Genomic DNA, 57,671 nt, shown 5'->3' on the forward strand with positions numbered 1-57,671 from the left:
TACATTTTCTGTATCAGACATTTTTAAACTCTTATTTAGTAAATTGGATTAATTTCTAGATTTTCTTAAATCCGCTTCGATTTGCAGTTCCATTTTTTTGTTTATCTCATAAAAGAATAAACTTGCGCAGCCAATCAAAAATGGCACAGCGGCGTAGATGCTAACGGCAAACTTAATGCCCTCGATTGTCTCTGCTGTTTGGGTCACCAGCTCGGCGTTATAATGGTAACTTGCTAAAATACCGGCGACTAAAGACCCGCCAATTGCGAGGCCAGACTTGAGTCCAAATAACATTGCGGAAAAGACAATGGCTGTAGCTCGGCGACTGTTTTTCCATTCAGAGTAATCTGCGACGTCGGCAATCATTGCCCAAAGGATAGGGGTTGTGATCCCGTAGAAGAAACCGTGGAATATTTGCGTGCCAAACATTAAGGCAACGGATTCAGGCTCATAGAAATAGAACATCATGACAAAAAGAGTCGATATAAATAATGCGCCGGCAAATACGTCTCGTTTACCAAATTTGTCTGCCAGTGGTTTGGAGAAGCCGATACCAATAATCATAAAGATAATGCCACAGGCATTAAATATACTGTTGCCTGATATCGCGACATCTTTAGGCCATAAGAACTCAACAAATCCCATGCTAGTGAGCATGCTATTTAGGCCACTAATAAAGCTGTTGAAACCGATGTCTTGTTGGAATTGAGCAAGGTGACTTTCGCTGACATAATTTTGGAAGTAGTAAATGTACATTCCGCCTTTAAGCGCGAGCGTGACAAACACCAAAATAGTAAGCGTTAACATAACCACCCAAGGTTTGTTTTTCACTAAATCAATGAGGTCTTGCTTAATTGTAGACTTCTGCTCAGCTTTGGTTATCACGCGTTCTTTTGTCGTGAAGAAGGTAATAAGAAAGAAAACAATGCCCACGAGTGCAAACATGGTCATGGTATTTTCAAATCCAACGGCTTTATCGCCGTCACCCATAATTAGAACAAGAGGCAATAACATTACTTGGATGAGAAATTGAGCGACCATAACAGCGACAAATCGATAAGAAGACATGCTGTTTCTTTCAGACATGTTGCCTGTAATAACACCGCTTAAGGCGGCATAAGGCAGATTATTTGCAGAATAGATGATAACTAGCCCGACATAGGTCACTAAGGCGTATATCATTTTACCTTGAGGGCCAATGTCTGGTGTACTAAAGGCTAAAATAGCCATTAAACCAAAAGGTAAAGATGTCCATAATATCCAGGGTCTATAACGTCCCCAGCGTGTACTGGTTCGATCGGCAATTACGCCCATGATTGGGCTAAAGAAAGCACCAACCATACCGCCCACAAAAATTATGAAGGTCGCGGTTTCTGCTGGTATTTTATATACATCAGTATAGAAAAACGCTATAAAAGTGACAAATGTCTGGAATATCAAGTTGGCAGCAAGATCGCCCAAGCTGTATCCAACTTTTTCTGTGACGGATAGCTTTTCCATCGCCAAGTCTGGTTGATTCAAATTTGCAGTATCGAGTTCTGTTGTCATAGTCTTATAATTCTTCTTATTTTTTTGTCATTCTAATGCTTTCAAGGCGTTTGAGTATTGTGAATTTAAATTTTGTTATTATCATTTGTTACGATTAACGCAAAAAAACAATAACGTATTATGCTTTTTCTGAATCCACAAACACTAATGCTTGCGGGCGTTTAGTGGGTTTGTTCAGCCATCGGTGGTTTTGAGTTTACTTAAGTAAATCGTGTGCAACCCCTTTTGTTGCCAGGGAGACTCACATCATAACTTTCTCAAAACGCACTAATTTATAACATGTTCCACGGTTAAGTATTTAACTCGCCCATCTACGAATTAAATGTAAAACAAATAAAACGTAATTCTGATTATGAAATTTCTTATACGAATATTTTTATTAATTCGTATAAGATGAATTTAAGTAGTAACGTTATAAATAGAGAGTTTTAAACCAAAGGGGTGGGCGATATGTTTGAAAATAAACATAGTATTACGCTGTTATTAAACGCGAGTAAAACATACGACCGAAAAGTGATTGAAGGAATAGGTCATTATCTACAAGCATCTAAAACGGATTGGGACTTATATTTGGAAGAAGATTTCCTAGCACGCTTCGATAATATTGATGAGTGGGGGGGAGACGGCATCATTGCCGACTTTGACAATCCGGAAATTCAAGAAGCACTCATGAAGACCACAGTACCGGTTGTTGGCGTGGGTGGCTCTTATAGCAATCCAGACGATTATCCAGATGTGCCGTATGTCGCTACCGACAATTATGAACTGGTGAATACCGCTTATCAGCACTTAAGACAAAAGGGCATAGAACGTTTTGCTTTTTATGGCACCCCAAAAGACGAACATCATCGTTGGTCCGAAGAGCGTGAAAAAGCCATTATTAGTATTTGCAAAGCGGATGGTTACGATTGCCAAGTTTATCGTGGGCATCCTATTAAGCCTGAAACCTGGCAAGATACCATTAAGCGTTTGTCAGATTGGCTACAGTCTTTACCAACACCTATAGGTATTATTGCCGTTACTGATGCTCGTGCCAGACATTTGTTGCAGGTTTGCGATCATACTGGGATGTTAGTGCCTGATAAATTATGTGTCATTGGTATCGATGATGACGAAATTGCTCGATTTCTTAGTCGTGTAACACTTAGTTCGGTGAGCCAAGGTTGTTTTGAAATGGGCTTTCAAGCCGCCAAAAAATTACATCGTTTACTCAACGGCCAAAAGTGTTCAACTAAACCCCACTTAGTGCCGCCAGCTGGTATTTTAGAGCGCCAGTCTACGGACTTTAAGGCGATTAAAGATACGCATGTCATGCAGGCGATGCATTTCATTCGTCAAAAGGCGTGTCGTGGAATTAAAGTTGATCAGGTTTTAGATTACGTGGGAATTTCTCGTTCTAATTTAGAGCAACGGTTTAAAGAGGAACGTGGGCATAGTATTCATAATGAAATTCATCATGAAAAGCTGAGAAAAGCCTGCAGTATGTTAAAAAATACTAGCCAAACAACCAGTGAAATTGCCAGTGTTTGTGGTTACCCATCATTGCAATATATGTATGCGATATTCAAAAAGCACTTTAATAAAACGCCGCGTGAATATCGTGATGATGCAAAAGGCGTCGTCAGCGAACCCGACAATTTAGATATTAGTGATATTAAATTAGAAGATGAGTAAGTTGGCGCACACTTTCTTTTAAGCCCTTGTTTTACTGTTTTTTTTGATGAGCTAATGAGTTCCTTGTTGAAATATTATTGATATTTTTAATATCTCAACAAGGATTTATATTTTTAGTCACAGCTTATAGCACGACCCAATTTTGTTTCTTATCGCTGGCAAATATTCCATCAATTACTTTCATGTTCGCTAGCGCATCAGTTAATGGCGTTGGTGTGGCTAATTTGTTATTTACTGCATTTACTAATGCATCCACTTGAAATACATATTGATCACAATTTTCTACTTTATGGACAGTTTTAACTTGATCATGACGCACTGTCAGTTCGGCTTGGCAATCGTCAGGTTGATAAAACGGATATTCAATTGTTAAGCTTCCGGTTTCACCAACTATGTAAACCCGTTGACTCGACTCACTTTGGGTTGAACAGAAGAAAGAGGTTTTGACATCCCCAAAGTCCAAAATGGCATTGGCATGTTTATCAACGCCAAAGTTAGTATCCATAACTAATGATCCCATGACTTTTTTAGGTTCTTGTCCTAATAAAAAGCGGGTTGCGGAAATACAATAGCAGCCGATATCCATCATCCCGCCACCACCTATGTTTGGCATGTTTCTAACGTTTTCTGGGTCAACGTTGTGAAAGGTAAATGCCGCATCAATTGTATGCACTGTTCCGATTTCACCGGCCTCGATGAGTTGTTTAGCAAGTGTCCATTGGGGATGAAAACGGTACATAAACGCTTCCATAATTTTTAACTGTGGATGTTTATCTGCAACTGCAATTAACTGCTCGACTTCGGCCACATCTAAGCCAATTGGCTTTTCACACAATACATGTTTACCAGCCTCTATGGCCCTAATGGTCCAAGGGACATGTAAGTGGTTTGGCAGTGGGTTATAGATAATATCTATACTTGGATCGTCAAGTAACGCTTGATAGCTCCCAAACGCATTTGGAATATTTGTTTCCTGAGCAAATTTTTCAGCTTGCGCTAAATTACGAGAGGCAACGCCATAAACCATCGATGAATTTGAGGCATGAATTGCAGGGATTAGTTTGCCTTTAGCGATATTGGCGGTACTTAGAATACCCCACTTTAGTTTTTTTGAATTAGTCATAACTAGCCTTGTCCTGGTGCGTATGGAAATGTTAAAGATTTGAAATAGTCTAACGACTTGTCTGGTTTACTTAACCCATTAGGTAGTGGGCGTTTTGAATAGGTTTGAAAATAAAGCACACAGGCGTCACGCCACCATTTTGCTTCTTCAACTTGAATTTCAAGTGCCATCTTAACCTGATTAAACTGATGAGGGGCGATATGGTTTTTTTGTGCTAGCCAGTCTTTTTCCATCTGTTCGGTAGCGACGACACCTCGATAGTAATGTTTTACGAGCTCATTCCAAAGTGTATCGCCAGATGGCATGGTGTAATCCCACGGTAAATGATGGAACCAAAGTAAAAGCGGTTGCGGTGTTTTAGCTGGGTCTTCAAACCTTGTTTGCCAATATGTTGCATATTGTGACACGGCGTTAGTGCCTTTACTGGTTCTATCTAATCCAATGCCGTAGTCATCCGCTCGGTGGTAATAAACCGGATTCCAATCGTCACGGCCCAAATTATCTACCCATGGGCCTGGTCCATAGTGATGGCCAGTGTCCATTAAATGATGCAGCCCTAAAGGTGTCATGTAGTTAACGATATTTTCACGGGATCTCATCATCATGTTGGTGATGCTATTAACACTGCTCTGTTCTTGAGTCAGTGTCATCTTTATCCAGTCCTGCGCTATTTCGTCGGCTGTTAAATCATGGTCCCAGGCCAAACGGCCATAGGCATACCAATTTGCCTGGCCAAAAATATGACCAGTCCAGTTTCTGTCGCTGCCAATGTTGGCAACACCGGCGATGGCTGTAATATTTTTATTAACTAACGTGCCGTCGATGATTTTAGCTACTGTAGAGCCTATGCCTTTAACTCTTGTATCGGCGTCGAGCACTTCTTTGTATAACGTTGCTAAGTACGCTAAATGGGTACTAAATCCGAGGTATTCCTGGGTAATTTGAAATTCCATTGCTAGCGGTGTTTTTGGCATGGCACCAAACATTGGACTAAAAGGCTCTCTAGGTTGAAAATCAATCGGGCCATTTTTGACTTGGATACTCACGTTTTTTTCAAATTGACCATCTAACGGCACAAACTCATTGTAGGCTTGCAGAGAGCGTTCTGTTTTTTCTTCATGTGAATAAACAAAAGCACGCCAGATAACATTGCCGCCATAAGGTTGCAGTGCTTTAGCAAGCATATTCGCCCCTTGAGCATGTGTGCGCCCGTAATCGCCTGGCCCCGGTTGACCTTCTGAATTTGCTTTTACCAAAAAACCACCAAAGTCTGGAATTAGCTTGTATATTTCAGCTGCTTTCCCTTGCCACCATTTTTGTACGTTAGGGTCTATAGGATCCGACGTGGACAAATTACCAATCTGCTGCGGCGAGCTAAATTTAATTGAAAGGTAGATTTTGATGCCATAAGGGCGAAATATATCAGCAAGTGAACGTACTTTTTCAAGCCAAGCTGGCGTTAGAATTAACGAGTTTGCATTAACATTGTTGACGACAGTGCCGTTAATACCAATAGACGCATTGGCCCTAGCATAGTCGAAATACCGTTGTTCTTTGTATTGCGGTAATTTATGCCAGTCCCAAATCGACTCTCCTGCATATCCGCGTTCGGTATGCCTATCGAGGTCGTCCCAGTGATTAAGCATTCTTAAGGCAATTTTAGGTGACTCAACAATGTTAACATACGAAAGCGGTTTGCCCGTTTGCATTATCTGAATTAATCGGTAGGTGCCATATAACAGACCAATATCAGATTTAGCCGTGACTAAAACATGTTGATTTTGCTTTTGGTCTGTTACGGTTTTAATGATAAAACCTTCTTTGTTTATCACCTTTAAACTGTGATCTAATTTATAGTTATGACGCAACTTTGAGTTAGCTTTTGAAATGATTAATCCGTTACTCTGCGGAACATTCGTCGACCAGTTAATTGAATTTCCCAATAGTGTAGGTAGGGCCTTTTTTAGCTCACGGTCTATAATACTGATGGTGTCGGATTGCCCTACAAGTTGCACATTGGCAATCTGGTCTAAATATAATAAGCGTTGTGTGTCATTTTCGATGAAAGTGTAGTTTAACCACAAGCGATAACCGTCATCGCCTTGGTCATATTCATTACACCAAGCTTTGCCACTGACGACGCAGTAAAAAAACAACAATAAAACGGTTATAACTTTCATGTTTGGGCTCCAAAATTGAGGGGTATTACGTCAAGTTGTCCGTAGACTGTGTCTTGAATTCCTTTGTTGTATAGGTAACTCGCTGAAAAGTCGTAATATTGGTTAGGCATTAGCTTGGACTTACTAAAGAAGACAATATCGCAGCGGGGACATGGCATAACGTCCGATAGGCTTGGGTCACTTGGGCAATAAAGTCGGGCTCGTCGGCGACACCTGAAAACAATTCGAGTGCCATAAAATGCGCAACATCTTGTTCTGCACTATCACAACAATAAGAGCTTATGGCTAATAATTGATGATTTAGTGGGTCTATCAACTCACTCTTGTTGCGAGATTTAATAATGACAAAGCGCATCCAAGCCGCGACAGCAAAACAGCAACTTTTGATCGGGAATCGATGTTTTATGTTGTGCACAATAATTGGCAATATTCGTACCTGCAGTTTTTGTGAACCATCCCAGGCTATTTGTGACAACAGATGTTTGATTGCCGGATTACGGTAACGTTGTAAAATTGCGCCACAATAAGACTCATAGTTCATTTCCTTAGGGATGACTAACGAAGGTTTGATCTCGGTTTTTAGCATGTTGGAGATGAATGTATGCAGCACTTCATTGTTGATCGCGTTGTATACCGTATCGATATCGAGCAAGTGGCCTAGATAAGCAAGTGTTGAATGTGTGGCATTGAGCACTCTGAGTTTGGCGTTTTCGTACCCTGCAATGTCGTGCGTAAATGTCACACCGACATCGCACCAGGCTGGAGTATCATCGGGTAATATGTCTTCGATTACCCACTGGGTAAAGGTTTCACGTTTAATTGGCCAATTGTCGCTGTAACCAAACTGTTGTTCGATTTGCACCGCCATGTCGGCGTCAGTTGCCGGGGTAATAGAGTCAACCATAGTGCGGGGGCAAATGACACCGGTCTGAATTATGTCGGCCAATGTTGTATCGACAAGTTGTGCATAGTTAACCAAGGCGGCTTTTAGTTTGACGCCGTTATCATTTAAATTGTCACAACTAATGATGGTTAAGGGGGAGGTGTTTTGCTGGTGGCGTATTTTACAGGCAAGGAATAACAAGCCAATTGCCGACTCAGGACGTTCAGCGTTTAACAAATCTCGTTTAATTATGGGATGATTACAGTCCAAACGACCTTTGGCGTCAAGGCAATAGCCCTTTTCTGTAATTGTTAACGTCACTATCTTTGTGGTTGCGGCCGTGAGACGAGAGACAACCTGACTGAAATCTTCCTGTAACGCGAGAACCTCTTTGACCGAGCCAATAATTGAATATTGTGTAGTGTTATCCTGCTCAACTAAGGTGTATAAACCCTGCTGTGGTTCTAACTGTTGTTTAACGCGATTACTATTTAAAGCAATAGCACAAATACCCCAGTTTCCAGCTTTTACATTAAGTGCTTGTTGAGTATACCAAGCCTGATGTGCTCTGAAAAAAGCGCCAGGACCTAAATGTACAATACCAATTTGGGTTTGTTGTCGGTCGAATTTCGGTTTTAGGATGTCTTTGCTAAGACGATCCAAATTGTTTTGGGTTAACTGCATTACATTTAAATTCTTATTATTATGTTGATATAAGCGGTTTCAGCATTTTTGTTTGCCTATAAACAATATCAAATAAAAAACCGTAAAGCTCAACACTAAATAAAATCATAACTTTGTTGTGGTTTTAGATAATAATCTTATGGCTAAAAGTGATTACAATCGTGGCTTGTTTGTCGATTCCTAGAGGTTGTCTTTATGTTTAATTTAATCAGCAGAGCATTAGGCTGTTGCGCTTTTTTGCTATTTTTTAGTGCGTCTGCAATCGCAAATATAAGTCTACCTCGGTTGATTGGTGATGGGGTTGTTCTGCAAAGAGACAGTAACAATCTACTATGGGGATGGGCGGATAATCACGAACAAGTTTCAGTAAGTTTAGACGGCAAATTGATAGGCACAGTCACCGCCTTAAACCAAAAGTGGTCGATAAATTTACCACCTCAAATCGCTGGTAGTGACCACAAAATCGTTATTAGTGGGCATAATACATTAACAATAAGGGATGTTTCGTTTGGTGATGTGTGGCTAGCCTCTGGGCAGTCAAACATGGAATTGACCATGGCGCGAGTTAAAGTCAAATACCCCGAAGAGTTTACTTTAAGCCAATACCCAAATATCCGCTTATTTAAAGTCCCACGAAAATATGATTTTGAGCAGGCTCAAGATGACGTAACATCGGGGTCGTGGCAGCGTGTAGATAGCTCAAACTTAGGGCAGTTTCCTGCGGTCAGCTATTTTTTTGGAACCCGTCTCGCAGAAAATCACCAGATCCCGATTGGCATTATAAATAGTAGTTATGGTGGCTCGCCAGCGGAAGCTTGGCTTAGTGAATCGGCCCTAGAGCAGTTTCCACATTACCTCGATATCATTAATAAATACCGTCAAGAAAATTATCTCGCTAATTTGATAGCCAGCGATCATAAACGGAATGACGATTGGTACAACCAACTAAACGCTCAAGATTTAGGGCTGAAACCCAATGACAAAAACCTGACTTGGTCTGACCGCGACTATGACGCTTCGATGTGGCAAACCACGGTTTTACCGTCATTTTGGCAAGACAAAGGCATTGACACAAAAAATGGTGTGGTGTGGTTTCGAAAGGAATTTGAATTATCCAAAGCTGAAACCAACCTACCTGCGAAACTGATTTTGGGTCGTATTGTTGACGCTGACACTGCATTTATCAACGGTCGGAAAGTAGGTAATACCACTTACCAGTATCCACCGCGTCGATATAGCGTTGATAAAAACATTTTGAAGGCGGGTAAAAATGTGGTGGTGGTTCGAGTGATTAGCAGTGCCGGAAAGGGTGGGTTTGTTAGTGATAAACCTTATCAGCTCAATGTTGGAAGTCGGACAATTGATCTAAATGGTCCATGGCGCTATCGAGTTGGAGCAGAGTCGTTACCACTTGCGGGTCCTAGTTTTCAGGAATATAAACAGCCACTTGGTTTTTTCAATGCGATGTTATCGCCTATTTTGAAGACCAAGATCAAAGGAGCAATTTGGTATCAAGGTGAATCAAATACTGACCGACCAACTGAATACACAACTTTATTTCCTGCCATGATCCGAGATTGGCGCAAACAGTTTCAACAGGGTAATTTCCCCTTTATTTTTGTTCAGTTAGCTAACTTTATGGCAGAAAACAATAAACCTGTAGAAAGCCAATGGGCAGAAACTCGAGAAGCGCAACGATTGGCATTGGCCGAGCCGAACACGGCAATGGCAGTGACGATTGATATCGGTGAATGGAATGACATTCACCCGTTGAATAAAAAAGACGTTGGTGAACGATTGTTCCTTGCGGCTCAAAAGCTGGCTTATGGCAACAATGAAGTAGTGTACTCAGGTCCAGAAATAAGCAAGGGTAAAGTGGTCGACAATCACGTTTGGCTGAGTTTTAAGTTGTTTGGTAGCAAACTAGCGATTCGAAATAAAGCCAACGAGAACGCCCCTTTATTGGGATTCAGTCTCGCAGGAAACGACGGTAAGTTTGTGTGGGCCAATGCCACTATTGTCGGAGACAAAATAAAAGTGTGGAGCAACCAAATCAGCAACCCAGTAACGGTCCGCTATGGGTGGGCAGATAATCCAGTCAAGGCGAATTTAATTAATGTTCATGGGCTGCCTGCGTCGCCATTTCAGCTTTCCATTTGAAGAAGAACTTTGAAATAACCGACTGAGTTATTTTTGTTCTAAGCGTTTACAAATAGGTAAATTTCATAACTTAAATATGACAAGCAATAAAAGCACGGAATTTGGATAGGTAGTAGTCTCAAGAAATACTAGCCTAAATAATAATAAAAATAATTATGCTCAAATTAGCCCAAATACCGTCAAATCGCTTTATTATATCAACATTAGCAAGTGTGCTACTTATGGGGTGTAGCCCCACAATCACAAACGTCCCAAACGAATCCCAGGTTCTAAAATCGAATGTTTTTTCCATCGATTCAGTCCCTCCGCTTAAATCGTTAGTCGACTTCCCTGTTGGGGTTGCCGTCCCTGCAGATCCATATGCGCATAGTTTATTAATCAGTTCTGAACGCCAAGAAGTCGTTGAAACTCACTTTAATAGCCTGACCGCTGAAAATATTATGAAAATGATGTTTTTGCAGCCCGAGCCAAACAAGTTTGCTTTCACCCATGCCGATGCTTTGGTTGAATATGCACACCAAAAAAATATGATAATGCATGGCCATGCGCTGGTTTGGCACACGCAATCTCCGAAATGGATGAATGATTATCAAGGTTCAAAAGACGACTTCAAAGCACTGTTAAAAAATCATATATCGACTGTCGCCGGCCATTTCTCTGGAAAGTTAAAAAGTTGGGATGTAGTAAATGAAGCATTTTTAGATGATGGCACTCCGAGTAACCCAACAAAATACCGAGAAACCATTTGGTATAACAACATTGGTCCTGAATATTTGGAAATGGCCTTTAGGTTAGCAAGAGAAGCTGACTCTGAAGTCGATTTATATTACAACGATTACAATTTAGTAAATAATGACAGCAAAATAGACCGTGTGGTCAAAATGCTAGAAGACTTTCAGCAACGCAATGTGCCAATTGATGGCATTGGCTTTCAAGTCCATATCGATACTGACACACCAAGCATAAAAAATATCAAAGAGGCTTTTACAAAAGTTGTTAAAAGAGGGGTTAAGGTTAGAATTTCGGAGCTAGATATTGCCGTAAACCAATCGGAGCAATATTCGGAGTTAACCGAAGAAGTCTCGACGTTACAACGCCAACGGTACGCTGAAGTGGTTGATGCCTATATGGATGTGGTTCCTGAACATTTACGAGGAGGCATAACGCTTTGGGGGATCACCGATAGCGATAGTTGGATCCCAGGATTTAAAAAACGTGCAGATTGGCCTTTATTATTTAATGAGAAGTTTCAAAATAAACCTGCACTAGTTGGCATGGCTGAAGGGTTAACCGGCCAAACGCCAAACCCCAAAACCGTCGAATTTGATTGGTTTGAATACCAAGGTATGGATGAAATATTTTCTGGACCTATGCCGGAAGGGCAATATCAAAACCCTGTTATTTCTGGATTTTTCCCGGACCCGAGCATCACACGTAAAGGAGACGACTATTACATTGCTGTATCTTCTTTTGCCTACAACCCTGGTGTACCAATTCTGCATAGTCGCGATCTAGTGAATTGGAAGCTTGTGGGTCATGCGTTAACTAATCAAAAGCAACTCGACTTAAGAGGTAATCAAGTATCGCAGGGGGTTTACGCACCGACAATCCGTTATCATGACGGATTATTTTATATGATCACAACTGCGGTATATGGTGGCGGCAACTTTTTTGTCACAGCCGAAGATCCTGCGGGTGAGTGGTCAGAACCTTATTGGTTACCGGAAATTGGTGGGATTGACCCAGACATATTTTTTGACGACGACGGGAAAGTTTACATCGCGCACAATGATGCACCTGTTGGTGAACCTTTATATGAAGGTCACCGGGCAATTTGGATGTGGGAATATGACCTAGCTGCTAAAAAAGTCATCAAAGACTCAGGCCGAGTTATTGTAAATGGCGGCGTCGACTTAGCAAAACAACCGATTTGGATTGAAGCACCACACATATACAAAATAGATGGTTGGTATTATTTGATGTGTGCTGAAGGTGGTACTGCGGATCAGCATTCAGAAGTTGTGTTTCGAGCGAAAAACATAAACGACCCATTTATTCCATATTCTGGTAATCCGATTTTAACTCAGCGTGACTTAGCTGATGATCGAATAAACCCAATTACAACGGCAGGCCACGCCGACTTAGTGCAAACGCCACAAGGCGACTGGTGGGCGATATTTTTGGCAACTCGTGCTTATGATCAACGGTTTTATAACACGGGGCGCGAGTCATTTTTATTACCCGTAACCTGGAATAATGGCTGGCCACATATTCTTGAACAAGGCAAAGCAATTCCGCACCGTTTACCTAAACCCGCCATTAACAATTCCCTTGATATTGATGAAAAACAAACGGGCAATTTTATCTGGCGTGATGAATTTGACGGTCAAAAACTGAATGTAAATTGGAATACATTACGCAGTTTTTATAGTGGATGGTATGAGTTAGCCGATGGCAAAATGAACATCACACCTGCGCCAATTGATTTAACGTCATTAAAGCAGCCGGTTTTTTTGAGTCGTCGCCAGCAGCATATGACTTATCAAGTCACAACAGGCTTAGCGCTCCCTCAATCTACAGATATTTCAGCTGGGTTAGTGGCATTTCAAAACGAGTTTTACCATTATTATTTGGGAGTTAAAAAGATCGGCGATGGCAAATTTCAACTATTTTTGGAAAGAACAAAGGATAAAAACGCTTCTGAACCAAGAAAGATAATCAAGCAAGTTGAAATCAGCGCTAAAAACGACCAGCAACTCGTTTTAGAAATAAGTGGTGACAAGGCTGATATCAGCTTTGCATACCAAATTGCGGATGGTGAAAAAATAACGTTAGCGGCGAACTTGGATGGCAAAATACTCAGTACTGCGATTGCTCAGGGGTTTGTCGGCACTATGTTAGGCATCCATAGTCGAATTGAAAGTACGGATAAGTAGGATGAAATCGTTTTCTATTATTTGTAATACAATAGTCGCGTTATTCATCTGCATCTTATCGACTTCGATAAGCCAGGCAAATGACGGCGATTATGTCCTCTTTAACTCGTTGAATGCGGACTTTGGCATTGTTCAAAACGATAGGGTTGCTGATATCTACGTTGATAAAAGTGACCATAAGGGCGTATTACGAGCAGTAAACAATCTGCAAGCTGATATAAAAAAGGTGACGGGGAAGCTCGCCACAGTTTCAAATTCAAATCATACGCCTGATAACGCTGCACTTATCATTGTTGGTACGATTGGCCGCAGCGCTTTAATCGACCTACTTGTCCATACTCAAAAGCTGGATGTTGAAAGCTTGCAAGGTCAATGGGAGGCGTTTCGAATTGAGGTAATTGATAACCCGTTTCCTCAATCACACCCATCAACAAAAAAAGCATTAGTCATCGTTGGGAGTGATAAGCGGGGAACAACCTTTGGGGTTTATGATTTAGCAGAAAAAATTGGCGTTTCACCATGGTATTGGTGGGCTGATGTGCCCGTTAAACAAAGTAAGCAGCTATATGTCAAACATAATACGCACTATCAAACTCAGCCTAAAATAAAGTACCGAGGCATTTTTCTTAATGACGAGGCCCCGGCGCTGACTAATTGGGTTAAGGCCAAATTTGGTGAATATAACCATCAATTTTACCAACACATCTTCGACTTATTGTTGCGACTAAAAGCCAATTTTCTTTGGCCTGCAATGTGGAACAATGCCTTTAGTGATGACGATCCTTTAAACATGGTGTTAGCCGACGAATACGGCATTGTCATGAGCAACTCTCACCATGAACCCATGTTGTGCGCTGATAAGGAGTGGGACCGTCGTGGCACAGGCAAATGGGATTACGACGTTAACGCCGAAAATCTATATCAATTTTGGCAAAAGTGCGCCGAGCGCAATAAGCCATTTGAAAGCATTTATACCTTAGGTATGCGTGGTCAACACGATACGCCAATGAGTGAAAATGAGAATATTGAGTTATTAGAACACATCGTGGCGGACCAGCGAACGATTCTCTCAAATGTCTTTAAAGACAGGGAGGTAAGTGACGTACCGCAGGTTTGGACGCTTTATAAAGAAGTGCAAAGTTATTACGAAAAGGGCATGCGTGTGCCTGACGATGTTACCTTACTTTGGTCAGACGATAATTGGGGCAATATACGCCGATTACCAACGCCGCAGGAGCGCAAGCGAAAAGGCGGGGCAGGGGTGTATTATCATTTTGACTATGTTGGCGGTCCACGTTCTTATCGCTGGATAAATACAACACCTATTGCAAAAATTTGGGAGCAAATGGCGCTCGCTTACCAGTTTGACGCAAAACAAATCTGGCTCACTAATGTTGGCGACTTAAAGCCGATGGAATACCCAACGGATTTCTTCCTTACCTATGCGTGGGATCCCGAGGCAATACCAAAAGAAAAATTAGCAGAATATACTCATGAATGGGTGAAACAGCAGTTTGGTGATAAATATGCGACCCAAATAGCAAGTATTTTGACGACATACACCCGTCATAATGGTCGTAGAAAACCAGAACTCATGGATGTCACTACGTATAGTCAGTTTAATTACAATGAAGCCGACCGAATTTCGGTTGAATTATCCGATGCGGTAGACCTAGCTGAGCGCATAAATAATACGTTATCTGACGATAAAAAATCGGCTTATTTCCAATTGGTTTTGCATCCAATAAAAGCAACGGCGAATCTTTATGAGCTATACAATAACGTCGCTAAAAATAGGTTGTACGCCAGCCAAGGGCGCGCCAGCGCAAATAAATATGCGGCGGCTGCCCAAAAAAACTTTGAAACAGATGCCGCTTTAAAAGCAACTTACCATCAATTAAATAATGGTCGCTGGGCGCATTTTATGGATCAAACTCATATTGGTTATACCCATTGGAATAATCCACCAGCAGACGTAATGCCCTGGTTGGCAACAAGCTCGCCTGCTAATGTTTCTGACATGGGGGTTGCTGTAGAAGGCACTGCCAATGTTTGGCCTCATATCGACCGATTAGTGCTAGACCAATTCAGTCCGTTTGGGCAAAAACAGCGTTACATTGATGTTTTTAATAAAGGGTTAATGCCATTTGAGTTTAGCGCGACAGCCAGCAAAACATGGGTAACGTTAAGTCATAACAAGGGGTTGTTAACAAACGATACACGCATATTAGTAGGTGTTGATTGGGCAAATGCTCCTAAAGGTGAGTTAAGTGCAACGGTATTTATCAAAGGCACCGGTTGGGGCGGCGCGACAGTTAACATCAGTGCATTTAATCCAGGCAATACAGCGGTGCGCGGATTTGTCGAAGCGGACGGTTATGTTGCTTTAGAAGCCGTTAGTGCACAGGCACTTGGTTCTACTGATAATGCAAGTTGGCAAGAGATCCCGTTCCATGGACGCACGCAATCGTCGATGTCAGCAATGTCAAAAAATATTGACCAAAGCATTCAAAATTATAAAGACGCGCCTTACCTAGAATATGATTTATTTCTATTTAACCAAGGGGCCGTGGAGATCCAAACCTTAGTCGCGCCAAGTCTAAATTTTGTGCCTACACGTGGTTTAAGATTCGCCATCGGATTTGATGATGAAGAGCCAATAATGGTTGATGTCTTAGAGAATAGTAAGCAAAACGATTGGCAGGAGTCTGTCAAAAATGGTGTGCGCTATGCGGTGAGTCATCACAATGTAAAACAGCCGGGAGCGCATAAGCTACGGATTTATATGGTGGATATTGGAGTCGTTATCCAAAAAGTCATTGTAAATACTGGCGGACTTAAAAAGAGCTATTTAGGCCCAGAGCAGAGCATGTGGGTGGACTAATTTAAAATGAAACTACTCATTTTCATCCTCGTCACTTTAGTTTTTATTCGTCCAGTTTATGGGGGTGTAACTGAGCTAAATGTGATCACTTCGCTTAGTAGCTCTGATCCTATGTATCAAGGCTTGCTCAAGTTTAAACAGGGCGTTGAAACAGCAACAAATAATGACATTATTGTTAGGATTTTTGTAGGGTCACAACTTGGCAGCGACAACGATATATTAGAACAGGCGCGTGCTGGAGCGAACGTTGCGGTTCTGGTCGATGGCGGCCGGTTGGCAATTTATCAAAATGAGATGGGCATATTAGGTGCCCCTTATTTGGCTAGTGGGCTGGCGGAGGTCAAAAAAATTGTTACCTCAACAGTCTTTAACGCTTGGGCTGCGCAACTTAGTCAAAACGCGGGGTTAAAGGTATTGTCTTTTAACTGGTGGCAGGGCGAACGGCACTTGTTAACACACAAAGAAATTAACCATCCAGATGACTTGATTGGCGTTAGAATACGTACCATTGGCGCCCCCGTTTGGTTAGAGACAATCCGTGCGCTCGGTGCTACGCCTACGCCTTTAGGTTGGACTGAAGTGTATAGCGCATTGCAACAAAAGGTCATTGACGGTGCCGAAGCTCAACATCCGGGCACATGGGGTTCGCGTCTTTATGAAGTTATCACCTACATCACTAAAACAGCTCATATCAATCTAATATCGGGCCTTGTGGGCAGCGCAACTTGGTTCGACAAACTTTCGATAGCACATCAATTGATAGTCACTGAACAAGCGTTTTTAGCAGGGGAATTTGCCTCGAAACTCAACTTTGATTTATTAGCCGAATACGAAACAAAAATGCGCGATTATGGCGTTGTGATCCATGAAGTAGATAAACGCGCATTTATCGAAGCGACCAATAAAACCTATGACGTACTCGGTTATACCGAACTTAGAGCAAAGCTTAAGTTGAGTTTAAAACAATGAAATTATACTTAATCGAATGCTTCTCAATTAAAAACAATGCAATTGGAGCTAAGACAACTCACATCAACGCGATAACCGGTAACGCAACCAATGAATGACAAAATAGTTAAGTTTGAACAAAGATTAGCTGCGAGTTTATTGGTTGCGATTGTGCTGTTGGTTTTTTCGGCTGCCGTGATGCGTTCATTTGGCGCACCAATTATATGGTCGGTTGATTTTGCGCAACTGTTTTTTGCGTGGCTTGCCATGTTGGGGGCGGACCAAGCACTGCGCAATTTTGAACACGTTGGGGTTGACCTATTTGTTCGGCATTTGAGTTGGCAACACAGGGTGAAACTCGATTTAGTGTTGTTCAGTTTGATGTTTATCGGTTTAGTTATATTGCTTTTTTTTGGGCTTAAACTGGTACTGTTAAATCCACAACGCGAACTTGGCACAACGGGATTATCATATTCTTTGGTGACATTGGCTTTACCTGTTGGCGCCTTATTAATGCTAAATACAGTGCAACAGCAATGGCGAGCGTTATTTAGGTTGAGGCACGGAATACTGGCTAACATCAATTCAGATGGCGTTAAGCTACCAAGTTACCTGCTCAGTGAGTTAGAAGACGAACAAAAAGCTAACCTCGGACAAATGGGTGTAAATAAATGATCCTATTAGCGATATTTATTCTTTTACTCATTGTCGGCATGCCCTTGTCATTTAGTTTGTTATTGACCGGATTGGGCTATTTTACACTATCTGAACATATACCAATTCTCGTTGGGGTTCAGCGTATTGTTGCAGCGAGTCAGAGCTTTCCCTTACTTGCCATACCGTTTTTTATCCTCGCCGGGCAGGTGATGAATAAGTCAGGAATTACCCGCAGACTTATTTCGTTTTCAAACTTGCTGGTGGCTTGGATCACCGGCGGTTTAGCCCACGTAACAATTGTACTCAGCGCATTAATGGGAGGCGTGTCTGGTTCGGCAATCGCCGACGCCGCCATGCAATCAAGAATTCTGGGTAAACCTATGATTGATTCTGGGTTTAGTAATGGCTTTAGCAGCGCGATTATTGCGATAAGCGCTTTAATTACAGCGACTTTACCACCGAGCATTGGCCTTATTCTTTATGGTTTTGTTGGTAACGTATCAATTGGTAAGTTATTTATTGCTGGCATAGTACCTGGCATATTACTGACCATGATCCTAATGTTGACCGTATACATAGTCGCAAAAAAACGAGGCTACACGCCGGAGTCGAGTCAAAAACCAAGTGGTAAAGAAATTTGGCATGCCATGAAGGATTGTAAATGGGCACTGATTTTTCCGCTAATTTTAGTGGTCACAATACGTTTTGGTATCTTCACGCCCTCTGAAGCCGGGGCTTTTGCAGTTATCTACGCGGTATTAGTGGGTTGGCTGGCGTATGATGAAATTACCTTATCGAGTATCAAAAACGCACTTGTTGAAAGTGTTTCTGACATCGGCATGATCATGTCGATTATTCTATTTTCGGGGATGATTGGCTACCTCTTTGCTTATGAACAATTGCCGGTTGACCTCGCCACAGCGATAACTCAAGTCACTGAAAACCCTGGAATCGTACTATTGCTGTGCCTCGTATTATTGTTTGTTGTCGGCATGATAATGGAAGGCACAGTAACCGTATTACTCCTTACCCCTATTTTAGTGCCAATGATCCAATCAGTTGGTATTGATCCAGTGCATTTTGGTATTTTGATGTTGCTCATGGTGTCATTTGGCGGTACGACTCCCCCTGTAGGAATAGCGATGTATACCGTATGCGGCATTTTAAAATGTCCGACCGATGACTATGTGAAAGAAGCGATGCCGTTTTTCAGTGCGGTACTGGTGTTAATTGCGTTGTTAGCAATCTTTCCAGAAGTCGTTCTATTTTTACCTAATTTATTTTTCTAAGTTCGCGGCAAACTAAATTTAACCAGAGGAAAACGTTGTGAAAATTATAGATGCAAAAGTCATCGTTTGCAGTCCAGGACGTAATTTTGTGACCCTCAAAATTATCACAGACGAAGGCTTGTATGGGGTGGGTGACGCAACCTTGAATGGGCGAGAAAAAGCCGTTGTTTCTTACCTTGAAGATTATGTTATTCCAATGTTAATCGGCCGAGATCCTCAGCGAATTGAAGACATATGGCAGTATTTATATCGAGGCGTGTATTGGCGTCGTGGCCCCATTGGCATGACGGCAATAGCGGCGGTAGATACTGCTCTGTGGGATATTAAAGCGAAAGCCGCCAATATGCCTTTGTATCAGCTGCTCGGTGGTCGAAGCCGGGATAAAATCATGGTGTATACCCATGCCAACGGTCTTGATCTCGGATCAACCCTTGAGCAAGTGGGAAAAGCCATAGATCAAGGATACAAAGCGGTTCGTGTGCAATCTGGGATCCCAGGCGTGGCAGGGACTTATGGGGTTTCTAAAAACAACAAGAAGTACGAACCCGCAGACTCAGACTTACCTACGGAAGATACGTGGTCGACGGAAAAGTATTTAAACTATGCACCTAAGTTGTTTGCCGAGGTGCGAAAGCAGTTTGGTGATGATATTCATCTTTTGCACGATGTGCATCACAGGTTAACGCCCATCGAAGCGGCGCGATTAGGTAAAGAGTTAGAACCTTACCACCTGTTTTGGATGGAAGATCCGGTTCCGGCTGAAAACCAAGAAAGTTTCAAATTGATCCGTCACCACACAACGACCCCTATTGCGGTTGGTGAAGTCTTTAATTCAATTCATGACTGCAGAGAGCTTATTCAAAACCAATTGATTGATTATATTCGAACTACCGTTGTGCACGCCGGTGGCATTTCGCAGCTAAAACGTATCGCCGACTTTGCCAGTTTGTTTCATGTTAAAACAGGGTGTCACGGGGCGACCGATCTTTCGCCAATTTGCATGGCTGCGGCATTGCATTTTGATTATTCGGTAGCAAATTTTGGTATTCAAGAACATATGGCCCACAGTGAAAAAATGGAATCGGTATTCACCCGAGATTACCGTTACGTTGATGGCTATTTTACTCCAGGGGAGGCGATTGGGCACGGCGCTGATATCGACGAATCAATTGCCAAAAAATACCCATATAAACGTGCGTGTCTGCCGGTAAATCGCCTTGAAGATGGGACATTATGGAATTGGTAACAAGTCAAAAGAACAGTTGGTTTTAGGTACAAGGTCGGGTATTTAGCGGCCAAACAAGGAGCTTTATACCAATTAAATACGAACATAAATACGACGTTAATAATATTAAAAACACATTAGATGGGCCACACATTATGAAAAAAAGAACGTTAGGAAAAACCGGTTTTGAAGTTTCTGAGATAGGTTTAGGCTGTTGGCAGTTAGGCAATGACTTTGGTCCGGTTGAGGATAGTGAAGCAAAGGCAATATTGGATTCGGCTGCTGAGCAGGGAATTAACTTGTTTGATACTGCCGATGTATACGGCGGTGGGGTCAGCGAACAACGCATTGGGGATTGGCTAAAAACCCAAAAAGCTAAACCCGTTGTGATCACTAAAGTTGGTCGTGGTGGCGACTTGTTTCCGGATGGGTATAACAAAAACAGCGTACGAAAAAGCCTAGAAGGTTCAAAAGCTCGATTAGGTGTTGAGTCCCTTGATTTGGTGCAATTGCACTGCATTCCCCCGGAGATGTTAAAAACCGGTGAGATATTTAGTTGGATGGAAGCGTTTCAACAGGAAGGGTTGATCACACATTACGGCGCAAGTGTTGAAACCATTGAAGATGCTTTAGTCTGTTGCCAGTCGAATAGTCTGGCGACGTTGCAGATCATTTTTAACATCTTTAGACAAGACGCGGTTGAGAAGTTACTGCCTATAGCCGAGCAGAAGAATATCGGCATTATTGCCCGTTTGCCATTAGCGAGTGGCATATTAAGTGGACGGATGCAAAAAAATCGTACTTTTTCAGCCCAGGATCACCGTAACTACAACCGTGACGGCGCCGCATTTAATGTTGGTGAAACCTTCAATGGTCTGCCATTTGAACTTGGTGTTGATTTAGCTGACCAAGTGAAAACCATGCTCCCAAGTGACATGAATTTACTGCAGTGCTCACTGCGATGGTTGTTAGACCAACCTCAAGTCAGTACGGTTATTTCGGGCGCGAGCTCGTCACAGCAAGTGATTAGTAATGCGTTAACTAGTGACTTGCCACCATTGTCTCAAGCACTAAGCGCTAAGTTACAAACGTTTTATCAAGAGCAAGTTAGACAGCACATTCGCGGTGAAATATAACGAGTTCATCAGGGGGAATAGTCGTCCTTTTGTTAATGACAACTGAAAAGGTTAAACCGGTGTTTTTGTTATTTTCACTTTGATAGTGATATCGATTTCTTTTGACTAGAAAGCAATACTATATTGAACATTAACGAACCTATTGCGGAATAGCTTATTACACCGTAAATTAATCATTAATAAAAAAGCAAAACTAGCGATTAAGATCAGTGATAGGTATGCTTTTAATTGAGGGTGAAGTTAGAGATGCCCACGGAATAACAGTTAAAAACGAAAGGATGACCCACCAAATGAAACTAAAAAATATGTTGTTGCTTATGGCCTTCACTACATCATTTGTTAGCAGTGCCGCACAGACACCACAAGAAAGGTCGTTGTCTCAGGAACTTACGCAGGCTGTTATGGAAATAAATGCTGAAGGGCCAAAATTACTTGATACAGAAACCAGACTAGATTCAGCTGCCACTTTTAGAAACTTCATTATTTACAATAATACTATGGTTAATTACACGGCGGCACAATTAGATGTCACGTTATTAAACCCAATTATTCAAGAAGCCGTAATTAACACTTTATGCGCGAATAAAGGGTTAGAGAGTTTTATTGGCCTAGGCGTTATTATGGTTTATCGCTACCATGGTAAAAATGGTCAGTATATTACTGAGTTGTCTAAAGACATGGCGACCTGTAAATCATCGTAGCAATTAAGTCTGTTCCTAAAACTAACTGCTGTAATAAATGTCCGAAAACAGTTTTCAAAACCGGACCTAATGTCAGCTATTTACAATCTGTAAGGTATTGGTCGATATGGAAATACGAGTCGGCGGGTTAGAACATAAAGACGTTATTGCATTGTTACAAGAACACCACGGCGACATGATAGTTCACTCGCCACCTGAAAGTGTCCATGCGTTGGATATCAGCGGATTAAAAGCAAAGGACGTAACCTTTTGGAGTTTATGGATAGACAATAAACTGGCGGGGATTGGCGCACTAAAAGAGCTCAATAAAGAACATGGTGAAATCAAGTCGATGCGCACATCGGCTGATTTTTTAAGGCAAGGTATGGCTCAAAAACTATTAACTCATCTTATCCACGAAGCCAATCAACGGTCATACAAACAGTTAAGTTTAGAAACGGGCACGGCGGAAGCATTTATACCGGCTCAACAGCTTTACCTTCGATTTGGGTTTAAACAATGTCCGCCTTTTGGGCAATATATCGAAGATCCTTACAGTATGTTTATGACTAAATTTCTGTAATAAAAAGTTTTTAAAAACAACCGTGTTTGCCACTTTGGTGGATTAATTAGCCTATAAATGGTTAAGGTGATAAATACCAAGTGTCAATCGAAATGCCTTTTTCAGCGACAAATTTACCAGAAAATTGAAATTTGTCCGACGATTGATTTTTCGCTCGGTCAGTGACAAGTACATCCCAGGGTTTTGCAGTGTCTTCTCCAAGCTTACTTGCGACATTAACTGGGTCGCCAAACATATCTGCGTTATTGATATTTAGTATTTTGCCGCAGTCAATGCCTGAGCAAAGTTCGATATCCCATATATCTGGGGTTTTAGCATTTTCTGCCTTCATTTTATGGTTTATTTCTTTTATGCAGGCAAGCGCAGAGTCGACGTCTTCAAATTTTGAAAATGAATTGTCCGCAACAAATTTTATGACCAGCCCTTTATGTTTAGCGACTGACAAGGCTATGGCATCTTGCATACGCTTGATCATCGCAAGGTAGTAAATGATACCGTGCTGCTGCGTTACTTTTGAAAAATGAGACATGTCAGTGACTAACACGGTAGCGTCTTGACCAAACATAGCCCATAAATCTTCTTCTATATCACCGCATTCTCTGGGACTTAAATCGCCCATCGATGTGAGTAATCTATAGAGTCTCGGGTGTTCAATTATATTCATATAGATATCACTTTAATATTCCTGTATTTAAAAGATAGCACGTCTTTTGTTGTATCAGGTGTTATCAATTGAAATTTTACAAATACCACAATGTTCATAGATCACCTATGTATAGCGAACACTGTCATCATTGGCTACTATATAAGCAAAGTGAATTTCCGTAACCATTTATTAAAAATTGAGTGTATATGCGATTACTGTTTATTGCACTGTTACTGATCTGCCTATCAGGGTGTGACCGTAATACCGACAAAAATTACCTTGCACTTGGTAATGCTGCGATGGCACAAAATAAATATGCTATTGCCGTAATCGAGTTTAAAAATGCAGTGCGTCAGTCTCCCCAAAAAGGAGAACCGCGATTTTTACTCGGACAAGCTTATTTGGCGTTAGGGCAATTAAATCTGGCAGAAAAAGAGTTTAAGCGGGCATTAGATTACAACCACCCAAATGAACAAGTAGTGCCACTACTGTCGGTTTTGTATCAACGAATGGGAGACGATAAATCCTTATTTTCACTGAGTAAATTTACTAAGGGATTAAAGCCTAAGCAATTAGCGCAACTGACATTTTATCAATTACAAAGTTATGTTCGGGTTGGGCAACATAACAAGGCATTTACATTAATTAATGAAATAAAGCGCCTGCCAAATTCAAATGAATATGGTCAATTAGCGTTAGCTTACGATCTTGTGCTCAGTAATAATTTACAAGGTGCAAATTTACATTTGGAGCAAGTCCTTGAAACCTACCCGAATCAGAAAGACGCCTTGTTACTTAAGGCGCAACTGCACCTAAACCTACAGGAAGTTGCACAGGGGGTCGCTGTCTATCAACAATATATCGATGTTTATCCGGATGCAGACGAAGTTAAACTGACGCTAGCACGACTTTACAGTGATTTTAATTTACCCAATCAAGCTGAGCCCATTGTAGATGACTTGCTAAATAAATATTCTAATGTCGCATTATTATTGCAACTGAAAGCAGCAGCTCGTTTAAACGATAAAGACTACTCAATTGCATATGATTATGCAGAACAAGCAATAACACTTGATACTGAAGATACATCGGCTCGCCTTATTGCGGGGATCAGTGCCTATTTCAATGGCGATAAAGAAAACGCCCATCGACACCTCAGTCTCATTGCTGGTTTTTTACCAATTGAACATCCGGCTTTACGATTGTTAGCCGACAGCCAACTTTATTTAGGGATGTCACTCGATGCGAACGATACGGCGAGCCAATTTAAAACACTGTCTGATGAGGATTCGGGCTTGCTTTCCAAAATTGGTCAAGCGCTGCTTAAGCAAGGTGAGATTAATAAAGTAAAAACAATATTGGATAAACAACCTGACAATATCGTCTCACCAAAATCGCTAACTAATGTTGGTTTACTTAAGTTGTCCCTCAGAGACGTAAGCGGTCTGCTGGATTTGGAGAATGCGGTGGCAAAGCTTGAGTTTGAAGGAAATGAACATACAGCGGAACAACTGCAACTCACTTTGGCGCAGGCATACCTTAATAATAGGCACTATGACAAAGCACTTTTGCTTGCCGATGAATGGCAAAATAACAATAAACTAAGGCAACATCAGTTTTTGCTTCGTGCCAAAATTTATCAAAAGCAAAAAAAGTTTAACGAAGCTAAGCAAGCCTATCAGCGTGCATTGGACATAACACCAGATAACCCAGCAATTCAATTAGCGGTCGTCAATTCGGTACAACTTAATAGCAGAAGTGTCGCAGAATCGGCGTTAAACAAAGTGCAATCGATTATTAATCAGCACCCTGATTTTATCCCGGCGATTATCCAATATTATACGTTGAGCAAACAACTCAACCTACCTGACAAAATGGTCAATCATCTGCAAGCCAGAATTAAGGACAATAAAAACCACAAACAACTTGTGATTACGCTGGCAAAAATTCAATTATTTGAAGGACAAGCTGAGAAGGCTATAAAGTTGTTTGAACAGATAAAGTCAGATAAACCAGAGTCTTATTGGCGACATTTAGCGATGGCTTATTCAGCAAATCAACAATACGACAAAACAATGCAGCTATATGAGACATGGTATCTTGCCAGTCCAAATAACCCGCAGACAATAATTGGGCTGCTGCAGGTATTGCAAACAAAAGGGGAGCTCGAAAGCGCGTTGCAACTTAGCCAGCGGTATCTATATGAACTTGGCGGTCGTAATTTAGAGATACGATTAATGTACTTACAACTGCTTACGCAAATGCAACAATTTGAGCAAGCCGAAACATATTACGCCACGTTAACCGATAGCATAAAGCAATTACCTTTTGTGAAAGGAATAAAAGGGCAGTTGTTGTTTCATCAAGGGAAAGCATCAGAAGCATTGGAAAACATTACCTTTGCTTATGAAGCAAACCCAACTCCACAAAACGCCGGTTTTATGGTCGCAGCTCATTTTAAGGTCATATCACACAACGATAAAGTGAATGCCTTAAAGCCCTTACACTTTTTGAAAGAACATCTTAAAAGACACCCAAAAGACATCATCAATACTTTATATTATGCGCAGTTACAAACTGGCGTAGACAATGAGGAAGCGATTCGTTATTTCCGCAAAACCCTTATTCTTCAACCAGATAATTTTGTAGCACTTAATAATATTGCCTACTTACTTTTAGAAGATAAACAGCTTGAAGAAGCCTATCAATTTGCGTTAAACGCGTTGCAGATCCGACCTAAAAACATAGACGTACTAGATACAATTGGAGAAATAGCGCTTAGATTAGACAAACTTGATGAAGCATTAGCACATTATACTGAGGCGTATAATCTAGTGCAGGGGAGTTTACCAGATGATGTATTGGTGAATTACTTTGAGGTTTTGTTTCGAACTGATCAAACCAAACTCGCCCAACGCCGCATTAGCCAACACCCGTTAACCGCGCGAAAAGAACAAGTTCGTTTAGACCAATTGTTACAACAATATTTGTAGTGAAATGTGTCAGTTAACTTTACACATTTAGTTTTACTCAAATACATCAAAAGTTAACTGGTTGAATTTTAGTCAATATATTCAAGCGGACTGAAATATGCATTGTGATAAAAATTTAATACATAAAAAGTACTGAGTGCACATGGCTTCATTTTGAATACAAAGTGGCACTCGAGGAATATGGTAAAACATTGCCAAGAACCAGTATGAGTAAACTAGGTCATTAGGCCTTGATTAACGTTAATTAACATAAATTAAATGGAAGCTATTATGACAGTTACAGCTCGGCCGAAACTTTTATTGTTTGTTTTTCTCCTAATGTTTTTGTGGGTAGAAGTCGCAGAGGCACGACTATTTAGAAGCTCGGGCAGGGCTGAACGTGCCGATGTTTATTCAGAAACATTTTTTTACGTCAATAACCAATATTTAAATGATGTGGGTATTTTAACGACGGCAATTAATAGCGGCCAAACTGTCGACAGTATCGCTCCGTTTGTTTCAAGGGGCGGCGGAGCAGAGGGATTAGACGCCGTTCCATCCGAATGCGTTAATGGCTTTTCGAGGTTTGATGAAGCGGATGTCTATGCAGCTATAGATAGGCTTGAAAATGATTTACAGAACAACATCATCACCCAAGCTGAATATGATACAGAACTTGCTGAACAACAAGCAATAATAGCTAATGACCCCTGTGTTTGGGAGTTTGAACAGGGAGAAGATTTATTTACGTGGGGCGCTTTTAACCTTTATTTTAATAACCCAGAAGTAAATTACGATGTGAGTTGGAATATTATAGGACAAGGAAAAACTTGGGATAACCTTGCTGGCACAATAAACACCGATCCGGCGCTCGTAGACCCGTCAGACCCGGGCGCGGCAATCGAATTTGGGTCAGTTATGTTAAACATGGCTGCACCAGTAGATTTATTGCCGGGGGATTATCAAATTAACGTTGAAGTTAGTATGTCGTCAGTTGACGGTCAGTTTTTCTACGCCACAAATAAAACCGACGATGAAGTTGAAATACAAGAGTTATGTATTGATAACCCACTCCATGGGACTTGGGTAGATGACTTTAATGCGATGTCTCAAATTAGTGACAATGCAACTTATAATGCCTGGTTAAACAATAACCCAGAACCTGACAGTGAGATTTGTGGCTATAACAGTGCGAGGGAAGTAGATGATGCAAACTATGTTTATGTAAATAACCCTTATCTTGAATATGCAAGCACTCCTACCTTCTTTTGGTCAGACTTTGAAACACTGCGTATCTTGCCATCGAGCAATCAGAACGCACCGACACCTGATCCAGTTGATGTTAATGCACCTGCATCAATTAGTTTATTTGCAATCGGGGGGCTCGGGATATTATTGAGACGCCGCAGCATCAAGCGGAATAACAATAACATTTAGTCATTGTGGGTCTGGATAACATACGATTGAAAGGGCATATATTATGAATATGCCCTTTTTTGTGGAGATGGCCTATCATTTGTAACGGCCTAAAGCGATTAGCAAAAAGGCGTGTTGACAGCGCGCTCTGATTTTGGTCAAAGCTATTCTACCGTTTTATAAAAATCTCGAACCTCTTGACGTTGCTTACTAAGCTCATTTTCTAAAAACAACATCTGCTCCTTAAATTTCGGTTCGTCTTTAATACTATCTAACAATGGGTCTATGTGGGTCCACCATTCTCGCCAACCGTTTTTTATGGCAGTCTCAAGGTTGCTTAGCGCTGAATTAGGATCACCATTGAGAGCGGCTAAACGGGCTGCTAGATAATCGAGTTCAAAATACTTAATAGAAGAGTCAATTTGATCGTTTTTCAACGACTCACATTGTTGGTGAATTTTGTTAAATTGCTCTATTTGACCTAATTGCTTATGAGCCCAGGCAATCTCGATTGCCGGTGAACAATATGGCATTGAAAATTTATCGGTTTCTGAAAGACCAGCTTGTTTTTCAGTGAGCAGAGTGACTGCTTTGCTTTTATCTCCCACCATGGCGTTGTACCAACCTGCTTCGAAGGCAACCCAATAATCGTCTGGGTTTGCTGCAACTTCAAAATCCATATTTTTAAACAATTGCTGATAATTTTTTTCTATCAATAACAGCGTTGCATCATAGATCGGATCATCTGTTAACGTTCTTATGATATCTGTTAATTTAAGTTGAAGAAGAGAGCCAATTAACTTGATTTTAAGCTCTTCATTTTCAGGAGAAAGCTTATGAGCAAGATAAGCCTCTTGAATAGAAGCACTATAATTGCCTTGACTAAAATAAATACCCGCGAGCCCTGAATGAGATGAAGGGAAGTCTGGATAATCGATTAGCAGTTGTTTATAAATGTCTTCTGCTTCTTGATATCTGCCACGTATCTCTAACTCAACACCTAAGTTATAAGTTGCACTACGAAATAGGGGGTCGAGCTCGTTCGCTTTAATTAGAGCCGCAAATGACTCATCAAAACGTTGTAGTTCAGCTAAAGCACGCGACTTCCACATATATGCAATGGCTAAACTTGGGTTAAGTTCTATGGCTTTGTCAAAAGCCCCTAGTGACTTTTCAAACTCATCTCGGATCATTGCGATATACCCTACTACGGCATAAGCTCGGGGCATATTGGGCTGACGCACGAGGGCTTTTTCGACATTACGCTCGGCAAGTGTTGCGGCAACATCGTTGGCCAAAACCCCATATTGTGTTGAACCATCTCCCAACAGCGCCAAAGTATCCGCCAAACTAACATAGGCTTGGGCATATTCAGGGTCTAGCGCAATGGCTTGCTCAAAAAGCTTTCTTGCCTCTTTGAAACTTTCCGTGGTTTGCAGTCGATAGGCTTCGCGACCTTTAAGGTAGACGACGTAAGCGTCAGTGCTATTGGTCGCTGAAAGCGAACGCAACGAACCCGATTCGAGGTATTTGTCTTGTAATAAATTAACAACCGAGCGACCTATTTCTGACTGCAGATCAAATATATCTTTCATTTCTCTCAGAAAATTTTCTGTCCAAAGTGTATGACCGTTTTTAGTGTCTAGGAGTTCTACCCGAATTTTGACTCGATTGCCGACATTAACCACCGAACCTGAGAGCACGGTTTGCACATTAAGTCGTCTACCAATATCAACAGGGGAAAACCCTTTATCTGTAAGAACCTGCGACGACCTTGAGGCGGCCACTCGAAATCCGTCGGTTTGCCCTAACAAACTCGTGAGTTCCTCGGCCAAACCTATGGCCAAATATGATTGGTCTTTGTCGGCACTTTGGTCAACAAACGGCAATACAGCAATTGAATCGGCAGACACTATTTTAACTAACCCATCTGCTTCTATATCTTGGCGGTCTTTCACGACATGAAAATATTGATAACCGATGCCCAAACTAAGTGAAATAATCATGACTAACCCGACCCAACTTCCCCAACCAAGAGGCGGGGGGATAACGGGCTCGCCGTCTTCGTCAAAATCAACTGTAGCAGTACGTACCCATGTTGAGTTAGTAAATTGAAAATGCCAAGAGATGTAAATAACCACTGGAAAAAGACACAACAAGAAGATAAACATGAAGGCACCGACAATGACATCGATAATCATTAATTGTGAAGCAACATCGAGAAATTGAAGTAACAACCAGCAAGAACCAAGGTATGCGACGCTTGTTCTGATCACATTACGACGACGCAACTCGGTAAGGAATTTTCCCAAAAAAGTACTTTTAGTCATATTAGGCCGTTATTTAGAATTTAGTAGGATTGGTATAATCCTTTATCTGCTTTTATAGCATAGTAATTTACATAAATGTATAAATCACGTGTTGTGGACAATGCTGATTTATATCTATAAAAAGGTGATTTTAGTTTCTAATCATTTGCAAAATCATTTTCAATTGTCAAGTTGTTGACTAAGCTTAGCTATGTACCAATTACCCCTAAAAGCGATTTAGATAGAAATAAATTGCTAGGTAACTTACGGGGTTAAAATTAAAAGTGAACACTATGGATAATGCACTTCAAACAATGATCAATAATATGCCTGAAAAAACAGGTAAAAGTCTCGAGCAGTGGATAGATATTTTGGCTAATGAAACATTTGAAAAACACTCAGAGGCGGTTAAATACTTAAAAACAGAACATGGAGTAACCCATGGTTTTGCTAATACGATAGTGACCTTAGCAAAAGAGAAAAATGAACCACAGGTTGATTTAGTTTTGACTCAATACCAAGGTAAAGAGTCACTCAAGCCTATGTATGACAAACTCATCACACTCGTCGAAAACTTTGGTACTGACATTGTTATCACCCCTAAAAAAGGCAGCGTAAGTTTAATTCGAAAAAGGCAGTTTGCTTTAATAAAACCGGCGACAAAAACAAGAATAGATTTAGGCTTAAAACTAAAAGGCGTTGACGTTCAAGGAAAGTTAGAAAACTCGGGTCCATTTGGCACTATGTGTACCCATAGAATACAATTACATTGTCTAAGTGACATAGATAATGACGTTATTCAGTGGTTAACGTTAGCTTACGAGCAATCGGTCTAAACACCTATGCATAGTTTTAAATTGTCCTTAGTTAATCGCGCTACTTATATTAGGGAAAAGTCAGTTTTATGATCAGTTGTAATCACTACGATTATATCGAAATTGCTTGTATGAACCGTTACCCCATTAAGGTTGTAATGAAAACAGGCGATGTGATAAACGGAATTGCATTAGACACTGCGCTCAATAAGAAAAAGCAAGAGTGCATAAAAATACATGTAAATAATGCCGATAGGTTGGTTGTGTTAGACAACATTTCAACGCTAGAGGTGAGTGTCAAAAATCCACATTTCCAGCGGGTTTCGTTTGATTAAAGCGAGAGGAATGGGTTGGTAACTTGTACAAAATAACCAACCGCTTTTCTAACACGTATCATCAATTAATCAAAAATAGGGTGCCGAGCCCTAAAAAGGCAACAAACCCAACGATATCGGTGACGGTGGTGAGAATGACCGCGCCAGATAAAGCGGGATCTATTTTTAATTTCTCTAAAATAACCGGCACAAATACGCCAGCAAATGCCGCCGCCACAATGTTGAATAAAATCGCAATGCCAATAACAATGCCAAGTAAATGATCACCAAACCATAAAAACGAGACTAAGCCAATAATAGCGGCCCAAATTACACCGTTAAGCCCACCTACCTTTAGTTCTTTGATTAATAGTGCCTTTACGTTTGCGCTGGTGACTTGCCCTAAAGCTAACCCTCGAATAATAAGGGTAAGTGTCTGACTTCCCGCAATCCCGCCCATACTGGCCACGACAGGCATCAATACCGCTAATGCAACGACTTGTTGCAATGTTGCTTCAAACATGCCGATAAATGCACTGGCTAGAAATGCGGTAAGTAAATTTATCCCAAGCCACAATGCTCGGCCTTTGGCACTTTTTTTAACCGAAGAAAATAAATCTTCATCTTCATCCATACCCGCTGATGCCATCATACTTCGTTCGTACGACTCGTTAACAATCTCACTCGCGGTTCGCACATCTAAGCGGCCAAGTAATTTGCCAGTATCATCGAGAACCGGTAAAGATGAATAACCAGAATTTTGTACTTCTAACGACGTTTTTTGACAGTCGTCATTGGCGTTGAGTGTATTGATGGACTCTTCGGCTAAATCAACCAAAGGAATATGTTCCGGAACCCCAAACAACTTATTAAGTTTTACAGCGGCGGAAAACATTCCTGCCCGGTTAACTAAAAATAAGGTGTCGATATGCTCTCCAACTTCCCGTCGCAATAATCGATTCGAGTCTCTGATCCGGGCCGTGATTGGCAGCACTAAATAGTCTGGATTTAACCAATGCCCAGTTTGTTCTTCAGTAAACTGACTTGCTTCAAAGAAATATTGTTTCTGCAGTTTATCCATCGCCGCATAGGCACGCTCGACGAGTTGGTCTGGTAGAGACTCTGCAAGTTCGAGTAAATCTTCTGCCTCAATATCGAGAAATAAATTATCCCAATCTTCTTCATCGGTTTCATTGATGATTGTCTCGCGCGGATCGCCACGCATAGCAATTAATACATCGAGTTTTTTATGTGGCTGAATATTATTCCACACATCAAGTCGTTGCTCTAAAGGCAATGATTCCAGCAATAAAGCGAGTTCATTTTCATCTTTAGCAGCAACAATTGAAGGCATAAATTCATTGTCTTCATCGTTAGAGGCTAGAATTACCTCTTCGATTAAGTCTGGTAGTTGTTCAGCCATAACGGATCATTCCTTATCGGTACGATTTCTGGGGGCTTTTGTAGGCATTGGAGAGTATGCGCAAGATCACAAAAACTGTTTTCTATTTTGTCAATTATAAAACAGGTTTAGGCATTTAAACGATAATAAAATCAATTAATTATTATTGAATGCAATATTAAGCTCAATTAGGGCTAACTGATTTCAGCTCTGGGGGGATAAAACCACTAAATTGAAAACCTGTCGAATTAAAGTCGACAGGTTTTAAGCGGGTCGTTTTTAGCGTTGTAAGTTGTGGTTTTTACTTCAGCAATATTCATGATTAAATCAAACACAATGTCATGGGTGAGTTTTTTCTTTGCGACCTTTGTAAGGCACGTAGGATCAAATGATGAGGCCATGTTATTGCTCCAGTAAATCATTGGCACATGGATTTGTTCTTTTGGTGCAAAAGCGTACGGTAAGCCATGTAAATAGACTCCATTTTCACCAAGAGATTCACCATGATCGGATATGTATAACAAGGACGCTTCTATGTCACTTTCTGAAGTAATCAGTTTTAATTCTTCAATAGTCTTAGCGATAACAAAGTCGGTGTAAGCAATTGTATTGTTGTAGGTATTTACAACTTCTTTGTGGTTGCAGTTTTGTAAGTCGCTACGTTGGCAATCTGGTAGAAATATTTGTTTTGATTGCGGGTAACGTCGGTAATAGGTGGGACCGTGAGACCCAATCATATGCAATACAATGAAGGTATTGTTATTGTCTAGCTGACTTAATTTTGCTTTTAAGGGTTCCAATAAGATTTCGTCATAACAATATTCGCCATCACACAATTCGTGGTCTGAGTAAGTTGGGATCTTCGTCGTTTCAATTCGTGCACAAACGCCTTTACAACTGCCATTATTATTACTTATCCAAACAACATCTGCGCCGGCTTGTTGAACGATATCCAATGCATTTTGTTGAGCCGAGGCCAAACGTCGACTGTAGTTGCTTTTGTTTAGTCTGGAGAACATACAAGGAACTGAAATTGCCGTTGCGGTACCGCACGAATACATATTAGAAAACGACACAACCCCGAGTTTCTTAGTGTAAGGGTTTGTCGGTTTATCATAGCCATTAAGGGCAAAGTTCTGAGCGCGAGCGGTTTCACCCAAAATTAATACGGTGACGTGTTTTTTCTTATTAACACGATTAAAGGTTGGTGTCGCGTCGAGTGTTTTAAATTTGAGAGGTGAATAAAAATAGGTGTTTTTAATAAATTTCTGAGTCGCATCGACCATTTTGTAAGGGGTGATATAACCTATTAAATCTTTGTTATTACGGCCAACTGAGGCGTAATGTGAGTAGAACAATGCCGCAATAATCGTTGCGCAAAGAAAGCTCAATGATAGCAATTTTAGTCGACTTAATAGTTCTTGGAAAAATGGTTTATACGTTATGTTTACGAGATAAATAATACCGGCGGGGAGCAGGCCAAAAATGGCAAAAAACAGCACAGCGTACAAATTTAGGTAAGACAGAGCTTCTGCGGTATCGGTTTCAAATGAGTTTTGCACCATACCGTAGTCAAACACTATGCCATATGACACCGTACCGTAAAAGATCAGTGCGGAGGTCATTGTTGTAAGAATTAAGATTGGTTTTGTTAGCCATTTAATGGCTAATGGAGCTTGAAAAAGGACAGTTAAACTTAATAAAAATAACGGAACAGAGCACAAAAAAAACACATTGTAGTTTTCGACTTCAATAATAGCTTGCGATGTTTTTGTTAAAAACGGTAAGTTTAAAATTAACGCAATATAGCAGCAGGATGCAAATACTACTTGGTTCGCAGTAACGGTTGTATTCTTAAAAAACAAAATTACTTTGTTCAATTTTTCATTCCCTATAATGCATAATTAGAGTGTTTTAACAACAATTACGAACAGCAACGTTATATTAAAGCGGGCATACCATAAAAAAGCTTTTGCTATATGTCTACCGATTTATGACAAAGAAGGGGACTTTCAGTATATGTTAAGCATTTCTTAAGCATTTCTTAAGCGTTTATTAAGAAAGTGCTGCATATCAAAGTGCTTGATGTGAATTTAGCTAACAAACAGGTGCAAAACGGACGTATTTAAGTTGATACTCAGCGGTAAGTTAACCAATCAGTCTGTTGTTTTTTATTGTGGCATTATCGACCTTTTAATGGGATATCCAATCGGTGTGAGCCTTTTTGAGTAGCATCCTCTTTTGATTGACCTTTAACATTGTCACCGTTTTCCGTCGTAATATCGGTACCTTCTATTGCGGCGTCTGTTTCGTATTTAAGAACTTTTTCTTCAAGGTCAACAATTTTGGTATTTTGAGCGACGACTCGGTCAACTAATCCAGAGATGATTTTGCTTTTTATGCCTTCTCTTACTTTTATCGGCAATTTGTCGAAAAGCTCTTTGGTGATCCGCAACGCAATAATTTCGGTAAGTGTTTTTACTGTTGCACTTCTCGGTTCGTTACAAATGAAGCCAACTTCACCGATAAAATGACCTGGGCCAACATTCGCTACGTGCTTTTTATTTATCGTAACCGATACGTCGCCGCTTAATAAGATGTAGAAACTCGAGTCGTGTTCGCCACGACGAATGAATATTTCGTTTTGTTCTATCATCACCACAAGGTTAGGCAAATTGGCAATTTCGTTACGTTCACGAGGGCTGAGGGCTTTAAATAAATCGACCCGATTTAGAAATTCAACCAACTTTAATTTTGATACGTTATTAATTCTTTTCACAAAATAATTCCTATTTGGGCGTAAGCAACCATACTTAATATTCCTTGTTGAACCTTGTATCATTAAAGCTTTGGGTCAATATGACGATAAAATACTACAGCATGACGAGAGTTGAATCCATTAAATGAATACTGTGTTATTAAAATTAGAGCTTAAAGATAAGCTTAAGATGCTCAAAAACATCCTGCTGGCAACATTCTGTTGTTTTGTCTCGGTTGGTTACTCCGCTGAGCAGCAAATCTTATATTCTAATTGGTCTGCAGGTATCAATCTGGCGCACTACCAAGCGAACACTCTAGAAGCAGTGGACTTGTCATTTGAATATGCTCCATGGCAAACAAATGGCATGACCGGTTCGTTCTCATTTGAATATCTCGATGCATTAGAAGTTCCTACTATTACCGGTATTGAGGAGACCAATTTTGGCTTTGTAAAAATTGGAATGGGATACCAATGGTATTTGTCTAATTGGCAAATTGTGCCTCAAATTAATCTACTCGTGGCGACTAAAACATTACCGGAATTACCAGCTGCGGCAACCGATAGTTACCCCGACAGCGGTGACGTAATGGGTCAGATAAGTATCGCCACTTATTATGAAATCAATGATAGATGGCGGTTTACGTTCTCACTAAAACGAATTATTGATAACACTTCAGTGTTTGATGGTGAGCAAATTTCGTTGGGTATAAACTACCGTTTAGGCAAAGTTGTTCGTTCGTTACCCGCTAGATATTCAAGTGACAGTCGCGTGACCCGAGAAGCCGATAGTGGAAGCCAACAATCTAATCTAGACAATTCAACTGCAGCTATAGCCGAGGTATCTCCAACGGCGTTCCAAAATCGAGTATTAACTGGAATAAATGCCCAACAAAAACAGCACCGGGTGGAGCGTGAACAACATAAAAACGAACTAAAACCGCATGCGGTGTTAAGTGCGGCATCACCTGTAATGAATTCCCAACAAGAATTTCAAGAATCAGATAGCAAAGGTGAAAAAGTTACTGATAAAAACATGCGCTATTCGGTTCAAATTGGCAGTTTTAAAAATGTAGAATCGATAGGTTTATTTGTCAAAGCACAAAAATTAGATATATCGAGTTTATATACGGGAACCTATGGCAAATATTATAGACTGCTATATGGTGAATATAACAACCGAAAAGTTGCCCAAATCGTCTCAGAACAACTTTTGTTAGATGGGATTGATAATTGGGTGGTCAAACTTGATTTCAATAAAATTGATAGCTATAGAAAATAACCAGCAATTAAAGTGTGAGTGTGAATGCCACTTTTAGTATTTCAGTTCAAATTTTCAGTGCACTATATGTTTGTAACCCGCACCGCTAGGAATCGTTAGATGGCATTTGATAGTAAATTATTAGACGGCATGGTCATATTTGTCGAAGTTGTTGATGTTGGTAGTTTTACATTAGCCGCTCAACGCAGTGGTCACTCAACTTCTTACATTAGTAAAGAAATAAACAAACTAGAAAACAGACTGGGCGTACGATTACTGCAACGTACGACAAGAACGATTAGGTTGACCTACGAAGGTGAAATTTATTACCAACAAGCTCGTCATATAATCGATAGCGCACAACAGGCTGTCCACGACCTAAGTGGCCGACAAGCAGAGCCGCAAGGAGAACTAAAAATTAGCTGCCCGGTGAGTTTTGGTCTATCTCGCATTCGCCCCATAATTGCCAAGTTTATGGCGAAGTACCCTCAAATTACCATTAATGTTGATTTGAGCGACAAAAAAGTGGATGTAGTTGCAGATGGTTTTGATGTGGTTATTCGAGCGACCAGTCAACTTCAAGACTCTAGTTTAGTTTGTCGTAAATTTATGACAGCTAAAGCGTTAACTCTCGCTGCACCGAGTTATATAAAAGAATACGGTATGCCGACCACACCGCAAGATTTGGCTGAACACAAGGTATTAACCTATAGCTATTTGAAACATCCACAGATATGGAGTTACTTTGACAGTGAAGGGCGCGAGCAACTGGTGCATCTAAAAACGTCAGTTACCTCAAGTAGCCCTGAATTGCTGCTCGAGCTTTGTGTTGCGGGGCAGGGGATTATTAGGCTTCCAACATTTAATCTTACTGACGAGTTAGACAATGGCACGCTGGTACCAATGTTAAATGACTACGGAATGCCCGATATCGGGGTCTACCTTATTTATGCCAGTCGGCAACATTTACCTGCAAAAATTAGAGTGTTCATTGACTTTATTTTAGAGGAGCTCGGCAACAGTTAATGATCCGTAATGGAAATAGCTACAGGTGCCGAGTTATAGAGTAAAGCAACACTCATTAGGTGTTACTTTACGACACAAAGTAAATCGTGTGGATTATAAATAACTGCAGCAGTAGTCTGCTGTTTTAGTCACTTTAAGTTTAAATGATGCATTTGCTGGAACGTAAAAGCTATCAGGCGCAACAATTGTTTGCCATTCTGAATCAGGTAATAGCACAGTGAGTTCACCGGCATTAATTTCCATTAACTCTTTAGCTGCTGTATTAAATTCATAATCGCCAGGCAACATGACACCAAGTGTTTTTGTTGAGCCGTCTTCAAAAGTTACCGTGCGGCTTGTCACTTTGCCATCAAAATAGATATTGGCGTTTACATCGATAGCCACGTTTTTAAATTGAGTCATGTTTAGATCCTATAATTGTTAAAAGTAATTTGAAAACTGAGTCGAGTTTAAGCTCCATGAGTTGTGCTTTTGGATTTAAACTGTGGAACACAAAATAAGGTTCCTGAATGAAGAAGATTATAAACGTTTTGTTCTTGCTTGATTAACCTTTATTAAGTTGAATTTGCAATAGCTAATAATGAAGTGGCAAATGTCAGCGGCGTCGATGACTAAATATATACAATGTTTTTAACCACCGGGATCCTTCAAATACGCGACCAAACGAGGGTATTAATCAAAGCGCTTGGTGGTCAAAACGTGTCAATTAGGTATTGGCATCTAAATTGCTTTAATCAAAGCCATAAACCCAGTTTACTGATGTGCGGAATAGACTATGTATTATCGACAAACACAGCTAAAAACACTTTTTAGATTGACCAGCTTATTGCTGATATTGCTTCTGGCTGCGTGTTCGTCGGTGTCTGACCCATTATTAGCTGGCGCAAAACAAGTGGATGAAAAACCAAAAAGTTATCAGCCACAAAGTTCAGAAGGGTCATTGCATTTCCATGTAGAACGCCTTGCCCGTCAATTGTTCGACACTGCTAATGGCTTTGACGTATCGCGTCCTATGGTGGTTGGCACGTTTTTACCCGCGGAACGTTACGATAATAAAAACAATGCAGCGCTAGTGCCATATGGCATTCAAATCCAAGAAAGTTTTGCGACGTTTGCAACCCAAGCCGGTTTAAAGGTCATTGAGTTTAAAACCTTACCAGCGGTTAAAATAACCAATAATGCCGATATTATGATGTCGAGAGACGTTAATGATTTAGATTCTCGGGTCAGTGCCGATTACATGTTAACGGGCAGTTATACCCAGCAACAAAACAGTTTAGTCGTTAATGTTCGATTAATTCGTGTCTTTGATAAGACAATAGTTGCCGCAGCAACCGATTATTTGCCGCTAAATAGTATGTGGAGCCACAACAAAGTACAGATAAAAGACAGCCGTTTGTACCGTGGCGAGTATTAGGAGTTTAAAATGAAAAAAGTATATTTAAGCGTAATAACCACGTTAATGCTATCTGGTTGCGCAACAATGGAAAGTTGGTCTTGGTTTGAAGAACCTGCCCCTCAAGAAGAAGTGGTTGAAGACCAACTCAAAGTTGCGGCAGAACAAACGCCTCAGGCTGAGTATATTGCCGCAAATCCAGACGATACAACGGCGGAAGCGAGCGTTAAGTTTCAGCAAAACTATCGCGATAAATTATTAAATAAAGTTGGCACCATGCACAGTCGTAAACCGACGAAGAGCATGGACATGAAAAACATCAATTATTATGTACGTGGTTTGATGCATGATCTTGTGGGGAACTTGCAATATGTAAATGCATCCACGCCAATTGCCGTTACCTCTTTTGTCTTTTTAGACAGCGACTACGAAAAAGCAGATTTAATTGGTAAGCAATTATCGGAAAGCTTTATCCACGAAGTCCATAAATTTGGCATTCCAGTATTAGATTATAAAACGACGGATTATATTCGCGTATCACCGGATGGTGACTTTATATTGAGCAAAGATTACCTCGATCTATCTGGTGAATTGCCAATTAAATACGCGTTAACTGGCACGTTAGTCAAACACCTTGCAGGTTACATGGTTAATGCTCGGGTCATTGGATTGCAATCGAAAGCCGTTGTTGCGTCAGCGCAGGGCTTTTTGCCTAGCAATGTTATTAACTCATTAATATCGAGCAATCTAAACGACGGTATTCCAGTGACAGCTGGCGAATAGGTCGGAGGCCATTATGATAAGAAATTTCTTAACTTTATTTCTATCTAGTACGCTGCTGGTGGGACTTACTGGTTGTGCATCGGGTGAGTTTTTTCCGGATGCTAAAACATCGGATAACCAAAAAGCTAAACAGGCCAATAAACCGCATGCCGATACCTTATGTGTGTCAAAAACGGGTCGATTAGTTGACTGCCAACAACTGGTTACCCATTTGCAAAATGAACCGGATTTACAAAACGCTCAGGGTGATCCATACCAAGAAGATACAAGAGCAATTCATTACTCTCATCCGTTAGAAGCCAGTAATAATACGGTACTCGTGGGTGAATACATTGAGCAAATGGCCACTGAAATTTTACGTAATTTAACTATCCCTATGGACGATGCGGTCGTCGGCGTAACGTCATTTGTTGAATTCTCTGAAGATCTGTCGACCGTCAATCATTTTGGCAATATGTTGGCAGAAAATTTCATTTATGAACTGCAGCAAAACGGCATTCCGGTTATTGATTATAAAGTCACAGGGGGCGTGCGCGTGATTTCTACTGGGGATTTTGTCTTTTCGAGAAATTCAGACGAACTGCTGCTCGACGGAACAATGACCTATGTATTAACCGGCACTATGGCATACAACAAACGGGGATTAATCATTAACGCAAGAATGGTTAACTTCGAAAACAAACGAGTCGTATCGACAAGTAAAAAGCTTATCCCATATTTTGTTTTAGATTCAATCATACCGAGTTCTGATAAACACGCTGTGATTGGCGATTAGTAAAACAACTGGAGCGTAATTTTGATGAATATCCGTCCGTTAATTCAAATCAGTATCTTGCTGGCATTATCCGGTTGTGCAACTGTTGATGGCTGGTTCGCCCCTGAAATTAAACCTGATGATCAACAACAGGCTTTGGTAAATAAAAGTGGTGACGCAGAATTACAAATTGATCCAAATGCTAAAGCCAACGACAAAGCCTTGATGGGTGACGCATTGCAGCAGCCTGAAACGTTTCTGCTCGCTGAACACGACAACGTTAAAAAATTAAAAGCTAATGACAGTACTATAGTGGGTAATCCAGATCCGCAAAGTACCAATTTGGTAGGTAATCAAGATCCCCAGGCAACACAAAACCCTATGGTGGTCAGTAACCCGTCAAGCCGTCAGTTGGCAAATACCCCTTTGACCAAACGTTCTGCAAATCGAGAAAAGCGCGTTCCCCAGCAAGAGTTTTCGGTAATGAGCCAGCAACGTCAACTGCAAACCAGCGTTGAAAACGACTACGCTGTTTTTCAGTCATTTAATCATCAGTTTATTAAAAATAACTCGGCTAAAAATCAGTATAAATCGTTAGATAAAACCGTGAGCCATTTTGTTATGGATCTGATTTCAAATTTGTCGTCTGAGCATTATGGTGCACCTTTGGTTGTCAGACCGATGAAACTCAAAGTCACCGATGTCGCAAACCCTGAAGGCGGTAAAGAGCTAATAACGTCGATGATTGCAGCCCAGATGAAAGACTATGGTTTTAATGTCTATGATGGCCGCAAGCCAAAAGGTAAATTTACTGGCGATGAAGTTATTTTAGAAACCATTGTTGATAGTTACGGAGATCAATTTGTGCTTTACGGGACATTAACTTTGTTGAAATCAAATACTGTGGCCGGAACGCACAACACTTTTATTTCGGATTTTTTCTTTCGCAATATTAAAGACGGTGTGGAAGTCTACACAGACAGTTCTAACTCAGAATAACGTTTCTTTTATACAGCTATTAAAGTGGGTGTGTTAGCACCCACTTATCATTAATCCTCCATATTATTTGATTTTTAATGGCCTAGTTGGTTTTCACCCCGGCTTAGTGCTAATTACAACCCTCCTGAATATAACCGCAACAAATTACCGCTTAAGGACCTCTGTCACTGAACTAAGACGTGAAAGAACTGCGCAGAAAAATCATTACCACCTAACATAAATACGCGAAGTGTTAACTCTAAGGTTATCTGTCTGTCGATGAGTGAGACTTAATCTTTGGTCTATTTATTCAAGACGGGGCCGTTGGCTTTTAAAAAGTCGAATTGCAATTAGGGGGTTCTAAATTCGACATCAAAGGACATATTGTACGATGTCAGGCCGCTAAGGGCGTTGGAAATAGTCAATGTGCCACCCACATATAAATCAATGGTGCCGTCGGTGCCTGTCATAAACCAAGTGTCTGCCCCGGCAATAGGTGACAAGCTCGTAGCATTAAGATCATTGACAAGGCGCGCTTTTGGCGCGAATGACAACCCCTGCGCTCCATCTTCAACATAGTTAAATCTTACAATTAGCTGTGTATTGGGGGTCGATTGAATTCGGTAGTGGGCGAGTTGGGCGCTGCCTAAGCACATATTATCGGGGCTAGAAATATTGCCATTTATCGGGTCTAGTTCACAAAACCCTGACTTAGGCACCAATTCACCAAAGCTGAGTTGGGCTTGTTGGGTGATACTATCCGCCAGCGAATAAGCCGCAGGCGCAAACTGGAACAATGCGGTTGCAACAATCAAATAACTGGCTTTAGACATGTTAGAGTTCAACAACTTTTGCTCCTTTTCGGTAAACGTATGGCAATGCATTATAAGCGTCTTGAGCAAGTTCTTCCGTTAAAAAGTCACCTAAATAGACGCTGCATCGTTGATTATCGTTTTCTACATAGGTGTTTACTAATTCACTTTGTAGGATATAACTTTGGCATTCTTGCTCTGTGGTATAAGTTTCTAGCAAGACGGCAAATACAGTGCGAATCGTGCTAAAGACTCGAACATAGGCATCGGTGCGCACGTTAGGTGGGATCTGATATAAATATTGGTTGGCATCTTCTCTTAAATTAAACTCACCGGCCATTACCGTGCAGTATTTAGTCCCCATACTATAAAACGCTTTATCGACCCCCGTTCGTTTTAAATCAGTCGTGCGCATATGGCAATATTCGCGGTCGTCATATGCGCCAAACTGAATCGAGAAAAACTCACCACGTTGTAATTCCTTAGATGTCCTTTGGTTTGTTTTTGTCAGGGAAGCAGAGATATTTTTGGGCTCAATATCGCCTTGATAATTTTCGTCAATTTGGGTGCGATTAATATCTGATATCGTAATCGTGTCGACCGTAAGTACTTGGTCGCTGCCGGTTAAGGTCAGTTTGATGGTTTTGGGATAGGCGTATAGCTTTTTACTGGCCAAAAACGCTGGGTCTATTCTGAGTTCGTATTGCCCTGGCCATTGGTCTTCAAACATATAATAGTGTTCGATGTCAGATAACGTCTCAGCCACGACTTTTGAATTTTTATCCACTAGCTGAACCGGCACAAATTTGGCTTTTTGACCATAAGTTTTGTCTTCTAAAATTCCATCTAGCGTGACAGCATAATTAAATGGAATGTCCAATGATGTCACACCGCCCGCGTGGGTATAAAACCTGAAATTATCATTAACTGGTTTAAGTGCAGGGGATTTTGTTTCCATCGTATTAAAATGCACTTTAATGGGCGCATTGTGGCCTAGTCCCGGAAGATAGGTCAAACCCTGAGTGTTTGAACGTATATCGCGCCAGTAAGGTTTTACCCCAAATTGTACCCCCGACAGCGGTTCATCGTATTCGTCATAGTGTGCATTCTGGTTATTATCGATGTAGGTCATCAAGTCTAATGTTGACGATGCCGCTGAGTATTCACTCTGAAAATTGACTTGGCCATTATGATAGTCGTAATCGATGTTAAAGGTTAAACCGGCACTCACTTGCCATTTAGTTTCACTCGAATAGCTGGTGCCAAAAACCATATTGAATTTTTGTTTTCTGACACTGACATTAGTAGACACTCGATATTGATTGTCGACATTGTATTGCCCATTAAATGAAGCATAAATGTGCGCTGGGGCTCGCCATGTTGCATTCAAATCGATAGAGTCGAGTTCTGTTTTTTGGCCTTCTCCGTTTTCAATATTAAAATTGGCACTTGTCCGCAAATACCATTTATCACCAATAGGAGATGAAATTGCGATTTTATCAGTGATATAGGCCGTTGAGTTTAAAGCACTGTTGTAGCTGTAATTAACGGTATTGGTAATATTAAATTGTTTGAAACGAGATGAGAGAACAAAGTTAAGGTCATCAAACTGGCTATTGCCACTCACCCCGTCTAGTTCAAAGATATTTGATTTTGAATATCCATTTAAGCCGAGTCCTACTGCGCCTAGCCTTGCGGTAAATCCAGCTCGATAGCCGTTTTGTTCGCCAAGCGGTGCAGTCGCATCTCGATTATCATAATTTTTGTTTGAAAATGCCCCGGCTGAGTATCGAAAGTTATTGCCAAAATTACCGAGCAAATTGACGTCAAATTTGTATTTGTCGTGTTCTTGTATAAATACATTCACATCAGCCAGCGCATTTGGTAATTGTCTGGTAAGTGAAATGATACCTTCATGCAATTGCGAATCATCTGGGTTTTGCTGGACAAAATAGGACAAGCCTAAGCTTGTTTTGGCATTTAGCCCAAACTCGGTCTGAATAAATGCAGCAGGGGATGAGGACTTTTCACTAAATTGCTGATTGTTGAACAGGCTACTGCCAGTATCAATAATGCCGCCATTGAAATTAAATTCACCGGGTTTCAGCATATTGTGACCAACGATAACTTCGCGGTCGATAATTTGTTCTTCACCATATGGACCGTACAACTTTATTTCAAATCGGTTTATGCCGTAGGTCGTATCGATGTTAGAAAAAATGATTCTACCATCTTCTGCCACCGTACCGGTTTCCATCAAAAAACCATTTTTATACAACTCAGCTTGCCATCCTGCAGGGGCATCTTCTTCGATGTTTATTTTGCCAAAATAAGAACTGTATTTGGCCTGAACGCTGCCAAATACAACACCTAGGCCAGAGTAGCCCGATTGCAATCTGGTATTGCTGGCGGAGACATCACCAAAAGCATAATGATTTAGACTGCCTAGAATTTTTTTGTCCGGAGCCGTTTGACTCCGCCGCATACTAAAACGTGCGGTAAGTTGGTTGTCGGTGTTTTGCGCCATGCTCAAGTGAGACGCATGGTAAAGCAAGTCGTTGTAAGTTTGTACATTTAGATTGAGTTGGTCATTTAATTGATTTTTACGCGCGGAAATTGAAACATGGCCTTTAGGGGGCGTATAAATTCGATATTGATCTTCGATTAGAAAGTCGTATGTTGGATCCTGCAGATCAGACTGTTGCACAACTTTGTTATTGCTTCTAGCGAGTCGTTTTTGTATTGGAAATGGCTGTCCTTGAGAGACAAACTCAATGGCAAGATCTTGAGTTTTCATGGTGATGTTGGCGTTAATTAAATAGGCCAAGGTCGTTGTATCTAAGTAAAGTTCATTGTCGATAAGTACGGCAAAGCTTTTTGACATTTTTTCTGATTTGCTTAAATCAGTAACGCCGTTTTTAGACGGCGGTGTCTGTTGCAGTTGAAACAAAACATTCGATTGTTCAATTTTGCCAGTGATTAGACCGCTTTTAGGACCGTAATTTAGGTTGAGCTCTAACATACCAGTGACGACGTAAAAAGGCAGAAGTACCTGGTCGTTGTGGTAATAAATATCCGCGCTTTCGTATAGCACCAAATCGCGATTTAAGCGCAGATCATAAATATCAAAGTCGACTTCATCTTGCGTTAACCACTGCACGCTACTTGTCGCAGTAAAACTCAACAGGAGCAAAAAAGTGAAACACAGGTGACTTATCTTCATCGTGTAATGGATGCGTTAGTTAATCACAGTGGTTAGCGAAATATCGCCACCAAATTGTGGCGTTTCTTTAAATTCGATGATCACTTTGCCTTTTGGCTTTGCTTTTAACGGCAGCAACAGCGGTACATCTGCTGATTGCAAATAGTGTGAAAATCCTTTGCGAACCGCTAAAACGCCAGTGTCGTCAGATACGGAGATGTCGCCAAATAACGATCTTTTTCCACGACGACTTAGTATTGCCTCGGCAAAATAACGCTCGTTAGTGTTGCCGATATGGGCTTGTTGAATGGCTGCTTCGACTTTAAGCTCCCCCTTGCGAACCACTACCGGAATATTAAAGACAAAGTTTGGCTGAATTTTAATTCCCGCTGTTGCGTTATCAGTTTGTTCACGACATCTTAGGTTTAAATAACTGACCCATTCCCCACTTTTTTGTTGGACTAATCTTCGAGCTAAAACCCGTACTTTTTGATTAGACTTAGCTGGAATTAAAACGCGTTTAGGTGAAATTCGAAGTAAAGACTGAGCGCTGGTCGCTGGCAAATTGTCTTTTGTCGCGACCGTCAGTTGACCTTCTGGAGATACGTTATGGTCGACTAAATTGGTGTAACAATAGGCATCGGTATCGCCCTGATTAAATATCTGGTAATTTTTGGTACTTTGTTTTTCAGTTAACAGTACACGATAATCCGTGAAATGAATGTTTGGACCTGCGCTGGCCGAGTTGACAAAAACGCCAAGCATGACGATGGCAATATTAAGAAAAAAACGTGGCGATACAGTCATGTTGATACCTACTTGAAGCTCTAGTTAATTTGGGTGATAGGCCCGTGGTCAATTTAAAAAGAAACTAAAGTGTCAAACAGCAGGAAACTCACAAAAAATAAGCTTAACAGCATGGTAGTTTTGACACATTTTTCTTTCATTTTTGCTCATAAACTATAAAGCAGGAATAGTGCCAGTAGCGGTAAAATCAAAGGGTTTTTAAAGATAATGGAAATAAAAACATAAGACCATGAGCAGCGCGCTGGGAAAGTGTAAAACTGGGCCTCAATTGACATTGAGTTTTGCAGTGATGGCATTACCGAACAGACAATGAAAACTCGTAATAGGCTAGATGAAGATAATTAAAATGAAGGAAAACAAAAGAGTGAAACACGATGTTCCACTCTTTTATATGCTGACTAGTATGTGGCAGTAATGTCGAAGCTACCTGAATATGGCGTATTGGCGGTAAGGTCCTGCAATACGTTTACCACACCACCAACAACAACAACAATTGAACCATTGTCACCGACAGTTATGCTCACTGGGTTATCTGCGATAATCGCAACCGGTGAAGAAAAATCGACGGTTGAGTCGTTTTGTACGAGAAAGCCGCTTGGTGAGAAATTAAAATCAGTGCCGCCACTAATTGAAGACACCGTTACGTTTGCCGTTTGTCCGGCCACGCCTGTGATTTCATAGACACCTGATAAATTATTTGCAGTACCAGAAGTTATTGCAATACAACCGCCATCACCACTACTTAAAGAATCTTGAATGTCAGAATTAGCAATAACGCCGACACTCGCTGACGACGCTGCTGCAACCGCCGTTGTTACTGTACAAGAGGTTGCGGCTTTACCAAATACGTTGGCAACACCAAAGGTTAACGGATTGTTTTCTACAATTTGAAGATCCTGCACCGTTGTGAACGCTAGCGTAAATGACGTTGTAACCGCCGTTGAAGATAAAGGGGCGATAACAAGCGCTGCACCTAAAAATACTTTATTTAACAAATTCTTTTTCATAATCAGTTACCTTTTGGATCTAAGTCAGATCTATATACGGTTGTTGCTCGCGAGAACATACGGTTTACGTACTTTAATATTTACTTATCGGACGATTGAACAACATCTTTAGTAATTTTTTTTAGCAATTAGCGACCGCGGATTACGATGTCCTGCCCTTCAACGGTAGGGAACGCATTTTCAAGGACAAATGCGGGCATAGATAACGTATAGGCGGCAAGTATTGCCCCACTTTTTGTCGAAACAAGTCGGGCGTTTATGTTCGCGCCATTTGGTGAGTAATTAATAATGCCGCTAATGACATATTGAGTCGTAATGAGATTGTTGTTTCTATTAAATATAAAACTGCCTTGAGGTGATAAGGCAAGTTGTTCGGAAACGTTAAAGTCAACAACCTGATACCCGGTTTCTTGCAGTGAAACAAGTAAGTCCTCTGCTATTTTATTTCCTAGCGGATGGGTGTTTGTTAAGTTGTCATCTAAGTCGACAAATGATGCGACAGACACGGACGAAAGCTTATTGATATCAACTTGTTGAGAAAGTTCAAATGCAATTCGGTCAGCGTATTTTTTAAGAATTTTAGCGTTCAAGTTTTTGTTATCGGTACCCATTTCCATCGATACGTCTGGTGTGAAACCATAACCGTATTGCTTAAATCGATTGGCATAATGTTCCGCATGGTAATTTGGCGCAGCGCAACCCGCGAGACCTAAAATTGAACTTATTAATAATAAACGTAGTTTCATAACCTATCCGGAAGTGCTTTAATAACTATGAACTTAAGGCCAATTATATGGCTAGTTTACGTCGATAACGTTGCAAAATTTCAAACTCGCTTCGTAAATCGTTATTAAGTCATCATCGATGACTCATTTGACAAAATAGCGTACTAGTTGATGTAAAAAATCAATAAACACTAAGCTAGAATTGCGTTTGTCGGGCTTGTTATATTTCTTATTTCGTCATTGGTGATTGACCAATAGTTTGATCCATACTCGAAAAAAACAACAACCATAATGTTGTAAGCAATATATAGGCCATAGCAACCTACAAGGGAATCGTCATGAATAAAGGTTTTCAGTCCATTGGTCCAGTGCTGACCATGATAATAGTATCCAGTTTGTCTTCATTTTCGTTGCAGGCAATTGAAGTATCGGAAAAGGCGAAAAATATTGCCAAAAATTCCATTATTGCCGACAGCCATATTGATGTGCCATATCGAATTAATAAAAAGTGGGAAGATGTCACTGTTGCGACCAAAGGGGGAGATTTTGATTACCCTAGAGCTAAGTTAGGCGGCTTAAATGCACCGTTTATGTCGATATATATTCCTGCAACGCTTGAAGCTGATGGTAAAGATTTTGGCGTACAATTAGCCCATAAGTTAATTGACTCCGTCGAAGCAATCGCCGCTAGAGCGCCGGATAAATTTGCCATTGCGTATTCAACAAGCGACATTGAAAAACACTTCAAACAAGGCTTGATTTCATTGCCGATGGGAATGGAAAATGGCTCGCCGATGGCAGGTGATATCGACAACTTAAAGCTGTTTTATGATCGCGGAATTCGCTATATCACGCTTTCTCATTCACTTGCGAATCACATTGCAGATTCAAGTTATGACCTTCGTCGTAAATGGAAAGGGCTAAGTGACTTTGGCAAAATACTTGTTAAAGAGATGAACGACATCGGTATGATGATTGATATTTCTCATGTCAGTGATGATGCATTTTATCAAACATTAGAAATCACACGGACACCGGTAATTGCCTCACACTCTTCTTTACGTAAATTCACCCCAGGATTTGAACGTAATATGGATGATAATATGATCAAGGCATTGGCCAAAAATGGCGGCGTTATTCAAATTAACTTCGGTTCAAGTTTTGTCTCTGCTAAAACCCGCATGTGGGGAGATACGTTAAGCGCTAAATATAAAGCCGCAGGCACGTCGTACGGAGAGCCGAAAGCAAAAGAAATTGAAGCGTCGTATCGTGCTGCATCGCCATATCCGTATGCAAATTTAGAAACGGTGTTAGATCATATTGACCATGTTAAAAACTTGGTTGGTATTGATTATGTTGGTATTGGCTCCGATTTTGACGGTGTTGGCGATTCATTACCTCGTGACTTAAAAGATGTGTCTTATTTTCCACATTTAGTACAGGGCTTAATGAATAGAGGTTACAGCGAATCAGAAATTAAGAAGGTTTTAGCGGGTAACTTGCTTCGTGTTTGGCGTGCTGTAGAAAAAGCGGCTAAATAGACTTAACCATTTAAATACTCTGGGGGAGCGAATTAAGGGTTCCCCCTATATTCCATGTACTCTTAATTCCATATTATAAATTGGAAATGGGAGGACGAGCCGTGCCAATAACAAACGTTAACATTACTGAACTAGCAGACGCCATCGTTCTCGATGACGTAACGGATGTATTTTACCGTAGTTTAGTATACTCCCATTTTTCTAGATGTGACGCCGACCCAAAGAACAAAATGGAAGCTGAACTCGACGCTAAGTTAGAGGTCAAGCTCGCAAGGCAGCTAAATTGGGCCGCGTCTTTAACAAGTTTAGATACCGTAAATCATAAGTTTAGCCATTTTATTGAAATGCTTCACATGGGGCTGCTAACGCAAGCTAAACTCACCGCTATTTTAACCGATAATTATTGGTTAGCTCAGGCATTTAAAGACGTAAAAATTAAGTTGAATTTGCCGACAGATGTCGAATTTTATGTTTTAGATCATAAAAAAGGCGATCCTTTGAGTGAGGTGATTAACTCTATTTGTTGGCGTTATTATTATTTGCAATTAAGTGAACCGTGCCGCCAATTGTTAATACAGTTAGTCAATTTGTCTCGTTCGTTTGTACATTACTCACAGCTTATCTGTGAAGAAGAAGGTCATTCAGTCAGAGCGGATGATTTTTATAACTTAGCCTTTTTTAATGGGTTTCCTACTTATGTTATGTTGCGATTATTTGACCGCACCGTGCAAAGTTTAAAACAGGAGCGCCTTAATTTAATTCCAATCGAAAATTTTGCCGAGCGAAAACAAGTCGACGCGTATCAAATAAACGGTGATATTTTGTTGAGTTTTTTAAAGTTCGATGAATTTGTAAAGCCACATGTTTTTGACTGTATTAACGTTCCAGCTCCTATTCAAAGCAACTTGATTAATGGAAAAGAATGTCCGGATTTAAAAACTAAAACTTTTCTCGCAGGACGAACTCAGGCAATTAAAAATTTGATGGTTGAAAGCCAAGTATTAACCGCGCAACAAATCTTAAATTATAATCAACAAATTGGTATTAATTTTGAGTTTCAAAACCTGGAAAGTTTGCATGAGAAGTACGCTAGCCCGATGGCAAAGTTGTTTAATGTAACCTAATTATAACTTGGCCAAGTACAATCGTGCGATTTATGAATATTGTGGTACAGATTAAATTTTGATTCTGCTAATATTACGGAACTTTTTCCATTAACGATGTCAAACTAGACAATTGTTTACAACTCATACAGCAGTATTTTCATGAAAATTTTTCTCGCAATCTTTATATCACTAGCTCTTTCAGCCTGCAGTACGTGGGTCTACAAATATGACATTACACAAGGTAACTTTCTTAACCAAGATGATGTTAATAAATTACGAGTAGAAATGACGCAAGAGCAAGTTAAGTATGTACTTGGAACTCCGGTTCTGGAAAATCCTTTTTCGTCAGACAAGTGGCACTATATCCACACCAATAAGTCGGGTAAAACAGATATAACGATACGTCGTGAGCTTATTATTATCTTCAAAGACGGTAAGTTGTTTGAAATTGAAGGTGATTACAAAAGACCAGAACAATTTGAAACCCCGCTAGAGTCTTAATTCTATAGGCTATCAATGACCAAAATTGGTAGAAAATACACACAAAAAAGGTGGCTTTAGCCACCTTTTTTATTCGGCTTGTTTTTTCCTTGGATTGACTCTGCCGCCGGTAACTTTGTCAGCTCGGCCTTCTTCAATTGCCTTTTCCGCACGGCGCTTCCTAACTTCTTTTGGATCGGCAATTAGAGGGCGATAAATTTCAATTCTGTCGCCAGCCACTAATCCTTGGCTTAACTTACAAGTTCGCGACCAGATCCCGACCTTGTTATTAGCCAAATCAATTTCTGAATGTTTGGCAAGGATACCGCTGAATTTAATCGCGTGTTCGACGTCAAAATTAGCAGGGACGTCAAGCTCCAATAAGGTTTGCTGTTCCGGTGTTGCGTACGCAATTTCGATAGTAATTTTGTTATCCATAAACAACTTTAGCCCGTTGCGAAAAAGCATTGACCATATTAACCGCAACTTGGTTAAATATTTTGCCAAATGCCAATTCAATCATTTTAGAAGAAAATTCAAACTCTAATTGTAATTCGACTTTACACGCATTGCTATCGAGTTCTGTAAACACCCATTGCCCCGTTAGGAACTTAAATGGACCATTAACTAAAGAAAGTTCGATGGATTTACCAGGGTGTAGTTTATTGTGCGTGGTAAACCACTTTTCGATCCCGGCTTTTTTAATCAACAAAGAACCTTCAATTTCGTTATCATTAATGTATTTACTCGATGCCTTTGCACAATTTGGAATAAATTGCGGGTATGCATTAATGTCGTTCACTAAGTCGAACATTTGTTGGCCGTTAAACATAACGAGCGCACTGCGTGAAATTTGAGCCATAACAACTGGTTGAGATGATAATTAAGAGAATTTCGGTATTCTAACAAACTTGGATAGAAAATGGCGGATAAATGGTTATAATCCGAGGTTCATTAATACTAAGATAAGAATATGTCCAACAAAAAATCAAAATCTTCTTCAAATACGATTGCCTTGAATAAAAAGGCACGTCATGAATATCACCTCGACAAAAAGTTTGAGGCAGGTGTTGAACTTCATGGTTGGGAAGTGAAAAGTATTCGTGACGGAAAAGTGAATATTTCTGACTCCTACGTATTTTTAAAAAATGGCGAAGTGTTTTTATTAAATTCACAAATTCAACCGTTGAATCAGGCCTCCTCACATGTCGTTTGCGAACCGAATCGTTCTCGTAAGTTGTTATTGAAACGCAGAGAGATTAACGAACTTGTCGGTGCTGTAGAACGCTCAGGTTACACTTTGGTTGCCACCGCGATGTATTGGAAGTTGAATTGGGTCAAAATTGAGTTTCATTTGGCTAAAGGTAAATTAAGCCATGATAAACGGACTGACATTAAAGATCGCGACTGGAATCGTCAAAAAGAACGTATGATGAAACATTCGGTCAATTAATCTTGTTGCGCTTATCGATGACACAGTACTAAATAAGACGTTGCCGAGATTTGGTTTTCCGACCCGATTTACTGTCATACTTTGCTCAGTCGTACTATGCTTTTAAAAGTTTGAAATTAATTTATCGATTTCCCGTTCTATTTTTAAAGTGATGTCAGTAGTGACGGGAAACTTATGGAAGTTGTATTTTATGCCTGAGCAGGAAAATCAGACAAAAAAACTTGTCGACGATAATATTTTATTACTAAACCAATTGGCCCAATTCGTTCAAGAACAGGCCAGTCAAATATATAGTTTACCTAACGAGCAGCTGCAAAGTGGCAGTATTGGTGCCCACGTTAGGCACATTATCGATCATTATTTAAGTGTGTTAGTCGACGGTGGTGTTGTCAATTATGACCAACGAGAACGAGACGCGAAGATTGAAATTAACGCAACTTATGCGGGCGATATTTTAAATGCACTGTGTTCCGAGTTATCTAACTTATCAAAAAGTGACTCGGTTAAAGTTGTGATTAGCACAAATGTCGAAGGTCCCTCATCTACCGTTGACAGTGCCTATGATCGAGAATTATGTTTTCTGCATTCGCATACAACTCACCATATGGCAATAATTCGTTTACTCGCAATACATAACAACATTGTTTTACCTTGTTATTTTGGTAAAGCGGCTTCCACTCAAAAATTTGAAAAGAATGTGCAGTTTTAGCTGGCAACAGTTTGGTGATACATTAACTGTGGTGTTTAATCGTGATGAATCAACAACACGAAGCAAGGCACAACACCCTAAATATTACACTGAAAACGGTGTACGATTTATAATGCCAAAAGACCCCGATGGTGATGGAAGTTGGATTGCAGCAAACGAATTTGGTTTTGTTTTTGTCTTACTGAATGACTATCAAGGGCAAGTAAAGCCACCGCAAACCTTAATATCACGGGGCCAGTTAATTCGTTCATTAGCGAGTTGTCGAGACTGGCAAACGATAAAACAAAAAGTCGCTTGCTGGCCGTTATCCCAAAGCCAACCATTTCAACTCGGTGTTATTGCAGCCCAGCAGCAAATGTTTTGGCACTACAATGGCTTGGTGTCTCAAATCACGCCTACAACACTGCCAAGCGCTTTGTTTTCCTCGGCTCACCCTGATGTTAAAAATATTGTTAAACTTCGCCACAATCTACTGCAACGTACTAAAGCAAGCTGTGTTGAGGAGTTAGTGCAACTATTTAAGGGGCATAAACCTGATTTATCAGATGTAGCGAAACTGAATTTGCCGAATAGTCAAAAACATAAATGTGAAGCGATTAATGGTGATGTGATAAAAGCGGGAGAGGGCAATACGTATTCGATTTGTATGCATCGAGATGAGGCGAATACTCAATCTTTGTCATGTATAGAATTAAAAAATAGCAGTATTGAATTTTCTTATTGGGACGGCCAACCTTGTCAGGTTGACCGCCCAATTACAATGTCGTTGCCGCTAGTTACCGCAGATTTCTTCTAAGGTATCTTTAGAAAATAAGAATTTATTATTTATGGTCGATTGTTTACTGGCCATAATGAGATAACTATCTGTTGTAGCACCAGTAATTTCCTCAGTTAGTGACACATAACCAATTGCAAAGTCAGGGTCAGTTCGAGTGAATGTAATGGCTGCGTTATCGTCAGAAAGTTGATGTTCAAGTCCGCCTCTACACGCTTTTATTTGCCAATTGAAAATAGGCGTTTCTCTCGACCAACGTAATTTAGCTTGCCATAGCATTTCTGGTACTAATGTTGTGCGTGCGCCGTTCAATGTTAATACTGCTTCAATGTCGGTGAACCCAGTGGCATCAAAGTCGTCACTAAACGAATCGTTACAGTTATCTAAAGAACCACTATTATCAAGTTGTGCTTCTTCACTTGGCGTAACTGCCATAGTACATGGATAGTCATCGATGGCCTCAACGGTTAGAGTGTGTGAACCACTGCGTTTAGGCGTGGCATATGACATAACATAGAGTCCATCTTCGTATGTTTTGATTTTGGCAAAGGTTGATTGTAATAACCCATCGAGCTCGTCAAAGTTTTCTAATTGATAGATGTTATCCGTTGCAGTAAATTCACTAAGAGTTGCTGTATCTGCTTCGTCACCAATAGCAATAAAATATAAGTCTTTACCTTTTGCCGCATTTAAAGCAGCGCTGGTTGACGAACTATCTGAGTTATGGACACCATCGGTAAACAAAATTAAGCTCCCGTAGCTCAGTAATTCAAGGGATATCTCATTTTGCCATACTTCTGCACCTTGCTTAATTGCGCCGTATAGATTGGTTGAGTTGCCACCAATTTGCACCGCATCGAGCTGTTCGATTATCGCTTCTGGGTCCTGACTGTTTTCTATAACTACGTCGACTTCACTGTCAAATGACAAGATAGTAATTGACTGGTTTGGCAATAACTTTGATTCTTGCGTAACCGGATCGGCAATGACATTTTTAATGGCATTTTTTATCGACGTTAATTCATCGTTAAACAATGAAGAGCTGACATCGATTACAAATACAGTTTGGTATTCGGCATTATAATTACTGAGTTTATCCACTTCTAAAAATGATTCTCGTGGAGAGATAACTGAACCATTCTCAAGGACGTTTAAGTAATCGGTAATATTTGACTTGTCTATTGAGTCAACTGCAGTACCAGTAAAACGGTCGATTAGGTGAAATGCAAAGGTTAGCACTGAAGGCGCTTCTTCTTGGAAGGCTAGGGCATTAAGGTTGTAGGCTTTAAAATTCTCTGCAAGGCCATTACACACGATAGTAACATTATTGATATTGCCGATAGCTGTGCCGCTTCCGTTAGTAACTAGGCAGTCTAAATTGTCACTGCTGGTATTAACGGTGACGGAATAAGTCGCATTTTCTTCAATTCGAGTTGGGGATGTAAATGCACCATTGTTCGTTATGGTTTCTAAGTTACCATTGACATAGATACTGATCTCACCCGTTAAACCTTCAACGACACCTGCGACAGAGACTGTCCCTGCAAGTTCGCTATTTTTATCATCACTGCCTGAGCAGGCCATGTTTAATACCAGAGAAGATAATAAAATTGCACGTTTAAACATTGATATTCCTTAATTTAATTTCCTAATTCACGGCGCTCTTGTCTATACTTTTTTTCCATTTCCTGATCTCTGCGCAACTGAGCAGAAGATAAGGTTAAGACACAAGAACTCGACATGTATTCGGTTTTGTTTGTCGTCAGAACAATCGTGCGTTCTTTTGGACAGTAGACTGAATCAACATGACCACCGTAGTCACCAGCAACAACTTTACTTATGGTGTCCACCAATGACTTCAGGTTACCTGACTCAGTAAAGTGCTGCTTAATAATGTAATCGTATTTTAAATCCCAAATAACCGCGACGCCTTCTTCTTGAGCAAATCGCTCTAGGACGGTTTTTATCGTTTCGTTTTCTTTAAAACTACGTTTTTTATTTTCGCCTTCCCAGACTGGCGAGCCTGGGGATACTTCGTCACGTCGCAGTTCCAACAATTCTGTCGCGTTTCGTGGCGATTTAGGTAATTCGATTGTAAAGTCGTCTAATCGACTGCCACCGGGTTTTATTGCTTTGCGGACTTCGGCATAAAACTTTGCGACACCTTTTGCCACAGGGTTTTCACTTGTTTGATTACTGGCGTCTGTACCCCAGTAAATAAATCCAACAATAAGTAACAATAAAATACTTGGGAACAATATTTTTCCCATCAATCCCGAGTGTTTTTTAACTGGTTTATTCGTCATTGTTTTTCTATTTTTATTTATACAACGAAGGATCTGCTTCGTTAGGTCTGGTTTTAAATCGGCGGTGAACCCACATATACTGTTCCATGTTATCTGCAACGGCTTCTTCAACCCACTGATTGACTAATGTCGCATTGGCTTCAGCATTGTCACCTGGATAATTTTCAAGTGGCGGTAAAAATTCGATTTCGTACCCTTGAGTGCCGGGTAATCTTTTCAATTTTGTCGGTATCGTCGTGGCATTTTTATGTGAGGCAAATATCTCTGTGCCCGTCGTTGTCGCCGCTTGTGCAACATCAAAAAACGGTACAAATACACTGCGTTTTTTACCATAATCGTGATCGGGCAAATACACGGTGACTTCACCTTTTGATAACGCTTTTAGCAATCCTTTAACATCCCATTTACCCACCATATACTTATTTGAAACACAGCGTCCGCGATATTGAACCCATTCGAGCACTTTATTATTGTGTGGTCGATAAAAACCAACACATGGATAGCCTTTTTCGCCCAATACGCGCGCCATCATTTCGAGGGGTAAAACATGGAAAAACAATAAAAAAATACCTTTTCCCTGAGCCAACGCGGAATCTATATGTTGTTGCCCTTTGACGTGGACAATTGATTGCACTCGCCATTTTGGCCACCACCAGGACATCCCGCTTTCAAATAAAGCGATACCTGCATTTTTAAAATTAGTTAATACCAATTTCTTACGCTCGTCCTCAGGCATATTAGGAAAACAAAGTTGCAGATTTGTTAGCGCTATGTCGCGACGACGTTTCATTATTTTATGAAGTAAAGAACCAATTCCACTCCCTAAACGAAATTGAATTGTCAAAGGCAACCAACTCAACAAGTAGAGAAATGAAATGCCAATCCACGTGAGCCAAAATTTAGGCGCAAGCAATGACAAAGAAAACTTTGGCGCTTGAAACTTTTTAGATACAGAAGTTGTACTCAAAACAATTACCAATTGAAAATGTTGTGGGAATTTTACCCCAACCGTGGGGTATTGATAACCTTTAATTTGACATAAAAAAAGGAGCGATACGCTCCTTTTAATAAATTAGTTTTTGGTTAGCTCGCGCTTAACCCTGAATTAACAGCGTTAACATCTTCTGCTGTTAACAAACCTGAGGCTTGTTTAAGGTTCATCATGGCCAAAATATAGTCATAACGAGTAGAAGATAGCTGGCTTTTTGCACGGTATAAATTTTGTGTGCTGTCTAATACATCAACGATTGTACGTGTACCCACTTCAAAACCTGCTTGAGTCGCTTTTAATGCGCTTTCTGCTGATATGACTGATTGTTCTAATGCTT

49 protein-coding genes (2 of these 49 cut by a window edge) are annotated in these 57,671 nt (G+C 40.6%); 27 read left to right on the top strand and 22 right to left on the bottom strand.

Translation table 11 applies throughout. The features are described from left to right. Positions 1 to 21, bottom strand: partial view of a glycoside hydrolase family 43 protein gene (locus KO525_RS13320; RefSeq protein WP_215964317.1) — the beginning only. It extends 1,008 nt beyond the left edge of the window; 21 of the gene's 1,029 nt are visible here — the first part of the coding sequence; it begins with the start codon at positions 19 to 21; its stop codon lies beyond the left edge, outside the window. Between the two features lie 27 nt (positions 22 to 48). Continuing rightward, a complete protein-coding gene (locus KO525_RS13325) occupies positions 49 to 1,548 on the bottom strand; it encodes an MFS transporter (protein ID WP_252736896.1) in 1,500 nt (499 codons plus the stop codon). Positions 1,549 to 1,998: 450 nt separating this feature from the next. On the opposite strand from KO525_RS13325, the gene KO525_RS13330 reads away from it, so the two are divergent. Beyond that, a complete protein-coding gene (locus KO525_RS13330; protein ID WP_215964318.1) occupies positions 1,999 to 3,222 on the top strand; it encodes a DNA-binding transcriptional regulator in 1,224 nt (407 codons plus the stop codon). A gap of 124 nt (positions 3,223 to 3,346) precedes the next feature. Here the strand turns inward: KO525_RS13330 and KO525_RS13335 are convergent, their stop codons facing one another. From KO525_RS13335 to KO525_RS13345, 3 genes are all read right to left on the bottom strand, one after another. Then, positions 3,347 to 4,345 (bottom strand): Gfo/Idh/MocA family protein, encoded by a 999-nt coding sequence (locus tag KO525_RS13335; protein WP_215964319.1) that lies wholly within the window; start codon positions 4,343 to 4,345, stop codon positions 3,347 to 3,349. Positions 4,346 to 4,347: 2 nt separating this feature from the next. Next, the gene (locus tag KO525_RS13340; RefSeq protein WP_215964320.1) at positions 4,348 to 6,525 is read right to left on the bottom strand and encodes an alpha-glucuronidase family glycosyl hydrolase; all 2,178 of its coding nucleotides are present in this window, start codon (positions 6,523 to 6,525) and stop codon (positions 4,348 to 4,350) included. A gap of 109 nt (positions 6,526 to 6,634) precedes the next feature. Next, positions 6,635 to 8,092 (bottom strand): mannitol dehydrogenase family protein, encoded by a 1,458-nt coding sequence (locus KO525_RS13345; RefSeq protein WP_215964321.1) that lies wholly within the window; start codon positions 8,090 to 8,092, stop codon positions 6,635 to 6,637. A gap of 195 nt (positions 8,093 to 8,287) precedes the next feature. Between KO525_RS13345 and KO525_RS13350 the strand changes: the two genes are divergently transcribed. The 10 genes from KO525_RS13350 (at position 8,288) to KO525_RS13395 (ending at position 22,590) form a co-directional block, all read left to right on the top strand. Beyond that, the gene (locus KO525_RS13350; protein WP_215964322.1) at positions 8,288 to 10,252 is read left to right on the top strand and encodes a sialate O-acetylesterase; all 1,965 of its coding nucleotides are present in this window, start codon (positions 8,288 to 8,290) and stop codon (positions 10,250 to 10,252) included. A gap of 155 nt (positions 10,253 to 10,407) precedes the next feature. After that, positions 10,408 to 13,188, top strand: coding sequence for an endo-1,4-beta-xylanase (locus KO525_RS13355; RefSeq protein WP_215964323.1), 2,781 nt, complete (start codon positions 10,408 to 10,410; stop codon positions 13,186 to 13,188). Between the two features lies 1 nt (position 13,189). Beyond that, positions 13,190 to 16,072, top strand: coding sequence for a glycosyl hydrolase 115 family protein (locus tag KO525_RS13360; RefSeq protein ID WP_215964324.1), 2,883 nt, complete (start codon positions 13,190 to 13,192; stop codon positions 16,070 to 16,072). Between the two features lie 6 nt (positions 16,073 to 16,078). Continuing rightward, complete coding sequence (locus tag KO525_RS13365) at positions 16,079 to 17,041, top strand: C4-dicarboxylate TRAP transporter substrate-binding protein (RefSeq protein WP_215964325.1); 963 nt, start codon at positions 16,079 to 16,081, stop codon at positions 17,039 to 17,041. Positions 17,042 to 17,131: 90 nt separating this feature from the next. Then, the gene (locus tag KO525_RS13370) at positions 17,132 to 17,695 is read left to right on the top strand and encodes a TRAP transporter small permease (protein ID WP_215964326.1); all 564 of its coding nucleotides are present in this window, start codon (positions 17,132 to 17,134) and stop codon (positions 17,693 to 17,695) included. After that, entirely contained in the window at positions 17,692 to 18,966 is a 1,275-nt protein-coding gene (locus tag KO525_RS13375) for a TRAP transporter large permease (protein WP_215964327.1), read from the top strand. The genes KO525_RS13370 and KO525_RS13375 overlap by 4 nt, the downstream gene beginning before the upstream one ends. 37 nt (positions 18,967 to 19,003) lie before the next feature. Continuing rightward, on the top strand, positions 19,004 to 20,212 hold the full coding sequence (gene manD / locus KO525_RS13380; RefSeq protein WP_215964328.1) for a D-mannonate dehydratase ManD: 1,209 nt from the start codon (positions 19,004 to 19,006) through the stop codon (positions 20,210 to 20,212). Between the two features lie 134 nt (positions 20,213 to 20,346). Further along, positions 20,347 to 21,327, top strand: coding sequence for an aldo/keto reductase (locus KO525_RS13385; protein ID WP_215964329.1), 981 nt, complete (start codon positions 20,347 to 20,349; stop codon positions 21,325 to 21,327). A gap of 290 nt (positions 21,328 to 21,617) precedes the next feature. Beyond that, positions 21,618 to 22,028: a hypothetical protein gene (locus KO525_RS13390; RefSeq protein ID WP_215964330.1), complete on the top strand. Its 411-nt coding sequence runs from the start codon at positions 21,618 to 21,620 to the stop codon at positions 22,026 to 22,028. Between the two features lie 106 nt (positions 22,029 to 22,134). Further along, complete coding sequence (locus KO525_RS13395; RefSeq protein ID WP_215964331.1) at positions 22,135 to 22,590, top strand: GNAT family N-acetyltransferase; 456 nt, start codon at positions 22,135 to 22,137, stop codon at positions 22,588 to 22,590. A gap of 61 nt (positions 22,591 to 22,651) precedes the next feature. Here KO525_RS13395 and KO525_RS13400 read toward each other — a convergent pair whose 3' ends face one another. Next, on the bottom strand, positions 22,652 to 23,254 hold the full coding sequence (locus KO525_RS13400; protein WP_215964332.1) for an adenylate/guanylate cyclase domain-containing protein: 603 nt from the start codon (positions 23,252 to 23,254) through the stop codon (positions 22,652 to 22,654). Between the two features lie 188 nt (positions 23,255 to 23,442). Between KO525_RS13400 and prsT the strand changes: the two genes are divergently transcribed. Both prsT and KO525_RS13410 read left to right on the top strand, forming a co-directional pair. Further along, positions 23,443 to 26,229 (top strand): XrtA/PEP-CTERM system TPR-repeat protein PrsT, encoded by a 2,787-nt coding sequence (prsT, locus tag KO525_RS13405; protein ID WP_215964333.1) that lies wholly within the window; start codon positions 23,443 to 23,445, stop codon positions 26,227 to 26,229. A 270-nt stretch (positions 26,230 to 26,499) separates the two neighbouring features. After that, the gene (locus tag KO525_RS13410; protein ID WP_215964334.1) at positions 26,500 to 27,645 is read left to right on the top strand and encodes a hypothetical protein; all 1,146 of its coding nucleotides are present in this window, start codon (positions 26,500 to 26,502) and stop codon (positions 27,643 to 27,645) included. Between the two features lie 143 nt (positions 27,646 to 27,788). Here KO525_RS13410 and KO525_RS13415 read toward each other — a convergent pair whose 3' ends face one another. Beyond that, complete coding sequence (locus KO525_RS13415) at positions 27,789 to 29,954, bottom strand: tetratricopeptide repeat protein (protein ID WP_252736764.1); 2,166 nt, start codon at positions 29,952 to 29,954, stop codon at positions 27,789 to 27,791. A 272-nt stretch (positions 29,955 to 30,226) separates the two neighbouring features. On the opposite strand from KO525_RS13415, the gene KO525_RS13420 reads away from it, so the two are divergent. Together KO525_RS13420 and KO525_RS13425 are read left to right on the top strand one after the other, a co-directional pair. Further along, a complete protein-coding gene (locus KO525_RS13420) occupies positions 30,227 to 30,769 on the top strand; it encodes a DUF4287 domain-containing protein (RefSeq protein WP_215964335.1) in 543 nt (180 codons plus the stop codon). A 68-nt stretch (positions 30,770 to 30,837) separates the two neighbouring features. Continuing rightward, positions 30,838 to 31,083: a Rho-binding antiterminator gene (locus KO525_RS13425; RefSeq protein ID WP_215964336.1), complete on the top strand. Its 246-nt coding sequence runs from the start codon at positions 30,838 to 30,840 to the stop codon at positions 31,081 to 31,083. Positions 31,084 to 31,144: 61 nt separating this feature from the next. On the opposite strand, the gene KO525_RS13430 is transcribed toward KO525_RS13425, so the two are convergent. From KO525_RS13430 to KO525_RS13440, 3 genes are all read right to left on the bottom strand, one after another. Continuing rightward, the gene (locus KO525_RS13430; RefSeq protein ID WP_215964337.1) at positions 31,145 to 32,485 is read right to left on the bottom strand and encodes a magnesium transporter; all 1,341 of its coding nucleotides are present in this window, start codon (positions 32,483 to 32,485) and stop codon (positions 31,145 to 31,147) included. A 227-nt stretch (positions 32,486 to 32,712) separates the two neighbouring features. Continuing rightward, positions 32,713 to 34,344: a phosphoethanolamine transferase gene (locus KO525_RS13435; RefSeq protein ID WP_215964338.1), complete on the bottom strand. Its 1,632-nt coding sequence runs from the start codon at positions 34,342 to 34,344 to the stop codon at positions 32,713 to 32,715. Between the two features lie 302 nt (positions 34,345 to 34,646). Further along, the gene (locus KO525_RS13440) at positions 34,647 to 35,243 is read right to left on the bottom strand and encodes a cyclic nucleotide-binding domain-containing protein (RefSeq protein ID WP_215964339.1); all 597 of its coding nucleotides are present in this window, start codon (positions 35,241 to 35,243) and stop codon (positions 34,647 to 34,649) included. Positions 35,244 to 35,367: 124 nt separating this feature from the next. On the opposite strand from KO525_RS13440, the gene KO525_RS13445 reads away from it, so the two are divergent. Together KO525_RS13445 and KO525_RS13450 are read left to right on the top strand one after the other, a co-directional pair. Then, positions 35,368 to 36,504: an SPOR domain-containing protein gene (locus tag KO525_RS13445; protein WP_215964340.1), complete on the top strand. Its 1,137-nt coding sequence runs from the start codon at positions 35,368 to 35,370 to the stop codon at positions 36,502 to 36,504. 99 nt (positions 36,505 to 36,603) lie between these two features. Beyond that, positions 36,604 to 37,509 carry a LysR family transcriptional regulator gene (locus tag KO525_RS13450; protein ID WP_215964341.1) on the top strand — a complete coding sequence of 302 codons (906 nt, stop codon included), beginning with the start codon at positions 36,604 to 36,606 and terminating at the stop codon, positions 37,507 to 37,509. 93 nt (positions 37,510 to 37,602) lie between these two features. Here the strand turns inward: KO525_RS13450 and KO525_RS13455 are convergent, their stop codons facing one another. Beyond that, positions 37,603 to 37,911 (bottom strand): pyrimidine/purine nucleoside phosphorylase, encoded by a 309-nt coding sequence (locus KO525_RS13455; RefSeq protein ID WP_215964342.1) that lies wholly within the window; start codon positions 37,909 to 37,911, stop codon positions 37,603 to 37,605. Between the two features lie 373 nt (positions 37,912 to 38,284). Here KO525_RS13455 and KO525_RS13460 point away from each other — a divergent pair, with 373 nt between their 5' ends. From KO525_RS13460 to KO525_RS13475, 4 genes are read left to right on the top strand one after another with little or no spacing between them, the layout of a single operon-like run. Next, positions 38,285 to 38,926 (top strand): FlgO family outer membrane protein, encoded by a 642-nt coding sequence (locus KO525_RS13460; protein ID WP_215964343.1) that lies wholly within the window; start codon positions 38,285 to 38,287, stop codon positions 38,924 to 38,926. A 9-nt stretch (positions 38,927 to 38,935) separates the two neighbouring features. Next, positions 38,936 to 39,688, top strand: coding sequence for a FlgO family outer membrane protein (locus KO525_RS13465; protein ID WP_252736763.1), 753 nt, complete (start codon positions 38,936 to 38,938; stop codon positions 39,686 to 39,688). Positions 39,689 to 39,701: 13 nt separating this feature from the next. Continuing rightward, positions 39,702 to 40,463 (top strand): FlgO family outer membrane protein, encoded by a 762-nt coding sequence (locus tag KO525_RS13470; RefSeq protein WP_215964344.1) that lies wholly within the window; start codon positions 39,702 to 39,704, stop codon positions 40,461 to 40,463. Between the two features lie 24 nt (positions 40,464 to 40,487). Next, complete coding sequence (locus KO525_RS13475) at positions 40,488 to 41,441, top strand: hypothetical protein (protein WP_215964345.1); 954 nt, start codon at positions 40,488 to 40,490, stop codon at positions 41,439 to 41,441. Positions 41,442 to 41,770: 329 nt separating this feature from the next. Here the strand turns inward: KO525_RS13475 and KO525_RS13480 are convergent, their stop codons facing one another. The 5 genes from KO525_RS13480 to KO525_RS13500 all read right to left on the bottom strand — a co-directional run bounded on the left by KO525_RS13480 (position 41,771) and on the right by KO525_RS13500 (position 47,994). Continuing rightward, positions 41,771 to 42,268: a hypothetical protein gene (locus KO525_RS13480; protein ID WP_215964346.1), complete on the bottom strand. Its 498-nt coding sequence runs from the start codon at positions 42,266 to 42,268 to the stop codon at positions 41,771 to 41,773. Further along, a complete protein-coding gene (locus KO525_RS13485; RefSeq protein WP_215964347.1) occupies positions 42,255 to 45,392 on the bottom strand; it encodes a hypothetical protein in 3,138 nt (1,045 codons plus the stop codon). The genes KO525_RS13480 and KO525_RS13485 overlap by 14 nt, the downstream gene beginning before the upstream one ends. Positions 45,393 to 45,470: 78 nt before the next feature. Further along, positions 45,471 to 46,241 carry a hypothetical protein gene (locus KO525_RS13490; protein ID WP_215964348.1) on the bottom strand — a complete coding sequence of 257 codons (771 nt, stop codon included), beginning with the start codon at positions 46,239 to 46,241 and terminating at the stop codon, positions 45,471 to 45,473. 398 nt (positions 46,242 to 46,639) lie between these two features. Continuing rightward, complete coding sequence (locus tag KO525_RS13495) at positions 46,640 to 47,248, bottom strand: hypothetical protein (protein WP_215964349.1); 609 nt, start codon at positions 47,246 to 47,248, stop codon at positions 46,640 to 46,642. Between the two features lie 128 nt (positions 47,249 to 47,376). Beyond that, positions 47,377 to 47,994, bottom strand: a complete 618-nt coding sequence (locus tag KO525_RS13500) for a FlgO family outer membrane protein (protein WP_215964350.1) — start codon at positions 47,992 to 47,994, stop codon at positions 47,377 to 47,379. Between the two features lie 317 nt (positions 47,995 to 48,311). Between KO525_RS13500 and KO525_RS13505 the strand changes: the two genes are divergently transcribed. The 3 genes from KO525_RS13505 (at position 48,312) to KO525_RS13515 (ending at position 51,121) form a co-directional block, all read left to right on the top strand. Beyond that, positions 48,312 to 49,514, top strand: coding sequence for a dipeptidase (locus tag KO525_RS13505; protein ID WP_215964351.1), 1,203 nt, complete (start codon positions 48,312 to 48,314; stop codon positions 49,512 to 49,514). A 101-nt stretch (positions 49,515 to 49,615) separates the two neighbouring features. After that, complete coding sequence (locus KO525_RS13510; protein ID WP_215964352.1) at positions 49,616 to 50,638, top strand: hypothetical protein; 1,023 nt, start codon at positions 49,616 to 49,618, stop codon at positions 50,636 to 50,638. A 141-nt stretch (positions 50,639 to 50,779) separates the two neighbouring features. Then, positions 50,780 to 51,121 carry an outer membrane protein assembly factor BamE gene (locus tag KO525_RS13515; protein ID WP_215964353.1) on the top strand — a complete coding sequence of 114 codons (342 nt, stop codon included), beginning with the start codon at positions 50,780 to 50,782 and terminating at the stop codon, positions 51,119 to 51,121. A 69-nt stretch (positions 51,122 to 51,190) separates the two neighbouring features. Here KO525_RS13515 and KO525_RS13520 read toward each other — a convergent pair whose 3' ends face one another. Both KO525_RS13520 and KO525_RS13525 read right to left on the bottom strand, forming a co-directional pair. After that, positions 51,191 to 51,538, bottom strand: coding sequence for an RnfH family protein (locus KO525_RS13520; RefSeq protein WP_215964354.1), 348 nt, complete (start codon positions 51,536 to 51,538; stop codon positions 51,191 to 51,193). After that, on the bottom strand, positions 51,531 to 51,962 hold the full coding sequence (locus KO525_RS13525; protein WP_215964355.1) for a type II toxin-antitoxin system RatA family toxin: 432 nt from the start codon (positions 51,960 to 51,962) through the stop codon (positions 51,531 to 51,533). Before KO525_RS13525 ends, KO525_RS13520 begins: the two co-directional genes overlap by 8 nt. Positions 51,963 to 52,073: 111 nt before the next feature. Here KO525_RS13525 and smpB point away from each other — a divergent pair, with 111 nt between their 5' ends. The 3 genes from smpB (at position 52,074) to KO525_RS13540 (ending at position 54,058) form a co-directional block, all read left to right on the top strand. Then, positions 52,074 to 52,553, top strand: a complete 480-nt coding sequence (smpB, locus tag KO525_RS13530; protein WP_215964356.1) for an SsrA-binding protein SmpB — start codon at positions 52,074 to 52,076, stop codon at positions 52,551 to 52,553. A 160-nt stretch (positions 52,554 to 52,713) separates the two neighbouring features. Then, positions 52,714 to 53,262 (top strand): hypothetical protein, encoded by a 549-nt coding sequence (locus tag KO525_RS13535; protein WP_215964357.1) that lies wholly within the window; start codon positions 52,714 to 52,716, stop codon positions 53,260 to 53,262. Then, positions 53,249 to 54,058, top strand: a complete 810-nt coding sequence (locus KO525_RS13540) for an NRDE family protein (protein ID WP_215964358.1) — start codon at positions 53,249 to 53,251, stop codon at positions 54,056 to 54,058. The genes KO525_RS13535 and KO525_RS13540 overlap by 14 nt, the downstream gene beginning before the upstream one ends. Here the strand turns inward: KO525_RS13540 and KO525_RS13545 are convergent. The 4 genes from KO525_RS13545 to tolC all read right to left on the bottom strand — a co-directional run. Beyond that, positions 54,035 to 55,663, bottom strand: coding sequence for a VWA domain-containing protein (locus KO525_RS13545; protein ID WP_215964359.1), 1,629 nt, complete (start codon positions 55,661 to 55,663; stop codon positions 54,035 to 54,037). The two genes, KO525_RS13540 and KO525_RS13545, sit on opposite strands and share 24 nt — an antisense overlap. A gap of 14 nt (positions 55,664 to 55,677) precedes the next feature. Further along, positions 55,678 to 56,343: a TcpQ domain-containing protein gene (locus tag KO525_RS13550; RefSeq protein ID WP_215964360.1), complete on the bottom strand. Its 666-nt coding sequence runs from the start codon at positions 56,341 to 56,343 to the stop codon at positions 55,678 to 55,680. A 13-nt stretch (positions 56,344 to 56,356) separates the two neighbouring features. Beyond that, a complete protein-coding gene (gene lpxL / locus KO525_RS13555) occupies positions 56,357 to 57,310 on the bottom strand; it encodes an LpxL/LpxP family Kdo(2)-lipid IV(A) lauroyl/palmitoleoyl acyltransferase (RefSeq protein WP_215964361.1) in 954 nt (317 codons plus the stop codon). A gap of 116 nt (positions 57,311 to 57,426) precedes the next feature. Continuing rightward, positions 57,427 to 57,671: the 3' portion of an outer membrane channel protein TolC gene (gene tolC, locus KO525_RS13560; protein WP_215964362.1), read on the bottom strand. Its footprint extends 1,087 nt past the window's final position; 245 of the gene's 1,332 nt are visible here — the last part of the coding sequence; its start codon lies off the right edge, out of view; the stop codon is at positions 57,427 to 57,429.

The sequence above is a fragment of the Psychrosphaera sp. B3R10 genome, assembly GCF_018861025.1.
GTDB classification, from domain to species: Bacteria; Pseudomonadota; Gammaproteobacteria; order Enterobacterales; family Alteromonadaceae; genus Psychrosphaera; species Psychrosphaera algicola.

What these genes read in the sequence shown, in the direction of transcription:
- KO525_RS13325 (WP_252736896.1), bottom strand. Translation starts at nt 1,548, where the DNA reads ATGACAACAGAACTCGATACTGCAAATTTGAATCAACCAGACTTGGCG.
- KO525_RS13330 (WP_215964318.1), top strand. Translation starts at nt 1,999, where the DNA reads ATGTTTGAAAATAAACATAGTATTACGCTGTTATTAAACGCGAGTAAA.
- KO525_RS13335 (WP_215964319.1), bottom strand. Translation starts at nt 4,345, where the DNA reads ATGACTAATTCAAAAAAACTAAAGTGGGGTATTCTAAGTACCGCCAAT.
- KO525_RS13340 (WP_215964320.1), bottom strand. Translation starts at nt 6,525, where the DNA reads ATGAAAGTTATAACCGTTTTATTGTTGTTTTTTTACTGCGTCGTCAGT.
- KO525_RS13345 (WP_215964321.1), bottom strand. Translation starts at nt 8,092, where the DNA reads ATGCAGTTAACCCAAAACAATTTGGATCGTCTTAGCAAAGACATCCTA.
- KO525_RS13350 (WP_215964322.1), top strand. Translation starts at nt 8,288, where the DNA reads ATGTTTAATTTAATCAGCAGAGCATTAGGCTGTTGCGCTTTTTTGCTA.
- KO525_RS13355 (WP_215964323.1), top strand. Translation starts at nt 10,408, where the DNA reads ATGCTCAAATTAGCCCAAATACCGTCAAATCGCTTTATTATATCAACA.
- KO525_RS13360 (WP_215964324.1), top strand. Translation starts at nt 13,190, where the DNA reads ATGAAATCGTTTTCTATTATTTGTAATACAATAGTCGCGTTATTCATC.
- KO525_RS13365 (WP_215964325.1), top strand. Translation starts at nt 16,079, where the DNA reads ATGAAACTACTCATTTTCATCCTCGTCACTTTAGTTTTTATTCGTCCA.
- KO525_RS13370 (WP_215964326.1), top strand. Translation starts at nt 17,132, where the DNA reads ATGAATGACAAAATAGTTAAGTTTGAACAAAGATTAGCTGCGAGTTTA.
- KO525_RS13375 (WP_215964327.1), top strand. Translation starts at nt 17,692, where the DNA reads ATGATCCTATTAGCGATATTTATTCTTTTACTCATTGTCGGCATGCCC.
- KO525_RS13385 (WP_215964329.1), top strand. Translation starts at nt 20,347, where the DNA reads ATGAAAAAAAGAACGTTAGGAAAAACCGGTTTTGAAGTTTCTGAGATA.
- KO525_RS13390 (WP_215964330.1), top strand. Translation starts at nt 21,618, where the DNA reads ATGAAACTAAAAAATATGTTGTTGCTTATGGCCTTCACTACATCATTT.
- KO525_RS13395 (WP_215964331.1), top strand. Translation starts at nt 22,135, where the DNA reads ATGGAAATACGAGTCGGCGGGTTAGAACATAAAGACGTTATTGCATTG.
- KO525_RS13400 (WP_215964332.1), bottom strand. Translation starts at nt 23,254, where the DNA reads ATGAATATAATTGAACACCCGAGACTCTATAGATTACTCACATCGATG.
- prsT (WP_215964333.1), top strand. Translation starts at nt 23,443, where the DNA reads ATGCGATTACTGTTTATTGCACTGTTACTGATCTGCCTATCAGGGTGT.
- KO525_RS13410 (WP_215964334.1), top strand. Translation starts at nt 26,500, where the DNA reads ATGACAGTTACAGCTCGGCCGAAACTTTTATTGTTTGTTTTTCTCCTA.
- KO525_RS13415 (WP_252736764.1), bottom strand. Translation starts at nt 29,954, where the DNA reads ATGACTAAAAGTACTTTTTTGGGAAAATTCCTTACCGAGTTGCGTCGT.
- KO525_RS13420 (WP_215964335.1), top strand. Translation starts at nt 30,227, where the DNA reads ATGGATAATGCACTTCAAACAATGATCAATAATATGCCTGAAAAAACA.
- KO525_RS13425 (WP_215964336.1), top strand. Translation starts at nt 30,838, where the DNA reads ATGATCAGTTGTAATCACTACGATTATATCGAAATTGCTTGTATGAAC.
- KO525_RS13430 (WP_215964337.1), bottom strand. Translation starts at nt 32,485, where the DNA reads ATGGCTGAACAACTACCAGACTTAATCGAAGAGGTAATTCTAGCCTCT.
- KO525_RS13445 (WP_215964340.1), top strand. Translation starts at nt 35,368, where the DNA reads ATGAATACTGTGTTATTAAAATTAGAGCTTAAAGATAAGCTTAAGATG.
- KO525_RS13450 (WP_215964341.1), top strand. Translation starts at nt 36,604, where the DNA reads ATGGCATTTGATAGTAAATTATTAGACGGCATGGTCATATTTGTCGAA.
- KO525_RS13455 (WP_215964342.1), bottom strand. Translation starts at nt 37,911, where the DNA reads ATGACTCAATTTAAAAACGTGGCTATCGATGTAAACGCCAATATCTAT.
- KO525_RS13460 (WP_215964343.1), top strand. Translation starts at nt 38,285, where the DNA reads ATGTATTATCGACAAACACAGCTAAAAACACTTTTTAGATTGACCAGC.
- KO525_RS13465 (WP_252736763.1), top strand. Translation starts at nt 38,936, where the DNA reads ATGAAAAAAGTATATTTAAGCGTAATAACCACGTTAATGCTATCTGGT.
- KO525_RS13470 (WP_215964344.1), top strand. Translation starts at nt 39,702, where the DNA reads ATGATAAGAAATTTCTTAACTTTATTTCTATCTAGTACGCTGCTGGTG.
- KO525_RS13475 (WP_215964345.1), top strand. Translation starts at nt 40,488, where the DNA reads ATGAATATCCGTCCGTTAATTCAAATCAGTATCTTGCTGGCATTATCC.
- KO525_RS13490 (WP_215964348.1), bottom strand. Translation starts at nt 46,241, where the DNA reads ATGACTGTATCGCCACGTTTTTTTCTTAATATTGCCATCGTCATGCTT.
- KO525_RS13495 (WP_215964349.1), bottom strand. Translation starts at nt 47,248, where the DNA reads ATGAAAAAGAATTTGTTAAATAAAGTATTTTTAGGTGCAGCGCTTGTT.
- KO525_RS13500 (WP_215964350.1), bottom strand. Translation starts at nt 47,994, where the DNA reads ATGAAACTACGTTTATTATTAATAAGTTCAATTTTAGGTCTCGCGGGT.
- KO525_RS13505 (WP_215964351.1), top strand. Translation starts at nt 48,312, where the DNA reads ATGAATAAAGGTTTTCAGTCCATTGGTCCAGTGCTGACCATGATAATA.
- KO525_RS13515 (WP_215964353.1), top strand. Translation starts at nt 50,780, where the DNA reads ATGAAAATTTTTCTCGCAATCTTTATATCACTAGCTCTTTCAGCCTGC.
- KO525_RS13520 (WP_215964354.1), bottom strand. Translation starts at nt 51,538, where the DNA reads ATGGATAACAAAATTACTATCGAAATTGCGTACGCAACACCGGAACAG.
- KO525_RS13525 (WP_215964355.1), bottom strand. Translation starts at nt 51,962, where the DNA reads ATGGCTCAAATTTCACGCAGTGCGCTCGTTATGTTTAACGGCCAACAA.
- smpB (WP_215964356.1), top strand. Translation starts at nt 52,074, where the DNA reads ATGTCCAACAAAAAATCAAAATCTTCTTCAAATACGATTGCCTTGAAT.
- KO525_RS13540 (WP_215964358.1), top strand. Translation starts at nt 53,249, where the DNA reads ATGTGCAGTTTTAGCTGGCAACAGTTTGGTGATACATTAACTGTGGTG.
- KO525_RS13545 (WP_215964359.1), bottom strand. Translation starts at nt 55,663, where the DNA reads ATGTTTAAACGTGCAATTTTATTATCTTCTCTGGTATTAAACATGGCC.
- KO525_RS13550 (WP_215964360.1), bottom strand. Translation starts at nt 56,343, where the DNA reads ATGACGAATAAACCAGTTAAAAAACACTCGGGATTGATGGGAAAAATA.